42 protein-coding genes are annotated in these 48,758 nt (G+C 65.3%); 11 read left to right on the forward strand and 31 right to left on the reverse strand.

Annotation, left to right across the window (positions count from 1 at the left end; genetic code table 11):
• On the reverse strand, positions 1 to 1,091 hold a 1,091-nt coding region (locus ACIP1U_RS07525), incomplete at its 3' end, for a GTP-binding protein (RefSeq protein WP_400313389.1).
• Positions 1,092 to 1,302: 211 nt separating this feature from the next.
• Between ACIP1U_RS07525 and ACIP1U_RS07530 the strand changes: the two genes are divergently transcribed.
• The 9 genes from ACIP1U_RS07530 (at position 1,303) to ACIP1U_RS07570 (ending at position 10,847) form a co-directional block, all read left to right on the forward strand.
• Positions 1,303 to 1,788, forward strand: coding sequence for a MarR family winged helix-turn-helix transcriptional regulator (locus tag ACIP1U_RS07530; protein WP_400313832.1), 486 nt, complete (start codon positions 1,303 to 1,305; stop codon positions 1,786 to 1,788).
• A 98-nt stretch (positions 1,789 to 1,886) separates the two neighbouring features.
• A complete protein-coding gene (locus tag ACIP1U_RS07535) occupies positions 1,887 to 3,440 on the forward strand; it encodes an efflux transporter outer membrane subunit (protein ID WP_400313392.1) in 1,554 nt (517 codons plus the stop codon).
• Between the two features lie 44 nt (positions 3,441 to 3,484).
• Positions 3,485 to 4,798: an HlyD family efflux transporter periplasmic adaptor subunit gene (locus ACIP1U_RS07540; protein ID WP_400313395.1), complete on the forward strand. Its 1,314-nt coding sequence runs from the start codon at positions 3,485 to 3,487 to the stop codon at positions 4,796 to 4,798.
• A 2-nt stretch (positions 4,799 to 4,800) separates the two neighbouring features.
• On the forward strand, positions 4,801 to 6,408 hold the full coding sequence (locus ACIP1U_RS07545) for a DHA2 family efflux MFS transporter permease subunit (protein WP_400313397.1): 1,608 nt from the start codon (positions 4,801 to 4,803) through the stop codon (positions 6,406 to 6,408).
• Positions 6,409 to 6,578: 170 nt separating this feature from the next.
• Complete coding sequence (locus ACIP1U_RS07550) at positions 6,579 to 7,367, forward strand: IclR family transcriptional regulator (RefSeq protein WP_400313399.1); 789 nt, start codon at positions 6,579 to 6,581, stop codon at positions 7,365 to 7,367.
• Positions 7,368 to 7,389: 22 nt separating this feature from the next.
• Positions 7,390 to 8,106 (forward strand): dipeptidase PepE, encoded by a 717-nt coding sequence (gene pepE, locus ACIP1U_RS07555; protein WP_400313402.1) that lies wholly within the window; start codon positions 7,390 to 7,392, stop codon positions 8,104 to 8,106.
• Between the two features lie 41 nt (positions 8,107 to 8,147).
• Positions 8,148 to 9,071 carry a DUF1177 domain-containing protein gene (locus ACIP1U_RS07560; protein WP_400313404.1) on the forward strand — a complete coding sequence of 308 codons (924 nt, stop codon included), beginning with the start codon at positions 8,148 to 8,150 and terminating at the stop codon, positions 9,069 to 9,071.
• Positions 9,068 to 9,787 carry an AroM family protein gene (locus ACIP1U_RS07565; RefSeq protein ID WP_400313407.1) on the forward strand — a complete coding sequence of 240 codons (720 nt, stop codon included), beginning with the start codon at positions 9,068 to 9,070 and terminating at the stop codon, positions 9,785 to 9,787. The genes ACIP1U_RS07560 and ACIP1U_RS07565 overlap by 4 nt, the downstream gene beginning before the upstream one ends.
• 67 nt (positions 9,788 to 9,854) lie before the next feature.
• Entirely contained in the window at positions 9,855 to 10,847 is a 993-nt protein-coding gene (locus ACIP1U_RS07570; protein WP_400313409.1) for a Bug family tripartite tricarboxylate transporter substrate binding protein, read from the forward strand.
• Between the two features lie 24 nt (positions 10,848 to 10,871).
• Here the strand turns inward: ACIP1U_RS07570 and truB are convergent, their stop codons facing one another.
• The 8 genes from truB to ACIP1U_RS07610 form a co-directional block, all read right to left on the reverse strand.
• Entirely contained in the window at positions 10,872 to 11,837 is a 966-nt protein-coding gene (gene truB, locus ACIP1U_RS07575; protein WP_400313412.1) for a tRNA pseudouridine(55) synthase TruB, read from the reverse strand.
• Between the two features lie 83 nt (positions 11,838 to 11,920).
• Positions 11,921 to 12,289: a 30S ribosome-binding factor RbfA gene (gene rbfA / locus ACIP1U_RS07580; RefSeq protein WP_029046201.1), complete on the reverse strand. Its 369-nt coding sequence runs from the start codon at positions 12,287 to 12,289 to the stop codon at positions 11,921 to 11,923.
• Between the two features lie 60 nt (positions 12,290 to 12,349).
• Complete coding sequence (infB, locus tag ACIP1U_RS07585) at positions 12,350 to 15,241, reverse strand: translation initiation factor IF-2 (RefSeq protein ID WP_400313417.1); 2,892 nt, start codon at positions 15,239 to 15,241, stop codon at positions 12,350 to 12,352.
• Between the two features lie 92 nt (positions 15,242 to 15,333).
• The gene (nusA, locus tag ACIP1U_RS07590) at positions 15,334 to 16,809 is read right to left on the reverse strand and encodes a transcription termination factor NusA (protein ID WP_400313420.1); all 1,476 of its coding nucleotides are present in this window, start codon (positions 16,807 to 16,809) and stop codon (positions 15,334 to 15,336) included.
• A complete protein-coding gene (gene rimP / locus ACIP1U_RS07595; protein WP_400313422.1) occupies positions 16,806 to 17,294 on the reverse strand; it encodes a ribosome maturation factor RimP in 489 nt (162 codons plus the stop codon). Before rimP ends, nusA begins: the two co-directional genes overlap by 4 nt.
• Before the next feature lie 302 nt (positions 17,295 to 17,596).
• Complete coding sequence (gene rluB, locus ACIP1U_RS07600; protein ID WP_400313424.1) at positions 17,597 to 19,465, reverse strand: 23S rRNA pseudouridine(2605) synthase RluB; 1,869 nt, start codon at positions 19,463 to 19,465, stop codon at positions 17,597 to 17,599.
• Positions 19,466 to 19,470: 5 nt separating this feature from the next.
• A complete protein-coding gene (gene scpB / locus ACIP1U_RS07605; protein ID WP_400313427.1) occupies positions 19,471 to 20,340 on the reverse strand; it encodes an SMC-Scp complex subunit ScpB in 870 nt (289 codons plus the stop codon).
• Positions 20,341 to 20,897: 557 nt separating this feature from the next.
• Positions 20,898 to 21,656 carry a sulfite exporter TauE/SafE family protein gene (locus ACIP1U_RS07610; RefSeq protein WP_400313430.1) on the reverse strand — a complete coding sequence of 253 codons (759 nt, stop codon included), beginning with the start codon at positions 21,654 to 21,656 and terminating at the stop codon, positions 20,898 to 20,900.
• 77 nt (positions 21,657 to 21,733) lie between these two features.
• On the opposite strand from ACIP1U_RS07610, the gene fnr reads away from it, so the two are divergent.
• Positions 21,734 to 22,459: a fumarate/nitrate reduction transcriptional regulator Fnr gene (gene fnr / locus ACIP1U_RS07615; protein ID WP_342911982.1), complete on the forward strand. Its 726-nt coding sequence runs from the start codon at positions 21,734 to 21,736 to the stop codon at positions 22,457 to 22,459.
• A 61-nt stretch (positions 22,460 to 22,520) separates the two neighbouring features.
• Here fnr and ACIP1U_RS07620 read toward each other — a convergent pair whose 3' ends face one another.
• The 18 genes from ACIP1U_RS07620 to ugpB all read right to left on the reverse strand — a co-directional run bounded on the left by ACIP1U_RS07620 (position 22,521) and on the right by ugpB (position 43,098).
• Positions 22,521 to 22,766 (reverse strand): hypothetical protein, encoded by a 246-nt coding sequence (locus tag ACIP1U_RS07620; protein WP_029046193.1) that lies wholly within the window; start codon positions 22,764 to 22,766, stop codon positions 22,521 to 22,523.
• Positions 22,763 to 22,972, reverse strand: coding sequence for a hypothetical protein (locus tag ACIP1U_RS07625; RefSeq protein ID WP_400313835.1), 210 nt, complete (start codon positions 22,970 to 22,972; stop codon positions 22,763 to 22,765). Before ACIP1U_RS07625 ends, ACIP1U_RS07620 begins: the two co-directional genes overlap by 4 nt.
• Positions 22,973 to 23,007: 35 nt before the next feature.
• On the reverse strand, positions 23,008 to 24,480 hold the full coding sequence (gene ccoG, locus ACIP1U_RS07630; RefSeq protein WP_400313433.1) for a cytochrome c oxidase accessory protein CcoG: 1,473 nt from the start codon (positions 24,478 to 24,480) through the stop codon (positions 23,008 to 23,010).
• Between the two features lie 49 nt (positions 24,481 to 24,529).
• Positions 24,530 to 25,447, reverse strand: a complete 918-nt coding sequence (gene ccoP, locus ACIP1U_RS07635; RefSeq protein ID WP_400313435.1) for a cytochrome-c oxidase, cbb3-type subunit III — start codon at positions 25,445 to 25,447, stop codon at positions 24,530 to 24,532.
• A 2-nt stretch (positions 25,448 to 25,449) separates the two neighbouring features.
• Entirely contained in the window at positions 25,450 to 25,614 is a 165-nt protein-coding gene (locus ACIP1U_RS07640) for a cbb3-type cytochrome oxidase subunit 3 (protein WP_400313437.1), read from the reverse strand.
• 3 nt (positions 25,615 to 25,617) lie between these two features.
• Positions 25,618 to 26,313, reverse strand: coding sequence for a cytochrome-c oxidase, cbb3-type subunit II (ccoO, locus tag ACIP1U_RS07645; protein ID WP_400313440.1), 696 nt, complete (start codon positions 26,311 to 26,313; stop codon positions 25,618 to 25,620).
• An 18-nt stretch (positions 26,314 to 26,331) separates the two neighbouring features.
• Positions 26,332 to 27,780: a cytochrome-c oxidase, cbb3-type subunit I gene (ccoN, locus tag ACIP1U_RS07650; protein ID WP_342911987.1), complete on the reverse strand. Its 1,449-nt coding sequence runs from the start codon at positions 27,778 to 27,780 to the stop codon at positions 26,332 to 26,334.
• A gap of 165 nt (positions 27,781 to 27,945) precedes the next feature.
• Positions 27,946 to 28,092 (reverse strand): cbb3-type cytochrome oxidase assembly protein CcoS, encoded by a 147-nt coding sequence (gene ccoS / locus ACIP1U_RS07655; RefSeq protein WP_400313443.1) that lies wholly within the window; start codon positions 28,090 to 28,092, stop codon positions 27,946 to 27,948.
• 7 nt (positions 28,093 to 28,099) lie between these two features.
• Entirely contained in the window at positions 28,100 to 30,655 is a 2,556-nt protein-coding gene (locus ACIP1U_RS07660) for a heavy metal translocating P-type ATPase (protein ID WP_400313446.1), read from the reverse strand.
• A gap of 115 nt (positions 30,656 to 30,770) precedes the next feature.
• Complete coding sequence (gene zapE / locus ACIP1U_RS07665) at positions 30,771 to 31,868, reverse strand: cell division protein ZapE (protein ID WP_400313449.1); 1,098 nt, start codon at positions 31,866 to 31,868, stop codon at positions 30,771 to 30,773.
• Positions 31,869 to 31,957: 89 nt separating this feature from the next.
• Positions 31,958 to 33,382, reverse strand: a complete 1,425-nt coding sequence (gene lpdA, locus ACIP1U_RS07670; RefSeq protein WP_400313452.1) for a dihydrolipoyl dehydrogenase — start codon at positions 33,380 to 33,382, stop codon at positions 31,958 to 31,960.
• A gap of 105 nt (positions 33,383 to 33,487) precedes the next feature.
• Positions 33,488 to 34,735, reverse strand: coding sequence for a 2-oxoglutarate dehydrogenase complex dihydrolipoyllysine-residue succinyltransferase (gene odhB / locus ACIP1U_RS07675; RefSeq protein ID WP_209753832.1), 1,248 nt, complete (start codon positions 34,733 to 34,735; stop codon positions 33,488 to 33,490).
• A gap of 85 nt (positions 34,736 to 34,820) precedes the next feature.
• Positions 34,821 to 37,673: a 2-oxoglutarate dehydrogenase E1 component gene (locus tag ACIP1U_RS07680; RefSeq protein WP_400313456.1), complete on the reverse strand. Its 2,853-nt coding sequence runs from the start codon at positions 37,671 to 37,673 to the stop codon at positions 34,821 to 34,823.
• A gap of 322 nt (positions 37,674 to 37,995) precedes the next feature.
• Positions 37,996 to 38,751 (reverse strand): glycerophosphodiester phosphodiesterase, encoded by a 756-nt coding sequence (ugpQ, locus tag ACIP1U_RS07685; protein WP_400313458.1) that lies wholly within the window; start codon positions 38,749 to 38,751, stop codon positions 37,996 to 37,998.
• Between the two features lies 1 nt (position 38,752).
• Positions 38,753 to 39,856, reverse strand: coding sequence for a sn-glycerol-3-phosphate import ATP-binding protein UgpC (locus ACIP1U_RS07690; RefSeq protein WP_400313461.1), 1,104 nt, complete (start codon positions 39,854 to 39,856; stop codon positions 38,753 to 38,755).
• A gap of 39 nt (positions 39,857 to 39,895) precedes the next feature.
• Entirely contained in the window at positions 39,896 to 40,744 is an 849-nt protein-coding gene (gene ugpE / locus ACIP1U_RS07695; RefSeq protein ID WP_400313464.1) for a sn-glycerol-3-phosphate ABC transporter permease UgpE, read from the reverse strand.
• Positions 40,745 to 40,755: 11 nt separating this feature from the next.
• Positions 40,756 to 41,637: a sn-glycerol-3-phosphate ABC transporter permease UgpA gene (ugpA, locus tag ACIP1U_RS07700; protein ID WP_400313467.1), complete on the reverse strand. Its 882-nt coding sequence runs from the start codon at positions 41,635 to 41,637 to the stop codon at positions 40,756 to 40,758.
• Positions 41,638 to 41,781: 144 nt separating this feature from the next.
• Entirely contained in the window at positions 41,782 to 43,098 is a 1,317-nt protein-coding gene (gene ugpB / locus ACIP1U_RS07705; protein ID WP_400313469.1) for a sn-glycerol-3-phosphate ABC transporter substrate-binding protein UgpB, read from the reverse strand.
• A 185-nt stretch (positions 43,099 to 43,283) separates the two neighbouring features.
• Between ugpB and ACIP1U_RS07710 the strand changes: the two genes are divergently transcribed.
• On the forward strand, positions 43,284 to 44,075 hold the full coding sequence (locus tag ACIP1U_RS07710) for an HAD-IIB family hydrolase (protein ID WP_400313472.1): 792 nt from the start codon (positions 43,284 to 43,286) through the stop codon (positions 44,073 to 44,075).
• A gap of 197 nt (positions 44,076 to 44,272) precedes the next feature.
• Here ACIP1U_RS07710 and ntrC read toward each other — a convergent pair whose 3' ends face one another.
• The 4 genes from ntrC to ACIP1U_RS07730 form a co-directional block, all read right to left on the reverse strand.
• Entirely contained in the window at positions 44,273 to 45,820 is a 1,548-nt protein-coding gene (gene ntrC / locus ACIP1U_RS07715) for a nitrogen regulation protein NR(I) (RefSeq protein WP_400313838.1), read from the reverse strand.
• A gap of 74 nt (positions 45,821 to 45,894) precedes the next feature.
• Positions 45,895 to 47,073 carry a nitrogen regulation protein NR(II) gene (gene glnL, locus ACIP1U_RS07720; RefSeq protein WP_400313475.1) on the reverse strand — a complete coding sequence of 393 codons (1,179 nt, stop codon included), beginning with the start codon at positions 47,071 to 47,073 and terminating at the stop codon, positions 45,895 to 45,897.
• 5 nt (positions 47,074 to 47,078) lie between these two features.
• Positions 47,079 to 47,636, reverse strand: a complete 558-nt coding sequence (locus tag ACIP1U_RS07725; RefSeq protein ID WP_400313477.1) for a DUF4124 domain-containing protein — start codon at positions 47,634 to 47,636, stop codon at positions 47,079 to 47,081.
• Between the two features lie 151 nt (positions 47,637 to 47,787).
• Positions 47,788 to 48,758, reverse strand: a 971-nt coding sequence (locus ACIP1U_RS07730) for a 3-hydroxylaminophenol mutase (protein ID WP_400313479.1), incomplete at its 5' end; no start/stop codon positions are given.

Consider the following 48,758-nt stretch of genomic DNA (forward strand, 5'->3'; position numbering starts at 1 on the left):
TCGCCGCGGCGTGACTCTTCGAAGATGGTGTCGTCGCCGGTATCGGCCACGCGCTGCGCCACGTTCGACTTCAGTTCGCGGTCCAGGCGCTCGCGCAACTGGCGGCTGGTCACGAACTTGCCTTCACGGCCGGCCAGCGGCGAGGTGTTGACACAGAAGTTCATGGTCAGCGTCGGCTCGTCCACCTTCAGCATCGGCAGTGCGTCCTGGGCGTCCGGCGCGCACACGGTGCAGCCGATACCCAGTTCTTCGATGCCGTTGATCAGCACGATGTCGCCGGCTTCGGCCTCGGATACGATCTCGCGCTCCAGGCCCTGGAACTTCAGCACCTGGTTGATGCGGCCCTTGATCGGGTTGCCTTCCGGGCCGAACTTGACCACCACGTCCTGCAGCGGACGGGCGCGGCCACGCGAGATGCGGCCCACGCCGATCTTGCCGACGTAGCTGGAGTAGTCCAGCGAAATGATCTGCAGCTGCAGGGGACCGTCCCGATCGTCGTCACGCACCGGCACCTTGTCCAGCACCGTTTCGAACAGCGGCTTCATGTCGCCGTCGCGCACGTCTTCGGTCAGGCCGGCAAAGCCGTTCAGGCCCGAGGCGTAGATCACCGGGAAGTCCAGCTGCTCGTCGGTGGCGCCCAGCTTGTCGAACAGGTCGAAGGTCTGGTTGATCACCCAATCCGGGCGCGCGCCCGGGCGGTCGATCTTGTTGACCACCACGATCGGCTTCAGGCCCAGCGCCAGCGCCTTGCGCGTGACGAAGCGGGTCTGGGGCATCGGGCCTTCCACGGCGTCGACCAGCAGCAGCACGCCGTCGACCATCGACAGCACGCGCTCCACTTCACCGCCGAAGTCGGCGTGGCCCGGGGTGTCGACGATGTTGATATGGGTGCCGTTGTATTCGACGGCACAGTTCTTCGCGAGAATCGTGATCCCGCGTTCCTTTTCCAGGTCGTTCGAGTCCATCACCCGCTCGGCGACTTGCTGGTTGTCGCGGAAGGTGCCTGCCTGGCGCAGGAGCTGGTCGACCAGGGTGGTCTTGCCATGATCGACGTGGGCGATGATGGCGATGTTTCGGATGGCGCGGGTCATTGCTGCGTCTCGCTAAAAGCGACTCTCGCAAGGAGGGTCGGAGAATCTGAGGTAACCCAACATTCTAGCATGTTGCGGCGCAAGATGCGTTGACCTCAACCGTCACTCCGCTAGCAAATATTATTTCCAAAAACGAAATAACGAATTTCCGTTCTTGCGCATCCTTAAACACGAACATATATTTGCCTCAGCAAAGATTGCAAAGGCAAAGATGTCAAAGGACCTGATCCCCGGGCCGTCGGAAACAGATGCCGCGCTGTTCGATCCCGCCAAGTACCAGATGTGCGACAGCGTCGGCTACCTGCTGCAACGTGCGAAAAACACGCTGGCACATAGCGTCGAACAAGAGGTCAGCAGCCTGGACATCACACATGCGCAGGCCAGCTGCCTGATCATGATCGCCACCGGGCGTGCCGCCACCGTCACAGACTTGGGCCGTGAACTGAATACAGACATGGGTTCGGTCACGCGCCTGCTCAGCCGCATGGAAAAACGCGGCCTGATCGAACGCCAGCGCCGCGACGATGACCGCCGCGTGGTCAACCTGTTGCTCACCGAACAGGGCCAGGCCCTGGCAGATCGCCTGCCGACCATTTTCTGCAAAGTACTTTCGCAGCACTTCAGGGGATTTTCCGCGGACGAACTCCAGTTGCTGAAGAGCATGCTGCGCCGGGTCATCGATAACTACAGCGGGTAGCGGCGCGCCGGCCGGAATCCGGCAAGGCAGATCGTCCGGCACGCCGGACACACCGTACCACCCGTCACAAAGCATGGCTCCGGACACGTAGCAAGAACATGAAACAAGCCCTCTCTTCACAAGCCCCCCTGTCGCCGCGCCCGCGCGAGCTGGTACGCCGCGCGGGCACGCTGGCATTGACCGCCGTGGCCGCGGCAGTGCTGGCCGGCTGCGCTGCGCTCGGCAACTCGCACAGCACGCAGACCATGGCCGACCCGGCCGCGATGGCCACCTCGCAAACCCTGCCCGGCGAACACGGCCAGTGGCCCACGCAGGACTGGGTAGACCAGTTCAAGGACCCGCAGCTGAGCGCACTGGTCGACGAGGCCGTCAAGGACAATCCCAGCCTGCAGGCGGCCTTTGCCCGCGTGGAAGCGTCGCGCGCCATGGCTGAGGCGACGCGCAGCGCGCTCTACCCGCACCTGGAGTTCGAAGGCAGCCTGATCCGCCAGCGCTTCTCCGAGAAGGACCTGTTCGAAGGCACGCCGCTGGCCGGCTCGTGGCAGAACCAGTCGCGGCTGCAGGTTGGCCTGTCGTATGACTTCGACTTCTGGGGCAAGAACCGCGACGCGCTCGAAGCCGCGCTGTCGGACGACCGCGCCGCCGAGGCGGAAAGCCAGGCCTCGCGCCTGATCCTGGCGACCTCGATCGCGCGCAACTACGCCCGCCTGGCCGCACTGTATGCCCAGCGCGACGTCGCCGAGCGCGCCATCGCGCAGCGCCGCGACCTGACCGAACTGTCGCGCCAGCGGCTGGCCGCCGGCCTCGACACGCAGGTCGAGACCACGCAGGCGCGCGGCACCGTGGCCGCATCGCAGACCGACCTGCAGCGCGTCGACGAAGAGATCGCGCTGGCCCGCAACCAGCTCGCCGCGCTGCTGGGCAAGGGCCCGGACCGCGGCCTGCAGATCCAGCCCCCGGTGTTGCTGGCCCAGGCCACCCCCACCCTGCCAGACGACCTGACCATCGGCCTGCTTGGCCGCCGCCCCGACCTGGTGGCGGCGCGCTGGCGCGTCGAAGCGGCATCGAAGGATATCAGCGTCGCCAAGAAGGAATTCCTGCCCGACGTCAGCCTGACAGCATTTGCCGGCCTGGCAGCACTGGACCCATCCAACTTGCTGATGGGCATAAGCCGCACCTTCGGCATCGGCCCCACCGTCCGCCTGCCGATCTTTGAAGGCGGCAAGCTGCGCGCCAACCTGAAGGGCAAGTACGCCGGCTACGACATCGCCGTAGCCAACTACAACCAGGCGCTGGTCGATGCGTTGCGCGAAACCGCCGACACCATGACCAGCATCCGCAGCGTCGACAAGCAGATCCAGACCCAGCGCGAAGCACTGGACCTGGCCGAGCACGCCTATGCGCTGGCCACTACGCGCTACAAGGCGGGCCTGGGCACGCAGCTGACCGTGCTCAACGCGGAAAGCAACGTGCTGCAGCAGCGCCGGCTCGCGACCGACTTGCAGGCACGCCGGCTTGACTTGCAGATGGGCCTGATGAAGGCGCTCGGCGGCGGCTATCAGGAGCCTGCCGAAGAAGAGAGCCACGCAGGCCACAGCCAGGCCGGCACCGCGCAGCAACAGGACAAGACCCAGGCGGGCGCCCGCGGCTGATCCGCGCACCCCGTGATTGCAGACAAGAATCACCAGAGAACATCATGAGCAATAACCAGCAAGCGGCCGGCACCAGCAATCCCCAGCAAGCCCCGGCCCCCAACAGCAACGGCAAGCGCAAGCGCATGCTGGTGTCGCTGACCGCGGCGACCGTCGTCGCCGGCATCGGCTACGGCGTGTACTGGGGCATGTACGCCCGCCACTTCGAAACCACCGACGATGCCTACGTCGCCGGCAACGTGGTGCAGGTGACCCCACTGGTCGGCGGCACCGTGGTGTCGATCGCCGCCGACGACACCCAGCTCGTCACCGCCGGCCAGCCGCTGATCCAGCTGGACCGGGCCGATACCCAGGTGTCGCTGGAACAGGCCGAGGCGCAACTGGCGCAGGCCGTGCGCGAGGTGCGCACGCTGTACGTCAACAACGGCTCGCTCGCCGCCAACGTGGCGCTGCGCGAAGCCGATGTCGCGAAAGCCCGCGAAGACCTGCGCCGCCGCCAGGCCATCGCCGGCTCGGGCGCGGTCTCCAATGAAGAGATCGCGCACGCGCAGGCCGCGCTCAAGGCCGCGGAATCGGCGCTGCTGGCCGCGCGCGAGCAGCTCGCGTCGAACAAGGCGCTGACCGACCAGACCACAGTGGAGAAGCACCCCAACGTGCAGCGCGCCGCCGCCAACCTGCGATCGGCCTACCTGTCGTTCGCGCGCTCGACCATGCCGGCGCCGGTGACCGGCTACGTGGCCAAGCGCTCGGTGCAGGTGGGCCAGCGCGTGGCCGCGGGCGCGCCGCTGATGGCGGTGGTGCCGCTGGACCAGGTCTGGATCGACGCCAACTTCAAGGAAGTCCAGATCACCCATATGCGCATCGGCCAGCCGGTGACGCTGGAGGCTGACGTGTACGGCTCCAAGGTGGAGTACAAGGGCAAGGTCGCGGGCTTCTCGGCCGGTACCGGCTCGGCCTTCTCGCTGCTGCCGGCACAGAACGCCACCGGCAACTGGATCAAGGTGGTGCAGCGCCTGCCGGTGCGTATCGCGCTGGATCCGCAGCAGCTCAAGGACCACCCGCTGCGCGTGGGCCTGTCGATGACCGTGAAGGTCGACGTGCGCCGCGAGGAAGGCGCCGCCATGGCCAATGCCGCGCCGGCCAAGCCGATGCAAACCAATGTCTATGACAAGGTGGCACAGGACGCCGACCAGCTGATCGCGCAGATCATCACAGCCAACAACGGCGGCCGCGCCGCCGGCCTGCCTGCTGCCGCCGGGGCCGAAGGCGCCAAGGGAACCAACGGAGGCAATGGGGCCATCGGGCCCGACACCGCCAACGCGCCCGGCGGTGCCAACACCAAGCCTGCCCGCACCTGATCATGGCCAACTCCATCACCGCCGCACAGTCCGGCGGCGCAACGGCGCGGCCTGCCGCGCCGCTGGCGCCGCAGCAGCCGCAGCCGCTGACCGGCGGCAAGCTGGTGATCGGCACCATCGCGCTATCGCTGGCCACGTTCATGAACGTGCTCGACTCGTCGATCGCAAACGTGTCGATCCCGGCGATCTCGGGCGACCTCGGCGTGGCGCCGAACCAGGGCACCTGGGTCATTACCTCGTTCGCGGTGGCCAATGCGATCTCGGTGCCGCTGACCGGCTGGCTGACCACGCGCTTCGGCGCGGTGCGGCTGTTCATCACGTCGATCCTGCTGTTTGTGCTGGCGTCGTGGCTCTGCGGCGTCGCGCCCAACCTGGAAACGCTGCTGGCGGCCCGGGTGCTGCAAGGGGCCGTGGCGGGGCCGATGATCCCACTGTCGCAGTCGCTGCTGCTGTCGAGTTATCCGCCCGCGAAGAGCACCATGGCGCTGGCGCTGTGGGGCATGACCACGCTGGTCGCTCCCATCATGGGCCCGCTGCTGGGCGGCTGGATCTCCGACAACATGACGTGGCCGTGGATCTTCTACATCAACGTGCCGGTGGGGATCATCACCGCGTACGCCACCTGGGCCATCTACAAGGACCGCGAGACGCCGACCAAGATGCTGCCGATCGACCGCATCGGCCTGGCGCTGCTGGTGATCTGGGTGGGGTCGATGCAGCTGATGCTCGACAAGGGCAAAGAGCTGGACTGGTTCCACTCCACCGAGATTGTGGTGCTGACGCTGGTCGCCATTGTCGGGTTCCTGTTCTTCCTGGCGTGGGAGACCTATGAGAAGCATCCGATCGTCGACATCAGCCTGTTCAAGGGCCGCAATTTCAGCTCGGGCGTGGTGGCAATCTCAGTAGCGTACGGGCTGTTCTTCGGCAACCTGGTGATCTTGCCGCTGTGGCTGCAGACCATCGTCGGCTATACCGCGACGGATGCCGGCATCGTGATGGCGCCGGTGGGGATCTTCGCGATCCTGCTGTCGCCGGTAATTGGGCGCAACCTGCCGAAGATGGATGCGCGCTGGGTCGCAACGGCCGCGTTCATCACCTTCGGCATCGTCAGCCTGATGCGCTCGGGCTTCACCACGCAGGTCGATACCTGGACGCTGATGGTGCCGACGCTGATCCAGGGCGCGGCGATGGCGATGTTCTTCATCCCGCTGACTTCGATCATCCTGTCGGGACAGCCGGCGGAGAAGATCCCGGCGGCATCGGGCTTGTCGAACTTCGTGCGGATTACCTTCGGCGGCATCGGCGCCTCGATCTCGACCACGGTGTGGGAGAACCGCTCGGCCCTGCATCATGCGCAGCTGGTCGAGCAGGTGAACCCGTACAACCCGGCCTACCACGACCAGCTCAACCACCTGATGCAGATGGGCATGAGCCAGATGCAGGCGGTAGGCGTGATCGAGCGCAATATCAGCCAGCAGGCCGCCATGCTGGGCGCCAACGATATCTTCTGGATTTCGGGGATGCTGTTCTTCGTGCTGATCGCCTTTGTCTGGCTGACGCGGCCGGCCAAGGGCGGCGGCGGTTCGGCGGACGCCATGGCGGCGCACTGAGGCATACACCTGCTTATGGACAAAGGGACGCTTGCGAGCGTCCTTTTTTTGTTTCCTCGCCTGACCCCTTGCATTCCGGCCCCGGCCGCCCTATGATTTCTGAACCAATTTACGGAACCATAGTTCCGTAAACCGGAACCAAACAAAGTTCAGAAAGACGGAGCGACGGTTTGAGCATTCTTGAAGGCGTGGAAAGCGTGCTGGCCATGTTCGAACAAGGCCGGCACGAGATCACGTTCAACGACGTCATTGACGAACTCGGCCTGGCCAAGAGCTCGGCTTCGCGGCTGCTGGCCCAGATGGTGCGCTACCGGCTGCTGGAATTGCAGCCATCGACGCGGCGCTACCGCCCCGGGACGCTCTTGATCCGCGCCGCCCAGGCGGCGACGCAGGCGCATCCGTTAGACGAGCAATGCCGGGCCATCCTGGCCTCGCTGTCGGACTCCACCGGCTTTACCACCTACCTGTCGATGCTCGACGGCACCGACACCGTGGTCCTGCAGCGCCTGAACGGCAGCAATCCAGTGCAAGTGCTGTCGCCGCCGGGCGCGCGCCGGCCGGCATTCACCACCGCGATGGGCCGCGTCCTGCTCTCGCGCCTGCCGCAAGCCGAGTTCAGCGCACGCTATGGCACCGCCGGCGCGCGCAAATTGCCTGAGGCGCCGGCTGGCTGCCCCACTACCGTGGCCGAACTGGCCGAGCGCGTGGCAAGCGCCAGCCGCGAGCGCAGCGCGATCGCCGTGAATGAAGGCATGCCGGGGATCGGCGCGGTGGCCACCACGCTGGCCGATCCGCTTTCCGGCGATGTGCGCGGGCTGTGCCTGTCGTTCACCGCGATGCAGGTCAGCCAGGCCCAGGCCAATGCGCTGCGGGAAACGCTGGTGCAGGCAGTGGCACCGGTCGGGCAGCGCATCGGCGATCCGCTCTGGCTCCATCCCGGCGACACCGCCGGGCAATAGCAATCCCGGCTAGCTTAATCCCATGGAACTCCTGTTACTCAGCAACTCCACCAGCGACGCGGGCTACCTCGTCCATGCCCACGACGCGATCCGCAAATTGGCCAGCGGGCGCACCCGTGCCTGCTTCCTCCCGTTCGCCGGCGTCACGCGCGACTGGGACACCTACGAAGCGCTGGTTCGCGACGCACTGGCCCCGGCCGGCATCGAAGCGCACTCGCCGCACCGGCTGTCCGACGCTGACTGCGTGCGGGCGGTGGAAGCCGCCGAACTGATCGTCATCGGTGGCGGCAACACCTTCCGACTGCTGCAATGCCTGCGCGAGCGCGGCCTGCTGCCCGTCATCGCGCGCCAGGTACATGCAGGCGCCGCGCGCTATATCGGCTGGAGCGCCGGCACCAACGTGGCCTGCCCGACCATCCGCACCACCAACGACATGCCGGTCGCCGACCCCGGCGGCCTCGACGCGCTCGCGCTGGTGCCCTTCCAGATCAACCCGCACTACTTCAACGTGGTGCTGCCGGGCTTCCGCGGCGAAACGCGCGATCAGCGCCTGGCCGAATTCACGGTGCTGCAGCCGCGGATGCCGGTGCTGGGCTTGCCCGAAGGCAACTGGGTGCGCGTATCCGACGATCGCATGGAGATGGCCGGCGGGCATGCCGCACGCTGGTTCCTCGGCCCGGATATCGTCGACGTAACCCCCGGCGCATTGTCCGTGCCGGCCGGCGCCGCTGCCATCTGATCCATCGCAATACCGGAAAGCAAGCAAGGAACCCAAGCAAGATGTCCATCAAGCAGGTGATTGAATCGATCGAGCTGCTGTCCGCAGCCAACGTCGACGGCGCAGCCGTTGCCACTCTGCTGCGCGCACGCGGCATCAGCGATGTCACGGTGACGCGCGTGGAAGAGAACGGCCTCTACACCGACTTCCTCGCCTGCACCCTGCCCGGCCGCAACCCCGACGCGCCCGCGCTGGGCGTGGTCGGCCGCCTCGGCGGCGTGGGCGCGCGCCCTGCCGTCACCGGCCTGGTGTCCGATGCCGACGGCGCCATCGTCGCGGTCGCCACCGCGCTCAAGCTGGCCGACATGGCCGCCGGCGGCGACGTGCTGGCCGGCCCGGTCCGCATCCACACGCACATCTGCCCGCACGCGGCGACCCGGCCGCACCAGCCGGTGCCAATGATGAAGTCGCCCTTCGCCATGCGTACGATGATGTCGCACGAAGTCCATCCGCAAATGGCGGCCATCCTTTCGGTCGACACCACGCGAGGCAACCGCTTCGTCAACCGGCGCGGCGTCGCGCTGACGCCGGTCGCCAGGGAGGGCTGGCTGCTGCGCCTGCCCGAACGCATGCTGGACCTGATCGGCTGGGTCAGCGGCGAACTGCCGGTGGTGTTGCCGCTGACCACACAGGACATCACGCCATACGAGAACGGGCTGTGGCACGTCAATTCGATCATGCAGCCGGCCATCGTCACCGATGCGCCGGTGGTCGGCGTCGCACTGACCGCGCAGACCACGGTGCCGGGCTGCGCCACCGGCGTGACCAACGCCCATGACCTGGATGTGGCCACGCGCTTCTGCATTGAGGTGGCGAAGCTCTTCAGCCAGGGCCAGTGCCCCTTCTATGACGTGGACGAGTGGGCGGAACTGCAGCGGCGCTACGGCTCGCTGGCGCACTTGCAGACCGTCGGGATGGTGGCATGACTGCCCCGGCCGGACGCTTGCCGCGCGTGGCCTTCGTCACCATCGGCCAGGCGCCGCGGACCGACATCGTGCCCCAGATGCTGGCCGACCTGGGCCTGCCGGTGGCGGCGGAGGAATTCGGCATCCTCGACAATCTCGACGTGGACGCAATCGCCGCACTCGCCCCCGCCAACGGCGAATACCGCTTTGCCAGCCGTCTGCGCGACGGCTCGCAGGCAGTGATGGGCAAGCCGGTGGCGGAAGCCATGCTCGCGCGGCTGATGGCATCGCTGGACGATGGCCGCTTCGACGCACTGGTGCCGCTATGCACGGGCACCGCGCTGCCGCCGATGCGCACGCTGGTGATCGAGCCGCAGCAGGTGGTGGATCACCTGACCGTCGCGCTCGCCCAGGGATGCAAGCGGCTCGGCATCGTGCTGCCCCTCGAAGGGCAGGTCGGCAGCTTTCATCTGATCGAGCCGGTGTCCTGCGAACTACGCATTACGCATGCCTCGCCTTATACGGACACCGTCGCCGACAGCGGCACCGGCCGCTTCGCGCAGGCCGGTGAAACGCTGCGCGGCTGCGACCTGGTGGTGATGCACTGCATGGGCTACACCGAGGCGATGCGGGCCGAAGTCGCGCGCCATGCCGGCGCGCCGGTGCTGCTCTCGAACCGGATGGTGGCCAGGCTGCTCGGGCAGGTGCTGGAAGGCCGCAACGGGAACGGCCTGTGATGTGGCTTACGGGTAAGGGCAAGCCCGCTGACAGATTGCCTGTGACATTGCTGGAGTGGAAGTAACAATGGAAAAGGTATCGAAGTGGATGCGGCCGCTGCTGCGCGGCATGGTATGCATGAGCCTGGGCGCGGTAGCAGCCACGGGCGCGCATGCGCAGGAGTGGAAGCCGTCGAAGCCGGTGCGTTTGCTGGTCGGCTTCGCGCCGGGCGGTTCAGCCGACCTGCTGGCGCGGCTGGTGCAGGGACCGTTGTCCGAAAGCCTCGGCGTGCCGGTGGTGGTGGAAAACGTGCCCGGCGCGGGCGGCAATATCGGCGCCGACAAGCTGGCCAAGGCGGCGGCTGACGGCTACACGATCGGCATGGGCGCGGCCGGTGCGATGGCGGTGACGCATGTGCTCAACCCGAAGGGCACGCCGTACAAGGCGGATGACTTTACGCCGATTGCCATGCTGGCGACGCAGCCCAACGTGGTAATCATCACCCCGGCCCTGCCGGTCAAGTCGATGGCCGACTTCACGGCGTACGTGAAAAAGACGCCACAGGTCACCTATGGCACGGCCGGCGTCGGCACGTCCAACCACCTGATCGCCGAGACCATGTTGCATCGCCTCGGCGTCGACATGGTCCACGCGCCGTACAAGGGCGCCACGCCAGTGATCACCGACCTGATGGGCGGCCACATCGCCATGACCGTCGACAACATCACCACGGCTGCATCGCTGGCCAAGTCGGGCAAGGTCCGCGCCATCGCCGTCACCAGCAGCAAGCGCTCGCCGCTGTTGCCTGACGTGCCGACGCTGGCCGAAAGCGGGCTGAAGGACTTCAATATGCCGACCTGGCAAGGGATCTTCGGCCCGAAGGACCTGCCCAAGCCGATCGTGGCCCGCTACAACCAGGCACTGGTGAAGGCGCTGGCGAATCCGGAAGTGAAGAAGAAGATGGCGGAATTCGGCTCCGAGCCGGTCGGCGACACGCCGGAGCATTTCGCCGGGTTCCTGGCGCAGGACCGCAAGACGTGGGCCGAAGTGATCAAGACAGCGAAAATCACGCTCGACTGATCCGCGTCCAGCAAGGAGCGGCGCTTACAGCCTGACCAGCCGCTCCGGCCGCAATGCCCCCTCGCGCATGCGCGCGACGCCGAGCAGGCGCGCCGGCTCGCCGGCATAGACGCGCGCCAGCACACCTTCCGCGACATCGGTGCCCTCGGGCAGGTCCCGGCGCGCAATGCGCTGCCCCTGCAGGAAACGCGAAGCAGCGGCTTCGTCCAGCATCACGGGCGGGCTCTTCTGCAGCAAGGCGTCGACCGGGGCCAGCATCCCAGGCCGCGCGGCATCGTCCTGCTGCTCGATCTGTTCGAGCGTCACCGCTCCGTCCAGTGTCAGGTCGCCCACAGCAATGCGGCGCAGCCCGGTCAGGTGGGCGCCGCAGCCCAGCGCCTCGCCGATATCCTCGGCCAGCGTGCGGATGTAGGTGCCCTTGCTGCAGGTCACGCGCATGGTGAACGCGGCCGTGGTGAACGACGGGGGCAGCGCGCAATCCAGCAGTTCGATCGCATGAATGGTGACACGGCGCGCGGCGCGCTCGACCGTCTGCCCCGCGCGCGCGTATTCGTACAGCGGGCGGCCATCCTTCTTCAGCGCCGAATGCATCGGCGGCACCTGTTCGATCTCGCCGGTAAATCGCACCAGCGCCTGCTCCACCGCGGCGCGGTCGCAGGTCACCTCACGGATATCGAGCAACTCGCCCTCGGCGTCGCCGGTACTGGAGCGCGCACCCAGCCGCACCACTGCATCATAGGTCTTGTCGGCTTCCAGCAGATCCTGCGAGAACTTGGTGGCCTCGCCAAAGCACAGCGGCAGCAAGCCGGTGGCCAGCGGGTCGAGCGTACCGGTATGCCCGGCCTTGCTGGCGCGCAGCAGGCGCTTGGCGCGCACCAGCGCATCGTTGGACGACAGGCCAAGCGGCTTGTCGAGCAGCAGCACACCATGGACGTCGCGGCGCGGCAGGCGCGGCGAACGCTGCGGAGGGGCGGCGTTGGAATCGGTCATCGGAGAAAACAGGAGCGACGCTGATGCGGCGCGGTGTGCGGCCTGGCGGCGCGCTGCCCATGCCTGGCGGCACGGGCACCGGCTCAGTCGTCTTTCGAACGCGTGGCGTTCGCTTCGTTGATCAGCTTGGACATCTCGATCGCGTGTTCGACTGAGGTGTCGTGCAGGAAACGCAGCGTCGGCACGGTATGGATGTGCAGGCGCTTGTACAGCAGCGAGTGCAGGAAGCCAGCCTTCTCGTTCAGGATGGCTTCGGCCGTTGCCGGCTCGGCACCCAGCACGGTGAAGTGCACCTTGGCGTGGGCATAGTCCGGCGTCAGCGTGACCGACTGCAGCGTGACCAGGCCGAGGCGCGGGTCGCGCAGCTCGCGCTGGATCATCTCGGCCAGGTCCTTCTGGATCTGGTCTGAGATGCGGAGGTTGCGGGAGGAGATATTGCCTTTCTTGGCCATTCAATTGCGTCTAGTCGAGATGACAACGGCAGGCCGAAGCCTGCCGTTGCTTGCGACGCCTTACAGCGTACGCGCCACCTCTGTGATTTCGTACACCTCGAGCTGGTCGCCTTCCTGAACATCGTTGAAGTTCTTGATCGACAGACCGCACTCGAAGCCTTGCTTCACTTCCTTGACATCGTCCTTGAAGCGCTTGAGCGAATCCAGCTCGCCGTCGTGGATGACCAGGTTGTTGCGCAGCACGCGCACCAGCGAGTTGCGCTTGACCAGGCCGTCCGTAACCATACAGCCGGCCACCGCACCGATCTTCGGCACGCGGAACACCTGGCGCACCTCGACCTGGCCGATGGTGGTTTCGCGCTTCTCCGGCGCCAGCATGCCCGACATCGCCGCCTTGATCTCGTCTACCGCATCATAAATGATGCTGTAGTAGCGGATATCGATGCCGTTGTGCTCGGCCAGCTTGCGCGCACCAGCATCGGCACGCACGTTGAAGCCGATGATGACTGCCTTCGAAGCCGTCGCCAGGTTGACGTCGGACTCCGAGATGCCACCCACGCCGCCGTGCACGATCTGCACGCGCACTTCGGCGGTCGACAGCTTCTGCAGCGACTGCACCAGCGCTTCCTGCGAACCCTGCACGTCGGCCTTGACGATCAACGGCAGCGTCTGCACTTCACCTTCGGCCATCTGCTCGAGCATGTTCTCCAGCTTAGCGGCCTGTTGCTTGGCCAGCTTCACGTCGCGGAACTTGCCCTGGCGGAACAGCGCGATTTCACGTGCCTTGCGCTCGTCCGGCAGCACCAGCACTTCTTCACCGGCGGCAGGGACTTCCGACAGACCCTGGATTTCCACCGGGATCGACGGACCGGCTTCCTTGGTCGTCTTGCCGTTCTCGTCCAGCATGGCACGCACGCGGCCGTAGGCGCTGCCAGCCAGGACCACATCGCCACGCTTGAGCGTGCCGCTGCTGACCAGGATGGTTGCGATCGGGCCCTTACCCTTGTCCAGCTGGGCTTCCACCACCAGGCCCTTGGCCGGGGCATCTACCGGTGCCTTCAGTTCCAGCACTTCGGCTTGCAGGAGCACTTGCTCGAGCAGGTCTTCCACACCGGTACCCATCTTGGCGGAAACCGGCACGAACGGCGAATCGCCGCCGTACTCTTCCGGCACCACCTGCTCCGCCACCAGTTCCTGCTTCACGCGGTCCGGGTTGGCATCGGGCTTGTCGATCTTGTTGATCGCCACGACGATCGGCACACCGGCAGCCTTGGCATGCGCAATGGCTTCCTTGGTCTGCGGCATGACGCCGTCGTCGGCCGCGACCACCAGGATCACGATGTCGGTTGCCTTGGCACCGCGGGCACGCATGGCCGTGAAGGCCTCGTGACCCGGAGTGTCCAGGAAGGTGATCACCCCGCGATCGGTTTCCACATGGTAGGCACCGATATGCTGCGTAATGCCGCCGGCTTCGCCCGCGGCAACCTTGGTGCGGCGGATGTAGTCCAGCAGCGAGGTCTTGCCGTGGTCGACGTGACCCATCACGGTCACTACCGGCGGACGCGGCAGCAGCTCGGCGTCGGTGTGGTCTTCGCCATCCACCACCAGCAGCGCTTCCGGATCGTCCAGCTTGGCGGCGAACGCCTTGTGGCCCATTTCTTCCACCACGATCATGGCGGTTTCCTGGTCCAGCACCTGGTTGATGGTCACCATCTGGCCGAGCTTCATCATCTGCTTGATGACCTCGGACGCCTTCACCGCCATCTTGTGCGCGAGATCGGCCACGGAGACGGTTTCAGGCACATGCACTTCACGCACCACCGGCTCGGTCGGCGCCTGGAAGCTGCTGCGGCTGTCGTCGTGCTGCTGCTGCCTGCCGCCACGGCCACGCGGGCCACCGCGCCAGCCGCCCACGCCGCCCGACGAATCGCCGCGCGTCTTCAGGCCGCTGCCCTTCTTGCGGCTGCTGTCGTCCTGCCAGCCTGCCTTCACGACCTTGCCCTTCTTGTCGGCGGTTGCCGTGGTCGTGGTCGTGGTGGCCGGCTTCTTGTCGTCCTTCTTCGCTTCCGTGGTCGCACCGGCCGGCTTCACCGGTTTGTGCAGCGTACCGGTCTGCTCGGCCTTCTTTTCTTCAGCCTTGCGCTCGGACGGCGCCTTCAGCACGCGCGGAGGTGCGTTCAGCATCTGCTGGATCGCACGAGCCTCGGCTTCGGCAGCCTCGCGGCGCTTGCGCGCAGCGACTTCCTGCTCGGCGCGGGCCTTGTCGGCAGCGGCCTTGGCCTCGTCCGCAGCCTTCTGCGCCTCGGCGCGTTCAGCGGCGACGCGAGCCTTCTCGTCCTCAGCCTTCTTGCGCGAGGAGTCTTCGTTGGCCTCGGTCACGGCGCGCGACGCGGCAGCCTCTTCCTCCACCTTCTTGGCGGCGAGTTCGGCCTGACGGCGCTGCTCCGCTTCCAGGGCTTCCTGCTGGGCGCGGCGCTCGGCTTCCTCGCGCTCGGCTGCCTCGCGGGCGGCCTTGGCTTCGGCTTCCCGGCGCGCCAGCAGTTCGGCCTGATGGCGTTCTTCCTCGTCGCGGCGTGCCTGTTCGGCAGCCTCGGCCGCGGCCGCTGCATGCCCTTCGGCGGCGTCCGCGTGGACTCCAGGCTGGGCCTCGTCGCGCTTGATCAGCACGCGCTTTTTGCGCACTTCAACCTGGACGGTGCGAGTCTTGCCGGTGCCATCCGACTGGCGGATCTCCGAGGTCTCGCGCTTGGTCAGCGTAATCTTCTTGCGGGCGCTGTCGTCGGCCTGGCCGTGCGAGCGCTTCAGATAGTCCAGCAGACTGGTCTTATCCGATTCCGTGATGATGTCTTCTGGCGTCGCTTTGCCCACCCCAGCCGCCTGCAATTGTTCCAGCAGGGCAGCTGCGCTGCGACTCAGTTCTGCGGCCAGTTGGGCAACTGTTGTGCTTGCCATTCAAACCCTTTCAATGCTTGGTGTCTTCGTCGGGACAAATCGTTTGTGGAAAGCGCGCCCGGGCCAGTTGTAGGCCAGCCCGGCCGTGTCCCTCAGTTGAACCAATGTTCCCGTGCTTTCATGATCAGCGACTTGGCTTCTTCCTCGCTGACACCGGTCATCTCGACCAGCTCGTCCACGGCCAATTCGGCCAGGTCGTCACGCGTATGGATATCGCCTTCGGCCAGCTTGCCGATCAGTTCCGGGTTGAGGCCGTCGAGCGAGCGCAGATCCTGCGACACCTCTTCCACCTTTTCTTCCCGGGCCAGTTCCATCGTCAGGAGCGCATCACGCGCGCGATTGCGCAGCTCGTTGACGGTGTCTTCGTCAAAGGCCTCGATCTCCATCATTTCACTGATGGGGACATAAGCCACTTCTTCCAGCGTGGAGAAGCCTTCCTCGATCAGGATGTCGGCAACTTCCTCATCCACGTCCAGCTTGGACATGAACAACTTGCGCACGACATCGCTCTCTTCGGCCTGCTTCTGCGCCGATTCCTCTTGCGTCATGATGTTGATCTGCCAGCCGGTCAGTTCGGACGCCAGGCGTACGTTCTGGCCACTGCGGCCGATGGCGACGGCGAGGTTTTCCTCGTCGACCACCACGTCCATGCTGTGCTTCTCTTCATCGACCACGATCGACTGCACTTGCGCAGGTGCCAGCGCGCCGATCACAAACTGCGCCGGGTCTTCCGACCACAGCACGATATCCACGGCCTCGCCGCCGATCTCGTTGCGCACTGCGGTCACGCGCGTACCACGCACGCCCACGCAGGTGCCGATCGGGTCGATGCGCTTGTCATGCGCCACCACCGCGATCTTGGCACGCACGCCCGGATCACGCGCGGCGGCCTTGATTTCCAGCAGACCCTGTTCCATTTCAGGCACTTCGTTTTCGAAGAGCTTGATCAGGAAGTCAGGGGCGGTGCGCGACAACTCGATCTGCGGGCCGCGCGCGGCGCGGTCCACGTTCAGGATATAGGCGCGCACACGGTCGCCGGTGCGCAGGTTTTCCTTCGGGATGATCTGGTCGCGGGCCAGCAGCGCTTCCACGCGGCCGGATTCCACGATCAGGCCCTTCTTGTCGGCGCGCTTGACCGTGCCGGTCATGATCTTCTCGCCGCGATCGAGGTAGTCGTTCAGGATCTGCTCGCGCTCGGCATCGCGGATGCGCTGCAGGATCACCTGCTTGGCCGCCTGCGCGCCGATACGGCCGAACTCGACCGACTCGATTTGCTGCTCGATGTAGTCGCCAAGCTCAAGGCTGGGGTTCTCATCGCGGGCTTCGAACAGCAGGATCTGCTTGTCCGGCTCCTGCAGGCCCTGTTCGTCGGGAACGACCAGCCAGCGGCGGAAGGTTTCATGCTCGCCCGACTCGCGATCGATCGCGACCCGGATATCCACGTCTTCTTCGAAACGCTTCTTGGTGGCCGAGGCGAGCGCCGCCTCCAGGGCACCGAATACCACATCCTTGTCGACGTTCTTCTCACGCGCAAGCGCATCGACGAGCAACAGAACTTCGCGGCTCATTGCTTGTTCCCTTTTCTTTGATTTCCTTTGAAGTCGAATACCGGCACCAGGCGCGCCTTGTCGACATCGGATACGGCAAATTCCAGCAGTGCCGGGCCATCCTTGCCCTCGAACTCCAGGCCAACCTTCTCCGCGCCCGCCTCGCCGGTCGGTTCGCGCAGGATGCCCGTGAAGTTCTTCTGCCCGTTGACCGGCAGGCGCAGCGTCACGCGCGCCTCGGCGCCGGCAAAGCGGACATAGTCGGCCAGCTTCTTCAGCGGCCGGTCCAGTCCGGGCGACGAGACCTCGAGGCGTTCGTAGTCGACATTCTCGACCGTGAACACGTGGGTGAGCTGGCGGCTCACCTTTTCACAATCCTCGATGGCAATGCCGGTTTCAGGCTGATCGATATAGACACGCAACAATCCGGCCGGGGCACGCTCGAGCTCAACCAGCTCATACCCCATGCCGTTAAGGGTGGTTTCGATCAAATCTGCCAGATGCACTGTTATCCCGAGTAATGGCCATCAACACCGTGGCAGGCAAACCCGCCGCTGCCGTCCGGGACGACCTTGCTGCAGTGCTGCCTGTCCGCCATCCCGCCCGCGCCGGGGCGCGGGACCGAATTCGGGCGAACCAAAAAAAAATGGGCGCAATGCCCATCATTCGCCCACCCTCGGCGAGGATGGCTTTTTGAATAGACTTGAATTATACGCGGATTATGTCGAAAAGGCAAAAGCCAGACATTCTCGCAGATGACGCGCCGCGCATGGCGGGTCTTCACCCCGCCATGCGCGGCATCAGGCACTCAGCGATTCCCGCCGCGACTGCCCCCGCGACCACCTCCGCGATTGCCGCCACCGCCACCGCCACCGCCACCGCCGCGCGGGGTGCGGTTTCCGCCTGGCTTCGCCGCCTTCGGCATGACATTGCCATTCGGCTCACCGCCGCCACGACGCTGCGGCTTGCCTTGCCCGCCCAGTCCGCCGCCGCCGCCGCCACCACGCGCCTGGCGCGCGCCGGTGCCGCGACCACCGCCAAGGTTGGCGGCGTGCGAGGTCAGCAGCGTGGGGCCGTGGCTGATGTAGCCCATCGACGTCTTCATCGGATCCGGCTGGCCACCGCGGCTGCCACCCCGTGCTCCGCCCTGTTCATAGCGCGGCAGACCATCCATGCCCGTGTGCATCGGCATGCCCGCAATCGCCGCTTCGGTGCGCTGCTTGCGCCCGCCGACCTTGGTCGCGCCCTTGCCAGATTGCTCGCCCTTTCCCGGCACCTTCAGGCCGACCGCGGTCATCAGCGCCTTGACGTCATTGGGCTCGACCTCCTGCCAGCGGCCTCGCTTGAGGCCGCGGGGCAGCAGGAACTGGCCATAGCGCGTGCGGATCAGCCTCGACACGGTCAGGCCGACCGCCTCGAACATGCGCCGCACTTCGCGGTTGCGGCCTTCGGTCAGCGCCACGTGGTACCACTGGTTGACGCCCTCGCCGCCGCCATCCGCGATGCGCAGGAAGTTGGCCTCGCCGTCGTCCAGCTTGATGCCGTGCAGCAGGCGCTGGCGGTCGGCTTCGGCCAGTTCGCCCAGCGTGCGCACCGCGTATTCGCGCTCGACGCCGTAGCGCGGATGCATGAAGCGGTTGGCGATATCGCCCGAGGTGGTGAAGATCAGCAGGCCTTCAGTGTTGAAGTCCAGCCGGCCAACGGCGACCCACTTGCCGGTCTTGATGCGCGGCAGGCTGTCGAACACGGTCGGACGGCCTTCGGGGTCCGACTGGCTGACGATTTCGCCGGCCGGCTTGTGGTACAGCAGCACGCGCGGCGGCTTGGTCGACACCTTGCGGTGGATCAGCTTGCCGTTGACGCGCACCTGGTCGGTCGGCAGGATGCGCTGGCCGATATGCGCCGGCAGGCCGTTGACCGAGACCCGGCCCTGCAGGATCAGCTCTTCCATTTCGCGACGCGAGCCCAGGCCGCCCTCAGCCAGCACCTTGTGCAGCTTCGGGGCGTCGTCCTCGGCCGACAGCTCACGCACCGGCTTGGCCTTGGTGCGCGGAATCACCGTGTCTTCCTTGTCGTACTGCTCGGAAATCACGAAGCGGAACAGGTCCTCGCTGCCGGACGTGGCCTTGTCGACACCGCCCTGGCCCTTGCGCTGACCCTGCGGCTTGGCTCCCTCCTTGCGGCGGCCCTGCGGCTGCCGGCCGGCAGCGCCCAGCCCCTCGGCCGGCGTGGCGGGCTTGCCGCCGCGCGGGTTCGGCTTGCGCTTGCGGCCCGCCTGCTCACCCTTGTCCGCCTTCTCGGCTTTTTCGGTTTTCTCGACCCTTTCAGCCTTGTGCGCCTTGTCGACCGGAGCCTGCGTCGCCTGGCCGCCCTCGCCCTGAGCGGGCTTGCGCTTGCCGCGGCCACGCTGGGCACCGCGCCCGCCGACCGCCGCCGCTTCCGCGGCGTCGCCAGGCGTACCGGCCTCGGCGCCTTCGGCACGGTCGGTATCGCGATCCTGCGCGGCCTGGCGGCGCGACGCCACCAGGTTCCTCAGCCCGCGGCGCAGCCCCTTGCGGCGGGGCGCGGCTTCGCTGCCCGATCCGGGTTCTGCGGCGCCGGAGTCGGCGGGTGCGCCCGCGTGGCGGGCGTCTTGCTCAACGGAATCAGACAAGGTATTCACTATCGGATGTTGCATGTTGTTCAGTTCGGCACGCGCTCGTCGTGCTCGCTCGGGTGCGGCAAGGCGCCGTCTTCCGGCAGGTCACCCCGCGCCCCGTCCGGATCGGAATCGGCAGGATTGGCAGGTTCGGTTGGTTCGACTTTTCCGCCCAGTGCCTCCGCCCCATGCTGGCGCGGCTGCAGGTCGAATCCGTTGGCAATTTCGCCGTCTGTGGACGCCTGGCCAGCGTCCGTGGCTGCGACGGCCTCGCCGGGGTCGGATGCCTCGGCTTGTGCAGGCTCGGCAAACGCCTCCTCATCGGCACTACCGGGCTTGCTTGCCGCCAGCGCCTCGAAATCGATGGCCTGCTGGTCCAGCAGCGTTGCCTGCGCTTGCGCCTGGGCATCCTCGAGCGGCGGCAACTCGTCCAGCGTGCGCAGCCCGAGATCGTCCAGGAAGGCCTTGGTGGTGGCATACAGGGCTGGCCGGCCCGGCACGTCGCGGTGGCCGATCACCTCGATCCAGCTGCGGTCTTCCAGCTTCTTGATGACTTCCGTGCTGACCGTTACGCCGCGGATTTCCTCGATATCGCCGCGCGTCACCGGCTGGCGATAAGCGATGATCGCCAGCGTCTCCATCACGGCGCGCGAGTATTTCGGCGGCTTTTCCGGATTCAGGCGATCGAGGTATTCGCGCATCTCGGGGCGGCTCTGGAAGCGCCAGCCGCTTGCCAGCGACACCAGCTCCACGCCGCGCGGGCGCCAGTCCTGGCGCAATTCCTCCAGCAGCACGCGGACGGTATCCGCGCCGACGTCGTCGGCGAACAACCGTCGCAGATCATTGACGCGCAAAGGCTCCTGCGCGCAGATCAGCGCCGTCTCGAGGACGATCTTCGCCTCTTGGGTATTCATGTTGATGGTGTGCAGCCTGTCTTTGCACCTGCTCCCGGACGGATCCGGGGCACCGGAGATTTTGGATACAGCGACGCCAATGCCATCGCCATCTCATTGCGCAGCTCACCCGAATGCCTGCTGCATCCAAGCCGTGCACTTCCCTTTCTTTGCATCGAGTTGCCGGGTCACTCCGGCAGGAGATCGTTCGCATGCCGCCATGGGTCGGTCAGCGAACCTCTTGCGTGGCGCGTCCGCACAACGGACGCCACTGTTGGCGAACTGAACGCCTCGGACGCAAGAAAAACGGGTATCGGGAGCAAGGCCGGCATCTCCAACACCGCAGTGCCAGCCGGGCTTTTGAACCAGATCTTTTGAACCGGATGGACCGCAGGGACGGGCGGGCATCGAACTACCAACACTTCCCGCCGCCGTGGGCGCACCTTCTGGTAGGAAGGTCGCTGGCACGGCTCGCCGCTGCTTACAAAACACCGCGCGATACCGCAATGCTGGCGATTGTATGGCATTCCCGCCCTCGCCCGCAACCATCATCGGTCGCGCCGCGCGACCCATGCGCCTCAAAAGACCAGACAGAAACCCTGCTCGGCCAGCGAATGTGGCAGCAACGCCGCGCGCGCCAGGCCGAGAGCCCCGAACGCCATGACCGCCACGCCCGCGCCAACGCGAACCGCGCGCCGCCGCGACAGGTTGCGCAGGTAACCGGACAGCCCTGACAGCACCAGCAGGTTGGGCAGCGTGCCGACCCCGAACACGCCCATCACCAGCGCACCGGAACCGGCATTGCCGGCGAGCAGCGCCAGCGTCAGCGCCCCGTAGACCATGCCACATGGCACCAGCCCCCAGGCCAGGCCAACGCCGTAGCGCCTGGCAAGCCCTCCATGCGCACGCACGAACGTGGGCATGCCGCCGCCCAGCCGCCCAAGCTGCCGCGCCACGCCGCTGCCCACCCGCACCGCCAGCCGCTCCAGCCACGCCACGGTGAAGGCATTGCCGCGCAGCAGGCGCCAGCCCGACCACAGCAGCATGGCACTGCCGGCGCTGAACAGCCAGCGCTGCACCGGCAGGTAATCCTGCTTCCATGCGCCGGCGCCGATCGCGCCAAGCAGCGCGCCAAGCAGCATATAAGTCGAAATCCTGCCCAGGTGCATTGCCAGCAACTCGCCGGCCCAGGCGGCACGGCTGCGCACGAAAGTCATGGCCACGATGCCGCCACGTGGCTGTTCGACTGCCAGCGCAATGCCGCCACACATTGCTGCGCAGTGCACGCCGCCAAGCAATGCCAGCATAAAGACGCTAATTAGCACACCAAATGGCAAATCTGACTCCCTGCCTCATCACATCGCACGGTAAAATGTCGTGGTCGCGCCCTCGCATCCACTCTTGCAGGTTCCAATTGCTCACCTCCATTCCAATCACCGAAATGTCGCCCCGTTGCTCCACATGCGCGATGGGGCAACTGTGCCTTCCGGTTGGCATGTCCCAGCAGGACCTCACCAAGATGGACACGCTGGTGCAGGAACGCATCCGGGTCCATAAGGGTGAGACCTTGTATCGCATGGGCGACCCCCTCACCGCGGTTTATGCCATTCGCTTCGGCACACTGAAGACGCATGTCACGACCGAAGACGGCCGTTCACAGATTACCGGTTTCCACCTGCCTGGCGAAATCGTCGGCCTCGACGGCCTCGGTGAGATGCAGCATGCCTCGGATGCGACCGCGCTGGAAGATACCGAAGTCTGCGTAGTCCGCCTTGGCGACCTGCAGACGCTGTCTGCAGACCTGCCTTCGCTGCAGCATCAGTTCCTGCGGCTGATGGGCAAGGAAATCACGCACGACCAGCTCATGCTGGTGACACTCGGCTCGATGCGCGCCGAAGAACGTTTGGCCGCGTTCCTGATCAACCTGTCTGAACGCCTGTCGGCGCGCGGCTACTCGTCGACCGAATTCGTGATGCGCATGAGCCGCGAGGAAATCGGCAGCTACCTTGGCCTGAAACTGGAAACCGTCAGTCGCCTGTTCTCGCGTTTCGCTGAAGCCGGCCTGATCCAGATTCGCCAGCGCCACGTCAAGCTGGTGGATCTCGCCGGCATCAAGCAACTCTACAGCCGTAGCTGCTGAACCTTCCCCCCGCCCCGCCGCGTTGCGCCTGCGCCGCGCGGGGCGGCGCAGGCATCGCAATTCACTCCAACTCGTCGGTATCACTGAGCCGCGTCGGCATCGTGTACAGCGTCAACCCGCTGGACAGTGCGCAGAAGATCCACGCCAGCAGGAAGCTCATCGTATAGATCGATTCGCGCGACGCCTCGATCGGATGCCCAAAGAACTTCAGGTCACCGGGATCCACGACCGAGAACACTGTCGCGGTGGCAAAGCCCGCCATCAGGAACCCCGGCCACAAGACCCACATCAGCCAGCGCAACCTCATGGCTGCCTCGCTGCACTGGGCTGAGGCTGCGCTACCCCGGCCTTCTCGACCACCAGTCCATGGCGCGTTGCACCCTGCACCGGCAAGTCAGGGTGCGACGACGCAAGCCAGATAGTGACACCGCACGCCACCATCGCGACCAGCGGGCCGCTCATCAACAGCCACGGCCACGGCTCTTTCCACCACGGATTGCCTTGCTGATTCATCATGCCCCCTTGAGTTCTGCACCGAGCGCCTGGCGTCACAGGTCGCGCGGCACGATAAAACTGGTGCTTTGCCGGATCTCGGCGCTGCCCCGCTCCGTTGCCTCGCTGGTCACCGTCACGCTGATCTTGTGCGTGCCCTGCGCCGCGTCCTCGATCGGCAAGCGTATGCGGATCGGCAACAGCCGGTTCGACGTTGGTGCCAGCGACTCGGCTTGCTTGTCGTACTCGACCGTCAGGTTCTTCAGTTCGTCGCTGTCGGCTCGCACGCTGATGTGCATCGGCCCTTCTGTCGTGTTGATCAACTGCAGGCGATAGACGTTCTCGATCCAGCGGCCTTCGACCTCTCGACCCAGCGCGCCACGGTCGCGGATGATGTCCACCTTCAGCGGAGTGCGCAGCGCGATTGAAGCCACGAAGCCAGCAAGCAGCGCGACCCAGATCACGGAATAGATGATGACACGCGGGCGCAGCAAGCGCTTGCGCGACGCCGTCGCCGACAGCGCCTTGCGCATTGCATTTTCCGAGGTGTACCGGATCAGGCCGCGCGGATAGGACATCTTGTCCATGACCTGGTTGCAAGCGTCGATGCACGCGCCGCAGCCGATGCATTCATACTGCAGGCCATCGCGGATATCGATGCCGGTTGGGCACACCTGCACGCAGATGCTGCAGTTGACGCAGTCGCCCAGGCCCGCCTGGTGATGGTCGGTCTTGCGCGAACGGCTGCCGCGCGGCTCGCCCCGGCCGATGTCGTAGGTCACGACGTAGGTGTCGCGGTCGACCATCACGCTCTGGAAACGCGCATACGGGCACATGTATTTGCACACCTGCTCGCGCATGAAGCCCGCGTTGCCCCAGGTGGCAAATGCATAGAACAGCATCCAGAACGTCTGCCACGGGCCCAGCGACAGGCTCGCCAGCTCGCCGCCCAGTTCACGGATCGGCGCGAAGTAGCCGATAAAGGTGAAGCCTGTCCACAGCGCGATCAGCACCCACAGGAAATGCTTCGTGGCCTTGATGCGCAGCTTGCGCAGGCTCCAGGGATCGCCGTCCAGGCGGATGCGCGCGATCCGGTCGCCTTCGATCCGCCGCTCGATCCACATGAAGATTTCGGTGTAGACCGTTTGCGGGCAGGCATAACCGCAGAACAGCCGTCCGGCAATCGCAGTAAACAGGAACAGCGCCAGCGCCGAGATGACCAGCAGCACGGCGAGGTAGATGACATCCTGCGGCCACAGTACCAGCCCGAAGATGTAGAACTTGCGCTCGCCAAGGTCAAACAGCACGGCCTGGCGTCCGTTCCACTGGAGCCAGGGCGTGCCGTAGTAGATCAGCTGGGTGAAGAGAACCAGCCAGACGCGCCAGCTGGAGAAAGCGCCCGTGACCGAACGCGGATAGATCTTGCGGCGGACCTCATACAGTGTTTCATCCGAGGTCTCTGCAGGCGCAGCGGCCGACCGCTGACGGTCGGCCGCCCGGGCCACTTCTTCGGTCCCGGGTGCGTTCATGGATGGTTTCTCCTGCGGGCGGCCCGCGCCCGCTCAGATGAGTCGCCTGTCATTGGCCGGCGCCCCCGCCGGTATTGGACAGACCCCAGACATAGGCCGTCAGCATACGGATCCGCTCTGGCGTCAGGATCTCTTCATGTGCCGGCATATGGTTGTTATGCCCCTTCAGAATGGCGTCGACGATGCTGCCTTCCGAACTGCCGTACAGCCACACGTTGTCGGAGAGGTTCGGCGCGCCCAATGCCTGGTTGCCCTTGCCGCCGGCGCCGTGGCAAGCCGCGCAGGTCGACTTGAAGGTGCTCTCGCCACGTGAGGCGCGGATAGGGTCCGAAGACAGCCCCGACAGCGAGCGGACATACTGCGCCACGTCGCCAGCCAGCTTGCCGTCGATGGTGGATGCGAACGGCGGCATCACGCCATTGCGGCCCTTGGCGATGGTCTGCTGGATGGTTTCGGGTTCGCCGCCATACAGCCAGTCGCCGTCGGTCAGGTTGGGGAAGCCGCGGCTGCCGCGCGCGTCCGAACCATGGCATTGCGCGCAGTAGTTCAGGAACAGCCGCTGGCCAATTTCGCGCGCCTGCGGATCCCCCGCCACCTGCTTGACATCCATCTTCAGGTACTTGGCATAGATCTCGTTCTGCATCTGCTCCTGCGCGGCACGATGCGCCGCCAGTTCACCCTGCGTCGAGAACTTCAGCACGCCTTCGTACTTGCCCAGGCCCGGATACAACACCAGGTAGACCAGGCCGAAGATGCAGGCCAGCAGGAACATCCACATCCACCAGCGCGGCAGCGGATTGTTCAGTTCGCGCAGGTCGCCGTCCCAGACGTGGCCGGTGTCGTCGCTCGCGCTGGCGGTCTTGGTAATCTTGCGTTGCGAGAACAGCAGCCATACGCACCAGACGATGCCGACGAGCGCGATCGCGGCAATGTAGTAACTCCAGAAATCGGAAAAGAAATCGCTCATGGCTAGGTGTTCCGGCTCGATGTTGTCGTGGTTTCGTCAGGCAGCGCGAACGGCAGCATGGCGGATTCCCGGTTGGCGGCCTTCCTGCCGGCGGACCAGGCCCACCAGCAGATGCCAAGGAAGACGACCATCGACACGACGGTCGCAATGGCGGTGATCATGGCCATGGCCTACTCCTTCGCCGGTGCAGCCGCTTCCGCCGCGGGCGCGGCCGGCATAGTCGCTGCAGCGGTATCCACGCGGACATTGCGGCGGTTGGTGCCCAGTCCCTGCAGGTAAGCCACAAGCGCGTCTTCCTCAGTCTTGCCCTTGAGCTCGTCCGGCGCCTTGGCGATGTCGGCCTCGGTGTACGGCACGCCCAGCTTCACCAGCGCCCGCATGCGGGCCTGGATTTCGTTGGTCGGCAGCGCAGCTTTCTCCAACCACGGATAGGAAGGCATCACCGACTCGGGCACCACGTCGCGCGGATTACGCAGGTGGATGCGCTGCCAGTCATCCGAGTAGCGGCCGCCGACGCGTGCCAGGTCAGGACCGGTACGCTTCGAGCCCCACAGGAACGGGTGGTCGTAGACTGACTCGCCCGCGGTCGAGAAGTGGCCGTAACGCTCGGTCTCGGCCTGCAGCGTACGCACCTGCTGCGAGTGGCAACCGACGCAGCCCTCGCGGATATAGACATCCCGGCCCATCAGCCGCAGCGGCGAATACGGCGTGATACCCGGATCCGGCTTGGTCGTGGAGTGCTGGAAGAACAGCGGCACAATCTGCACCAGACCCGCGATGCTGACCACGAGGATCGTGCAGATGATCAGCCAGCCGATGTTCTTCTCCAGCGTTTCGTGGGAAAAGAATCTTTGTTTTTCCGACATCTTTCTATCCTGGAATGATCAGTGTGCGGAGGCGGGGATGCTGGCCGGGATCGGTGCATCCACGGCACGCTTGCCGACGATGGTCTTGGCAATGTTGTAGGCCATCAGCAGCATGCCGGACAGGAAGCAGATGCCACCCAGCAAACGGATCAGGTAGAACGGGTACTTGGCCTTGACCGCTTCGACGAAGGCATAGGTCAGCGTGCCATCAGGTTGCGTGGCGCGCCACATCAGGCCTTCCATCACGCCGGCGATCCACATCGAGGCGATATACAGCACCACGCCGATGGTTGCGATCCAGAAATGCCATTCGATCAGGCGCACGCTGTACATCTGTTTCTCGCCGAACAGCCGCGGGATCAGGTAGTACAGCGAACCGATCGAGATCATTGCGACCCAGCCCAGCGCGCCGGAATGTACGTGGCCGATGGTCCAGTCCGTGTAGTGCGACAGCGCGTTGACGGTCTTGATCGACATCATCGAGCCTTCGAACGTGGACATGCCGTAGAACGACAGCGCCACCACCAGGAACTTCAGGATCGGGTCGGTGCGCAGCTTGTGCCATGCCCCCGACAGCGTCATGACGCCGTTGATCATGCCGCCCCACGAAGGCGCGAGCAGGATCAGCGAGAACACCATGCCCAGCGACTGCGCCCAGTCCGGCAGCGCCGTGTACTGCAGGTGATGCGGGCCGGCCCACATGTAAGTGAAGTTCAACGCCCAGAAGTGGACGATGGACAGGCGGTAGGAAAAGATCGGGCGCTCAGCCTGCTTGGGTATGAAGTAGTACATCATCCCCAGGAAGCTGGTGGTCAGGAAGAAGCCCACCGCGTTATGGCCATACCACCACTGGATCATCGCGTCCTGCACGCCGGCATAGGCCGAGTAGGACTTCCACAGCGACACCGGCATCTCGATGTTGTTGACGATGTGCAGCAACGCGATGGTCAGGATGTAGGCGCCGAAGAACCAGTTGGCGACGTAGATATGCCGCGTCTTGCGCTTGACGATGGTGCCGAAGAACACGATCGCGTAGGCCACCCAGACCGCGGTGATCAGCAAGTCGATCGGCCATTCCAGCTCGGCGTATTCCTTCGAGGAGGTGATGCCCAGCGGTAGCGTGATGGCGGCGGCAACGATGACCAGTTGCCAGCCCCAGAACGTGAACGCCGCGAGCGGGCCGCAGAAAAGGCGGGCCTGGCAGGTGCGCTGGACCACGTAGTACGAAGTCGCGAAAAGCGCGCTGCCACCGAAGGCAAAGATCACCGCATTGGTATGCAGCGGCCGCAGGCGGCCGAACGACAGCCAGGGCGTGTTGAAGTTGAGTTCCGGCCAGATCAGCTGTGCTGCCAGCAGCACGCCGACGGCCATGCCGACGATCCCCCAGACTACCGTCATGACAGCGAACTGTCTTACGACGCCGTAATTGAAGGTGTCGACGCGTGAAGACGCGGCAGTGACATCCATTCAGACCCCCAAAAGCTTAGAGAAGAGAAAAAACCTACTGACGTTGTGACTTTAGAAAAACCCCGCCATCGGTGCGTTGATCTTTATCAAGTCGCTCAGGACCGGCAATGAACCTCGCGGCGCGGCCCCGGTCCGAGGCCGATGGCATGCCAAGACATGCGCGCATCACGGCTTGTCGTTGTCCAGCAGGATCGACTCCGCGGGCCGGTCGAGGTCGTCGTACTGGCCCGCATGCAATGCCCACCACAATGCGGCGGCGATCACGACGACCAGCACCAGGCTCATCGGCACGAGCAAGAAAAGCGTTTCCATGCGGCTCCTAGACTGCCTTGCGGCCGGCGCGCAGCAGACGCCAGGCGTTGGCCACAACCAGCAGCGACGACAGCGACATGCCGATACCGGCCATCCATGCCGTCACCAGCCCGGTCGCCGCCAGCGGGATCGCCACCACGTTGTAGAGGAAAGACCAGCCCAGGTTCTGCCGCACCACGCGCCGCGTCTTGCGCGACACCGCCAGTGCGGTTGCGATCTCGTCGATGCCGCCGTGCGTGAGCACGGCGTCGGCGCCGGCTTGCGCCAGCGGCGCGCCGCTGCCGATCGCGATCGATACCTGCGCCTGCGCCAGCACCGGGGCGTCGTTGATGCCGTCGCCCACGGCCAGCACCACCGCCCCGCCCTGCTGCAGCCGCGCGACGTAATCGCGCTTGCCCTCGGGCGTCACTTCACCGGCGAAATGGCCAATCCCGAAGCGCTTTGCCCACCAGTGCACGGCCGCGGCGTTGTCGCCGGAGACGAGGTGGCAGCTCACGCCCAGCGCATCGAGCCGCGCCAGCAGCGCGGACGTCTGCGCGCGCTCGACATCGGCCAGCACGAAGCTAGCGAGCATGCCGCCCTGTGCAGCCAGCCACACGACCGTGGCACCCGGATGGGTCGGGTCAGCAGCCGCCGGCACTTGCACGGAAGAGCCGCCGGTAACGAGGCCACGCGCGAAATCCAGCCGGCCGAGCCGCAGGCGCCGCCCGTCGACCGTGGCTTCAAGGCCCTGTCCGGGCACGTTGCGGATGCCGGTGACCGCCCCGGCATGGCCGCCTCCATCAGGCGATGCCGCGAGCAGTGCGCGTGCGATGGGGTGCTCGCCGCCGCGTTCCATCGCCGCGGCCAGTGCAAGGCATTGCGCCTCGCCAAGATCGGCCAGCGGCTGCACTGCGGCCACGGCAAAGCGTCCTTCGGTCAGCGTGCCGGTCTTGTCCAGCACCACGTCGGTCACGCGCGCCAGCGTCTCCAGCGCATGGCCGCGCGTCAGCAGCACGCCGCGCCGCGACAACGCGGCGCCCGCGGCTGCCAGCGCGGCCGGCGTGGCCAGCGACAGCGCGCACGGGCAGCTGACCACCAGCACCGCGATCGTCACGAGCAGCGCGCGAGATGGATCGATCCACAGCCCCCAAACCAGCCCGGTCAGCGCCGCAAGCACCAGCAGCGTCGCCACGAACCAGCCCGCGACACGGTCGGCCAGCGTGGCCAGGCGGGGCTTTTCCGCCAGCGCGCGGTCGAGCACCGCCACGATCTCGGCCAGCCGTGTGCCGGCGCCCACGCGCGACACACGCAGCTCCAGCGGGCTGGCGGTGTTGAAGCAGCCCGCCAGCACGGTGTCACCGGCACTGCGGCGCACCGGCCGGCTTTCGCCGGTCAGCATGGACTCGTCCAGTTCGCTGGCGCCGGCGACGACGGTGCCGTCGGCGGGTACGATCTCGCCCGCCTTCACGCGGATCAGGTCGCCCTGGCGCAAACGTGCCACCGGGATGCGTTCGCCTGTGGCCCCTATTCCGGCAAGCTGCTCGCAGGTGGCGGGCAGCTGGCGCGCAAGCATCTCGGCGCCGCTTCGCGATGCCTGGCGCACGCGCAGCTCGAGGTAGCGGGCCAGCAGCAGGAAGGCGACGAACATCGTCACCGAATCGAAATAGACCTCGCCGATGCCGCGCACGGTGGCCAGCGCGCTGGCGATAAATCCCGCGCCGACGCCGATGGCAACCGGCACGTCCATGCCCATATGCCGCTGACGCATGCTGCGCCAGGCGCCAGCAAAGATCGGCGATGCGGAATAGAAGACCACCGGCAACGTCAGCGCAAAGCTGGCCCAGCGCATCAGCTGCAGCTGGCCGGGGTCGATGGTGGCCTCGTGGGTGTAGATCGGCCATGCGTACATCATCACCTGCATCATGCCGAGCATGGCCACAGCCATGCGCATCAGCAGGCTGCGGCGCGCGCGGCGGTCCTGCTGGTCGGTGCGCGATAGCTCGAACGGCCACGCCATGTAGCCGATGCCGGCGAGCGCGGCCAGCAATCCGGCCACGGACTGCGTGCCTTCGCGCCAGCGCACCACCACGCGGCGGGTGGCGACATTGGCCACTGCGGACTCCACGCCGGGCTGGCGCGTCAGGTGCTGCTCGATCAGCCAGGCGCAGGCGGCGCAGCGGATGTTCTCCGGCGCCAGCGTGATCTCGGCCCGGCCGTTGTCGAGCGGACGCACGAACTGGGTGCGCAATTCGGGAGTGTCGTAGGCGGCCCAGATCGGTTCGGCTTCGCGCCGCGCCGCGTCGTCGATCGGGCGGGCAAAGCGGGCCTCGTCACCATAAAGATGGGCAAATCCGGCCGCGTGGAGGGTCTGCGCCAGTGCCTGGCAGCCGCCGCAGCAGAAGACCCGGCGTGCGCCGTCCAGTTCGGCTGCCAGTGGCTCGGCCTGCGTGACCGGCAGGCCGCAATGGAAGCATGCGAGTTGCGCCCCCGCAGTGGCCGCGCCGGCGTTGGCGGCAGGCGCCGCGGACGCTGCATGCAAGGCCAGCACGCTGGCGGAAGGGATGGTGGCTGGGGACGACATGGGGACCTTTTTCTACCCCCTGCAGGGTATAGGGCGGTCCCGGCATCGACCTTGATATAAGTCAATGCGGCCCGGCTATCGTCGCGCCGGGCCAAAATACAACACTCGCCAACCCTCAGGTGAGCGACGTGTCCATGGTGCGGCGCTCGGATTCCAGGTACTCGCGCGACTGCATCTCGATGATGCGCGACACGGTCCGGTGGAACTCGTTGGCCATCTGTCCCTCTGTGTAGAGTTCGTCCGCCGGCACTTCTGCCGACATCAGCAGCTTGACCTTGTGGTCGTAAAAGACGTCGATCAGCCAGGTAAAGCGCCGTGCTTCCGACGACATGCGCGGCGTCATGCGCGGTACGTCGGACAGGATCACGGTATGGAACTGCGAAGCCAGCTCCAGGTAATCGTTCTGCGAGCGCGGCCCGCCGCACAGGGTGGCGAAGTCGAACCACACCACGCCATTGGCCTTGCGCAGCGAGCGCAGTTCGCGGTGCTCGATATGCAGCAGCGGCGACTCGTCAGCCACGCCGGCAATTGACGTGAAGGCATCGCGCAGCGCAGAGTTCGCCTTGGCGTCGAGCGGCGTGTGGTAAGCCTGCACCTGTTCCAGCGCGCGCTTGCGGTAGTCGATGCCAGCATCGACGTTGAGTACGTCCATCTTCTGCTGGATCAGCGCGATGGCGGGCAGCACACGGTCGCGGTGCAGGCCGTCCGTGTAAAGCAGGTCGGGCCGGTAATTCGAAGTCATCACGAACTGCACACCATTGTCGAATAACTGCTGCAGCAGGCGATGCAGGATCATCGCGTCGGCGACGTCGCTGACATGGAACTCGTCGAAGCAGATTAGGCGGAAACGACGCGCAATGCGCCTGGCGAGCTCGTCCAGCGGATCGGGGCGGCCGCGCAGCTCTTCCAGCTGGCGATGGACCTCGCGCATGAATTCATGGAAGTGCAGCCGCGTCTTGCGCACCACCGGCACGCAGGTATAGAAGCTGTCCATCAGGAAGGACTTGCCGCGCCCCACCCCACCCCACATGTAGACGCCCTTGGGCACATCGGGACGGACCAGCAGCTTCTTCAGCGCGTTGTTGCGGCGGCCCTTGTAGGCCACCCATTCGTCGTAGCACTGCTGCAGCCGCGCCACAGCACGCAATTGCGCCTCGTCGGACGTGTAACCGCGCTCCTTCAGTTCCTTTTCGTAGTACTCAGTGACGTTCATGCTGGGGGCTCACGCGGCACACGCCGCAAGTGAAAACGGCGCGCCGCTGATGCGGCGCGCCGGTACTCAGGCTATGCGAAGCATGCGCCTTACATATTGAGCTGACGCTTGTCGACAGCCAGCGCGGCTTCGCGCATGACTTCCGACATCGACGGGTGCGGGTGGCAGACGCGGCCGATATCTTCGCTGGCGGCCTTGAACTCCATCGCCACCACGGCTTCGGCGATCAGGTCCGACGCGTTGGCGGCAACGATATGCACGCCCAGGATTTCGTCGGTCTTGGCATCGGCCAGCATCTTGACGAAGCCGTCCGGATGGCCCATGCCCAGCGCACGGCCGTTGGCCATGAACGGGAACTGGCCAGCCTTGAACTCGCGGCCTTCGGCCTTGAGCTGGGCTTCGGTCTTGCCGACCCATGCGATTTCCGGGAAGGTGTAGATCACCCACGGAACGCAGTTGTAGTCGATATGCGGCTTCTGGCCGGCGATGCGCTCGGCCACGGCCACGCCTTCGTCCTCGGCCTTGTGCGCCAGCATCGGGCCGCGCACCACGTCGCCGATGGCCCACAGGCCCGGCACCTTGGTGGCGCAGTGGTCGTCCACCTCGATGAAGCCGCGCTGGTCGGCGGCCAGGCCGACAGCATCCAGGCCCAGGTTGTCGGTGTTGGGCACGCGGCCGACTGACACGATCAGGCGATCGACTTCCAGGGTCTGGGCAGCGCCGTCCTTGTCGGTGTACTTGACGGTGACGCCGTTCTTGCCGGTCGTCACTTCGTTCACGTTCACGCCGAGGCTGAACTTCAGGCCCTGTTTGGTCAGCTGCTTCTGGGCTTCTTTGGCCACGCCTTCGTCGGCGGCGCCAAGGAACGCGGGCAGCGCTTCCAGCACGGTCACGTCGGCACCCAGGCGGCGCCACACCGAGCCCAACTCCAGGCCGATCACGCCGGCGCCGATCACGCCCAGCGTCTTCGGCACGGCGGGGAACTTGAGCGCGCCTTCGTTATCGCTGACCAGGTCGTTGTCGACGGCGACGCCCGGCAGGTGGCGAGCCTTCGAACCGGTGGCGATGATGACCTGCTTGGCGGTCACGACCTCACCGGCAATCTCGACCTGGAAGCCTTCGGCGGTCTTGCCGACGAACTTGCCGTAGCCCTTGAGCAGCGTCACCTTGTTCTTGCGGAACAGGAACTCGATGCCCTTGGTCATCTTGCCGACGATATCGTCCTTGCGCTTGAGCATCTTGGACACGTCGACCTTGACGTCGCCCACGGTGATGCCGTGGTCGGCCAGGTGGTGCTGGGCGTTCTCGAACTCTTCCGAGGAAGCCAGCAGTGCCTTGGACGGGATGCAACCCACGTTCAGGCAGGTGCCGCCCAGGCGCGGTTCGTTCTTGGGATCGTCGTAGGCATTGCCTTCGCAGCAGGCCACGTTCAGGCCGAGCTGGCCGGCGCGGATCGCGGCGATATAGCCGCCGGGGCCGGCGCCGATCACCAGCACGTCGAATTGTTTGCTCATGGGAATTCCTTTGTGGCACCGGCAGCGTGTGCCGGTGCGCGATCAACACTGGAGATGCGCACCGCGCGCGTCGGCATGAACCAACGCGCGCGCAGGGACCGTCGATTACAGGTCCAGCAGCAGGCGGGCCGGATCTTCCAGCGCGTCCTTCATGGCGACCAGGCCCAGCACGGCTTCGCGGCCGTCGATGATGCGGTGGTCGTAGGACATCGCCAGGTAGTTCATCGGGCGGATCACGATCTGGCCGTCTTCAACCACCGGGCGATCCTTGGTGGCATGCACGCCCAGGATGGCCGATTGCGGCGGGTTGATGATGGGGGTCGACAGCATCGAACCGAACACGCCACCGTTGGAGATCGAGAAGGTACCGCCGCTCAGCTCTTCCAGCGACAGCTTGCCGTCACGGGCCTTCACGCCGAATTCAGCGATCTTCTTCTCGATGTCGGCCAGGCTCATCTGGTCGGCGTTGCGCAGGATCGGCACCACCAGGCCACGCGGCGAGCCCACGGCGATACCGATGTCGAAGTAACCGTGGTAGACGATGTCGTTGCCGTCGATCGAGGCGTTGATCAGCGGGAACTTCTTCAGCGCGTGCACCGCGGCCTTGACGAAGAACGACATGAAGCCCAGCTTCACGCCGTGTTCCTTCTCGAAGCGGTCCTTGTACTTGTTGCGCAGATCCATCACCGGCTTCATGTTGACTTCATTGAAGGTGGTGAGGATGGCGTTGGTGGCTTGCGACTGCAGCAGGCGCTCGGCGATACGGGCACGCAGGCGGCTCATCGGCACGCGCTCTTCCGGACGGTCGCCCAGCGCGGCGAAGTCGACCGGAGTGGAAACCTGCTGCAGCGCCGGCTTGGCCGCGGCCGGAGCCGGGGCGGCCTTGGCGGCCGGAGCGGCGGCCGCGGCAATCGCGTCGCCCTTGGTGATGCGGCCGTCCTTGCCGGTGCCGGCAACCTGGCCAGCCGACAGGCCGGCTTCAGCCATCAGCTTGGCAGCCGACGGCATCGCCACGGCGCCGGCGGCGGCCGGAGCGGCGGCAGCGGCCGGTGCCGGAGCGGCAGCAGCCGGAGCCGGGGCAGCTGCTGCGGGGGCAGCGGCGCCAGCGGTGGCTTCGGTGTCGATCTTGGCGATGATCTCATCGGCCACGACGGTATCGCCGTCGTTCTTGACGATAATCGACAGGACGCCTGCCGACGGGGCCGGCACTTCCAGCACGACCTTGTCGGTTTCGATCTCGATCAGGATTTCGTCCTGGGCAACGGCTTCGCCGGGCTTCTTCTTCCAGTTGAGCATGGTCGCTTCGGCGACCGATTCGGACAGCTGCGGAACCTTGACGTCAACAATAGCCATGGTTGTGAATTCCTCGTGTTATGCGTGTTGTCTTTATATTGGCAAGCCACGGCGCACCTGCGCGCGTCGCCGTGGCTGCCACTGATTACTTGGTCAGAACAAAGCCCTTGAGCTTGGCGAAGGCAGCCTCCAGCAGCGCCTTCTGTTGCTCGTTGTGCTTTGCGTAGTAGCCCACCGCCGGCGAAGCCGAGGCGGGACGACCGGCATAACCGAGCTTCTGGCCATCCGTCATGTTTTCCATGATGTAGTGCTGCACGAAGAACCAGGCGCCCTGGTTCTGCGGCTCGTCCTGGCACCACACGATCTCGGTGGCGTTCGGATACTTCTTCAGCTCCGCTGCGATGGCCTTGTGCGGGAACGGGTAGAGCTGTTCCAGGCGGATGATCGCGGTGTCGTTGGCCTCGCGTTCCTTGCGCGTGTTGACCAGGTCGTAGTAGACCTTGCCCGAGCACATGATGACGCGCTTGACCTTGCTGGCGTTCAGTTCTTCCTGGTCGGCGATGACCGTCTCGAAGTGGCCCTTGGCCAGATCCGACAGCGGCGACACGGCGTCCTTGTTACGCAGCAGCGATTTCGGCGTCATGATCACCAGCGGCTTGCGGAACAGGCGGATCATCTGGCGGCGCAGCAGGTGGAAGATCTGGGCCGGCGTGGTCGGCTGGCAGACCTGCATGTTGTGGTCCGCGCAGAGCTGCAGGAAACGCTCGATACGCGCCGAGCTGTGTTCCGGACCCTGGCCTTCGTAGCCGTGCGGCAGCATCAGGGTCAGGCCCGAGGCGCGGCCCCACTTCACTTCACCCGACGAGATGAACTGGTCGATCACCACCTGGGCACCGTTGACGAAGTCGCCGAACTGGGCTTCCCAGATCACCAGCGCGTTCGGCTCGGCTGCGGAGTAGCCGTATTCGAAACCGAGCACGGCTTCTTCGGACAGCACCGAGTCGATCACGGTGAACGGCGCCTGGTTTTCCGACACGTTCTGCAGCGGCACATACGAGCCGGCATCCCAGCGCTCGCGCGCCTGGTCGTGCAGCACGGAATGGCGGTGGGTGAAGGTGCCGCGGCCGGCGTCCTGGCCGGTAATGCGCACCGGGTAGCCCGAGGACACCAGCGAGGCGAAGGCCAGGTGCTCACCCATGCCCCAGTCCAGCGGCTGGTCGCCACGGCCCATGTTGGCGCGGTCCTTGACGACCTTCTCCACCAGCGGGTGCAGCTTCAGTGTCTCAGGCGTGGTAGTGATGCGTTCGGCCAGGCGCTTCAGTTCGGTCACCGGCACGGCGGTGTCGGCGGCGTCGGTCCACTTGCGGTTCAGGAACGGCATCCAGTCCACGGCGAACTTGTTCTTGAAGTTCGACAGGACAGGGTCGGCGGTGTGCTTGCCGGCGTCCATCGCGGCGCGGTATTCCTTGACCTTCTCGTCGCCGAAGCTGGCAGCAACCAGGTTCTGCGCAGCCAGCTTGTCGGCGTACAGCTTGCGCGTGCCGGCATGCTGGCTGATCTTCTTGTACATCAGCGGCTGCGTGACCGCGGGGGTGTCCTGCTCGTTGTGGCCCAGCTTGCGGAAGCAGATGATGTCGACCACGACGTCCTTGTTGAATTCCATGCGGAAGTCAACGGCCAGCTGCATGGCGTACACCACGGCTTCGGGATCGTCGCCGTTCACGTGCAGCACCGGGGCCTCGATCATCTTGACCACGTCCGTGCAGTACAGCGTCGAGCGGGCGTCGCGCGGGTCGGAGGTGGTGAAGCCGATCTGGTTGTTGATGACGATGTGCATCGTGCCACCCGTGCCGTAGCCGCGGGTCTGCGCGAGGTTCAGCGTCTCCATGACCACGCCCTGGCCGGCAAAGGCGGCGTCACCGTGCACCTGCACCGGCAGCACTTCCTTATGGCCGACTTCGCCGCGGCGTTCCTGGCGGGCCTTGGCCGAGCCTTCGACCACCGGGTTGACGATTTCCAGGTGCGACGGGTTGAACGCCAACGACAGGTGCACCGGGCCGCCGTCGGTCGAGACGTCGCTCGAGAAGCCCTTGTGGTACTTGACGTCACCGGCCGGCAGGTCGTCGACGTGCTTGCCTTCGAATTCGGCGAACAGGTCGGCGGGCATCTTGCCCAGGGTATTGACCAGCACGTTCAGGCGGCCGCGGTGGGCCATGCCGATCACGATTTCCTGCACACCCTTGGAGCCGGCGTGCTGGATCAGTTCGTCCATCGCGGCGATGAAGCTTTCGCCGCCTTCCAGCGAGAAACGCTTCTGGCCGACGTATTTGGTGTGGAGGAAGCGCTCCAGGCCTTCGGCCGCGGTCAGGCGATCGAGGATGTGCTTCTTCTTCTCCAGCGTGAAGACCGGCTTGGAACGCGTGGTTTCCAGGCGTTCCTGCCACCAGCGCTTTTGCGCCTGGTCGCTCACGTACATGAATTCGGCGCCGATGGTGCCGCAGTAGGTTTCGCGCAGGTTGTTCAGCAGCTCGCGCAGGCTCATCGACTCCTTGCCAAAGTACGTATTGCTGGCATTGAAGACGATGTCGAGGTCAGCTTCGGAAAAACCATAGAACGCGGGATCCAGATCCGGCAGGGGCGGACGCTCCTGGCGCTTGAGCGGGTCCAGGTCGGCCCAGTGCGAACCGATGTTGCGGTAGGCGGCGATCAGCTGGGTGGCAGCGACGCGCTTGCGGCCCATGTCGGAATCGGCCGAGGCAACGATGGTCTTGATGGGGCCTTGCTTGGCGCGCTCGGCGAACGAGGCAACGATGGGAGCGTGGGCGACATCCCGGCCGTTCGAGCCGTCGACGGCGGGAACGTTCTGCATGGCGTCGAAATACGAACGCCAGTTGTCGGGAACCGAGGCGGGATTCTGGAGGTAGGCTTCGTACAGTTCTTCGACATACGGGGCGTTACCGCCGAAGAGGTACGAATTGCTCTGGTACTGCTGCATCATGGGACGCTCACTATTCTCCGGGTATGCCGGAGTTCAGCGGGTTATTCAACCTTCCGCGACACGGCTTGACCGGTTAGCGGATTGCAAACAACTCTTGGGAGCCCAACTGAGGAGCTTACGCAAACGGCACCACTGGGGTGCCGGATGTGCTGGCTTCCTCACAAGGCCCGAAAGGGCAAGTTGTGCGGGGAAGGACCTTAAGTCTTCACGGCGGTAAGCATAGCACGTTTGCTTTTAAGCAATGTGGACTTTTCGCGATGCGAAACTCTTTCGCACGACAATTCGCATCGTGATCGGCGTTTTAGCAACAGCGACACAACAATCAGAAGCGCGGCTCTATCTTGTCGACGGCATCGGTAATCAGCCCGTCCAGCCCCCAACCCAGCAGTTGCGCCGCCTTTGCCGGGTCGTTCACGGTATAGCTGAGGACGCGGTAGCCGGCCGCGTGCGCGGCCGCAATGATGCCCTCGTCCAGCTCGCGGTAGTTCGTATCGAGTGCCACGCAGCCGAGCCGGCGCAACCGCTCAAGCCAGTCGCCCGGCAACTTGTCGAGCAGCAGCGCACGCGGCAGGTCCGGCGCCACGCTCGCGGCCGCGGCCAGCGCCTCCTCCGAAAATGAAGACAGCAGCGGCGGCACCGCGGCACCGGCCCACAGCGCCGTGGCGTCGAGCGCCACCGCGGCGCCGGTACGGCCTTCGGTGCCGGGCACTGGCTTGATCTCGATATTGACCAGGAAGTCGTTGGCCCGCGTATAGCGGGCGATGGCGGCCAGCGTCGGCAGCGGCTCGCCGGCCCAGGCCGGGCTGTGCCAGCTGCCGGCATCGAGCAGCGCCAGCTCGCCCAGCGTCATTGCATCGACCCTGCCCTTGCCGCTGGTGGTGCGGTCTAGCGTCGCGTCGTGCATCAGCACCGGCTTGCCGTCGGCAGACAACTTGACGTCGAATTCGAACATCCTGTACCCGAAACCGGCGCCGTGCCGGAATGCGGCCAGCGTGTTCTCGGGTGCCAGCTTGCCCGCGCCACGGTGCGCAATATGGTGCGGGTACGGCCAGGCCTGGGCGTCTGCGATGGTTGCCATGTCAGGCCTCGATGCGCTTGCCGGTATCCGGCGCGAAGAAATGCAGGTGGTCGGGCGACGAAGTCACAGGCAGGCGGTCGCCTGCGCGCACCCGGGCATGGCTCTCCAGCCGCACCACCACCGGCTGGCCGCCGAGCGAGCCGTACGCGAACGAGTCGGCGCCAAGCGCCTCCACCACGCGCACATCGACTTCGGCGATGGCCTCGTGCGCGGCGCACGGCTCGATATGTTCCGGCCGCAGCCCAAGCAAAGCCTGTTCAGGCAGGTGCAGCCCCATCGGCAGGTGGCCGAGCGTAGCGGTGGCGCTCTCGGCGCCCTCCTTCGCCACCACCCGCATCTGCGCGTCACCATTGCCTGCGCCGTTGCGAACCACAGGGATCAGGTTCATCGGCGGCGAACCGATAAAGCCTGCCACGAAGGTGCTGGCCGGTTTTGAATAAACTTCCAGCGGTGTGCCGATCTGCTCCACGCGGCCCGCGTTGAGCACCATCATGCGATCGGCCAGCGTCATCGCCTCGACCTGGTCGTGGGTCACGTACAGGCTGGTGGTCCCGAGGCGGCGATGCAACTCCTTCAGTTCCAGCCGCATCTGTACGCGCAGCTTGGCGTCGAGGTTGGACAGCGGCTCGTCGAACAGGAACACCGCCGGCTCGCGCACGATCGCACGGCCCATGGCCACGCGCTGGCGCTGCCCGCCCGACAGCTGGCGCGGCTTGCGTTCCAGCAGCGGCGACAGCTCCAGGATGCCGGCGGCATGCTCCACGCGCTGCTGGATCTCGGCCTTGGCCATGCCGCGGATCTTCAGGCCGTAGGCCATGTTGTCGTACACGCTCATGTGCGGGTAGAGCGCGTAGTTCTGGAACACCATGGCGATGTCCCGCTCGGCCGGCTCCAGGTTGTTGACGACCTTGTCGCCGATATGGATCTCGCCGCCGGTGATGGTTTCCAGCCCCGCCACCATGCGCAGCAGCGTTGACTTGCCGCAGCCCGAAGGGCCGACGATGACGATGAATTCGCCGTCGGCGATTCCCATGTCGATACCGTGCACCACCTGGGTACCGCCGGCGTAGGTTTTCTGAACGTTGCGAAGCGACAGTTTTGCCATTGCTGTTGTCCTGCTGTGCGCGCGGGTCGCGTGCACGCGTTATTTTTCGGTTTCGACCAGGCCCTTGACGAACCACTTCTGCATCAGCACCACCACCACCGCCGGCGGGATCATCGCCAGCATCACCGTGGCCATCACCAGGTTCCAGTCGGTGGCGGCATCGCCCGAGCGCGAGATCATCTGCGTCACGCCCACCACCACCGGCGTCATCGACTTCTGCGTGGTGATCAGCAGCGGCCACAGGTACTGGTTCCAGCCATAGATAAACTGGATCACAAACAGCGCGGCGATGCTGGTGCGCGACAGCGGCAGCACCACGTCCCAGAAAAAGCGCAGTGGCCCGGCGCCGTCGATGCGCGCGGCTTCTGCCAGTTCATCGGGAATGGTCAGGAAGAACTGGCGGAACAGGAAGGTCGCGGTCGCCGACGCAATGATCGGAATGGTCAGCCCGAAATAGCTGTCGAGCAGCCCAAGATCCGACACGACCTTGTAGGTCGGCAGGATCCGCACCTCAACCGGAAGCATCAGCGTGATGAAGATCAGCCAGAAGAAGGTCTTGCGCAGCGGGAACTTGAAATAGACGATGGCAAAGGCCGAGATAATCGAGATCGCGATCTTGCCCAGCGCGATGCCCAGCGCCATGATCAGGCTGTTCTTCATCATGGTCGAGACCGGCGACGCGGCCTCGCCCACGCCCTGGAACAGCACGGTGCGATAGTTCTCGATCAGGTGGCTGCCGGGGATCAGCGTCATCGGCGCGTCCAGCACTTCTTCGGCGGTCAGTGTGGACGCCACGAAGGTCAGATACACCGGGAACACCACCACCACCATGCCGAGGATCAGCACAGCGTGGGTCAGAAAGTCCAGGAAAGGACGACGTTCTACCATGATTGCCTCCTTCAGTACTGGACCTTGCGCTCGACGTAGCGGAACTGCACCACGGTCAGCGCGATCACGATCACCATCAGCACCACCGACTGCGCGGCCGAGCCACCGATATCCATGCCGCGGAAGCCGTCATGGAAGACCTTGTACACCAGCGTATTGGTCGAGTTGAACGGGCCGCCGTGGGTGACCGCATCGATGATCGCGAAGGTGTCGAAGAACGCGTAGACCACGTTGATCACCATCAGGAAGAAGGTGGTCGGCGACAGCAGCGGGAAGATGATCGACCAGAAGCGACGCCAAGGTCCGGCACCGTCGATGGCCGCGGCTTCGATCAGCGAGCGCGGGATGCTCTGCAGCCCGGCCAGGAAGAACAGGAAGTTGTAGCTGATCTGCTTCCATGCCGCGGCCAGCACCACCAGCAGCAGGGCCTGGTTGCCGTTGAGGAGGAAGTTCCATTCCACGCCCATCTTGCGCAACGCGTACGAAACCACGCCCAGGGTCGGGTTGAACATGAACATCCACAGTACGCCCGCCACCGCCGGCGCGACCGCGTACGGCCAGATCAGCAAGGTCTTGTAGCCGACTGCGGCGCGGATCACACGGTCGGCAAAATAGGCCAGCGCCAGCGCAGTGGTCAGACCCACCACGGTGACGCCAATGGCGAAGATCGCGGTGGTCTGGAACGACTCCACATACAGCGGGTCGTTCCACAGCATGCGGAAGTTGTCGAGGCCGACGAACTCCAGATGGATGCCGAAGGCATCCTGCTGCAGCATCGACTGGTACAGCGCCTGCCCGGCGGGCAGGAAGAAAAAGATCAGCGTGATCGCGATCTGCGGCAATACCAGCAGATATGGCAGCCACGGAGAGCGGAAAACGACGCGTTTTTCCATAAACGGATTCCGGCGAGTGCCGCGGGTCGCGGCATCGTTCAAGGTACGGCGTTACGGCTGACCCGATGTGGCCAGCCACAATGCAAGCGGGCGGAGGTTTCGCCGCCGCCCGCCCTTTTCCATCAGCTTGCTATCGGGGCGCGCTTATTCGCGCGCGGTCTTCTGGAAGCGCTCCAGCAGATCGTTGCCACGGGCCACGGCCGAGTCCAGCGCTGCCTTGGGCTCCTTCTTGCCAGCCCAGACGGCTTCCAGCTCCTCGTCAACCACGGTACGGATCTGCACCATGTTGCCCAGGCGCACGCCGCGCGACTTGTCGGTGGTCTTGACCACCATCTGCTGCACCGACACATCGGCACCCGGGTTCTTGTCGTAGTAGCCAGACTTCCTGGTCATCTCGTAGGCTGCCATCGTCACAGGCAGGTAGCCGGTGGCCTGGTGCCAGTCGGACTGGATCTCCGGACGCGACAGGAAGTTGAAGAACTTGGCCACGCCCTTGTACTCGTCCGGCTTCTTGCCGCCCATCACCCACAGCGAGGCGCCGCCGATGATGGTGTTCTGCGGCGCGCCCTGTACTTCCGGGTAGTACGGCAACTGGGCCACCGCGAACGCGAATTTGGCGTTCTTGCGGATATTGGCCAGCGAGGCCGACGAGCCGGTGAACATCGCGCACTCGCCGTTGTAGAACTTGGCCTGCGATTCTGCCTTGCGGCCGCCATAGCTGAAGTAGCCCTTCTTCACCATGTCCTGCAGGTTGGTGATGTGCTTGACGTGCAGCGGGCTGTTGAAGACCAGGCGCGTGTCGGTGCCGCCAAAGCCGTTGTTCTTGGTGGCGTACAGCGTGTTATGCCAGGCCGAGAAGCTTTCCAGATGAACCCAGCCCTGCCAGTCGGTGGTGTACGCGCAGTTGGTGCCCGATGCCTTCAGCTTGGCCGAGTACTGCATCACCTCCGGCCAGGTCTTGGGCGCCTTCTCCGGGTCCAGGCCAGCCTTCTTGAAGGCATCCTTGTTGTAATAGAAGACCGTGGTCGAGCTGTTGAATGGGAATGACAGCATCTCGCCCTTGGACGACGTGTAGTAGCCTGCCACGGCCGGGATGTAGGCCTTCTGGTCGAATTTCTCGCCGGCGTCCTTCATCACCGTCGACACTGGCTTGATCGCGCCTTTGGCGCTCATCATGGTGGCGGTGCCGACTTCGAATACCTGCAGGATGGCCGGCGCGCCGCCGGCACGGAAGGCGGCGATGCCGGCCGCCATGGTTTCGTCGTAGTTGCCCTTGTTGACCGGCACGATCTTGTATTCGGCCTGGCTCGCGTTGAACTTGTTGGCGATCTCGTTCACCTTGTCGTTCAGCGCGCCCTGCATGGCGTGCCACCACTGGATCTCAACGGCGGCATGCGCGCTGCCGGCCCCGGTCAGGGCGGCCAGCGCGACGAGTTTGAGCGCGGTACGGGATACGGACATGGGTGGCTCTCCTTGGTCTCACTTGTTTTGGGCGGTCGGAAACCCGACAGCATGTGATTCTTTTGTGACAGCGGCATGTTACGCCGGTCGCACCCGGGCAAGCAAATCAGCAACTTCACGGATCCTGCCGTTTTGCAGTGCAATAACGGACGAAGACAGCAGGACGACGGTTACAATGGCCCGCCATGCAATCCCTGAACAAGCTCTCTAATTCCGTGCTGCAGCGCGTGCGCGGCGTGCTGACCGATATCGACGGCACGCTGACCACCGACGGTCGGCTGCCCGCCTCCACTTATCTGGCGCTCGACGGACTGCGCCAGGCCGGCCTGCACGTCATCCCGGTGACGGGCCGATGCATTGCGTGGGCCGAGATCCTGACCCGCCTGTGGCCGGTGGACGCGATCATCGGCGAGAACGGTGCCTTCTATTCGCACCTGCGCGATGGCCGGCTGCATACCCGCTTCCTGGACGATGCGTCCACCCGGGCGCGCAACCTCGAGCGCATCCATGCGCTTGGCCAGCGCATCCTGCTTGAGGTGCCGGGCTGCGCGCTGGCGTCAGACCAGGCTTGGCACGCCGCCGACCTGGCGATTGACCATGCCGAAGACGTGCCGCCCCTGCCGCAGGAAGCGGTGGACCGCATTGCCACGTTGATGCGCGGGGCCGGCATGACCGCCACCGTCAGTTCCATCCATGTCAACGGCTGGTTCGGACAGCATGACAAGCTGTCGATGAGCAAGCTGTGCGTGGCAGAGCTGCTGGGGGAAGACCTGGATGCGTGCCGGGACGAATGGCTGTTTATCGGCGATTCGGCCAACGATGCCAGCATGTTCGCGCATTTTCCACTCTCGGTGGGGGTGGCCAATGTACGGGATATCCTGCCGCAGCTGCCGGTGCCACCGGCTTATATTACGGCTGCGGCGGGAGGTGAGGGATTTGCGGAGATGGCACGGCGGGCGGTGGAAGCGCGGGGGTGAGGCCGGCTCAGCACTGCGAAGAATGCTTGTTTGCTCCCCTCTCCCGCTTGCGGAAGAGGGGCCGGCGGTGAGGGTCGGCGGCGGCATGCTACCGCGCCGCGACTTCGTTGATGCACTGGCCCTCTCCCCAACCCTCTCCCGCAAGCGGGAGAGAGAGCACACAAGCAGGAAAATGAAACGTCCGGGAGTTATCGCGCTCAGTCGAATCCCAATTCCTGCAGCTTGCGCGTAATGGTGTTTCGCCCGATACCCAGCCGGGTCGCAGCCTCGACCCGGCGCCCGCGCGTGACACCGAGCGCGGCTTCCAGCACCGCCTTCTCGAACCGGCGTGTCAGCACATCCATGACCTCCGGCTGCCCGGCCTCGAGCATGGCGCGCGCTTCGCCGGCCAGCAGGTGTTCCCAGCCGGCGGCGGTGCCGGCCGGCGCGGCGCTGACAGCCGGCGCCGGCCGCACCACGGTAGCGGTGTCCGCCTCCGCCACCGGCATGGCAAAGCCGCCGTAGTCGGCCAGTTCATGACCGGTTTCGTACTCAGTGGCACGCGCCTCGGCCATGCGCTCGGGCCGCGGCGCATTGATTGGCTCGCTGGTGCCAGCCTCCAGCATCTCGCGCGGCAGGTCCTTGACCTCGATGGTCTGGGCCGGTGCCATCACCGTCAGCCAGTTGCACAGGTTCTCGAGCTGGCGCACATTGCCGGGGAACGGCAGCGTGCTGACATAAGACAGCGCCTCGTCCGACATGCGTTTGGGCTCGACGCCCAGTTCCTTGGCGCTCTTCTGCAGGAAATGGCGGGCCAGCAGCGTGATGTCCTCGGGCCGCTCGCGCAGCGGGGGCAAGCGCAGCCGGATCACGTTCAGGCGGTGGAACAAGTCCTCGCGGAACAGGCCCTCCTTGACGCGCAGCTCCAGGTTCTGGTGCGTGGCGGCGATGACTCGCACATTGGCGCGCAATGGGTTGTGGCCGCCGACGCGATAGAAGTTGCCGTCGGACAGCACGCGCAGCAGGCGGGTCTGCAGGTCGAACGGCATGTCCCCGATTTCATCGAGGAACAACGTGCCGCCCTCGGCCTGCTCGAAGCGGCCGCGCCGCATGGTCTGCGCGCCGGTGAAGGCCCCGCGCTCGTGGCCGAACAGTTCGGATTCGAGCAGGTCCTTGGGAATGGCTGCGGTATTGAGCGCGATGAACGGGCCATTGGCACGTGGGCTGTGCTTGTGCAGCGCGCGCGCAACCAGTTCCTTGCCGGTGCCCGACTCGCCGGTGATCATCACCGTGACGTTCGATTGCGACAGCCGGCCGATGGCGCGGAACACGTCCTGCATCGCCGGCGCCTGGCCGAGAATCTCGGGTGCGTCGACCAGCCGGTCGTCCATCTCCTCTTCGCGCAGGCTTTCTTCCAGCGCACGGCGGATCAGCTCGACCGCCTTGTCGACATCGAACGGCTTGGCCAGGTACTCGAAGGCGCCGCCCTGGAACGCCGCCACGGCGCTGTCCAGGTCAGAGTACGCGGTCATCACAATGACCGGCAAACCCGGATGCCGTGCCTTGATGGCCTGCAGCAGGTCCAGCCCGGAACCGCCGGGCATGCGGATATCGGAAATCAGCACCTGCGGCTGGTCTTCTTCCAGCGCGGCCAGCACGTCCCGCACATTGGTGAAGCTGCGCGAGAGCAGGCTTTCACGGGCAAGGGCCTTTTCCAGGACCCAGCGGATTGATTGATCGTCGTCGACTATCCAGATCGGCTTCATGTGCGTCGCTTGTCTGCTCGGTGTCATTTGGTCTTCCACATGCCCGGCACTGCGGCGCGATCGCTCGCGGACAGCTAGTGCAACGGCAGCAGGATGCGGAAGTCGGTACAGCCCGGCCGGCTCTCGCATTCGATCAAGCCCTCGTGCTGCTGCACGAAGGTTTGAGCGAGTGTGAGACCGAGACCGCTGCCGCCATCCCTACCCGATACCAGCGGATAGAAGATGCGCTCGCGAATGTCTTCGGGGATTCCCGGGCCGTTGTCGATCACATGCAAGTCCAATGCCAGCTTGAACAACCGCTTGGCGATGGTGACCTGGCGCGCCACGCGCGTGCGCAGCACGATCTGCGCATCGCCGCGCGCAATGTGACCGGCCAGCGCCTGCGCGGCGTTGTGCACGATGTTGAGCATCGCCTGAATCAGCTGCTCCATGTCGCCCTGCAACTCGGGCAGGCTGGCGTCATAGTCGCGCACGATTTCCAGCCCGTTGGGAAACTCGGCCAGCACCACCGAGCGCACCCGCTCCAGCACCTCGTGGATATTCAAGCTCGACACGATATGCGGATGGCGGTGCGGCTCCAGCAGCCGGTCCACCAGCGTCTGCAGACGGTCCGACTCCTTGATGATGACCTGAGTGTATTCGCGCAGCGAGCGCTCCGGCAGTTCGAACTCCAGCAGTTGCGCGGCGCCGCGGATGCCGCCGAGCGGATTCTTGATCTCATGCGCCAGGTTGCGGATCAGTTCCTTGTTCGCCGAGGTCAGATCGAGGATGCGCTCCTCGCGATCGCTGCGCACCTTCTGTTCGTTGGGCAGAATCTCCACCACCACAGTGTCGCCGGCCGCTTCCAGCGCGGCGATCACTACGTGGGCATGGATGGGTTCCTGTAGCGGCGGGTGCAGCACCAGGTCCTGGCGGCGCACGTCGAACTGGCGCGCGACCACGGTGTCGAGCATGTTGTGCAGTTCGTCCGAGCGCCCGAACAGGTCCGGCAGCGAGAGCTCGACCATGCCCCGGCGCGACACACCGAAGGTTGCCTCGGCGGCAGGATTGGCGTAAACCACGCGCAGGCCGGGCTGCCGCACCAGCAGCACCGGATTGGCGACCACGTCCAGACCAGCATGGAAGGCCACCACGCCCATGGACAACACCTGGGCGCTGGCGCCCGATTGCGCGAGGTCCGGTGCGGGAGACTCGCCACGGGCACTGTCGGCACCTCCGACCTTGCGTGACACACCGCGAATCAGGCGACGCATAAGACTTAGTCCTTCAGGTTGCCAAGCTCGCGCCGCAGCGATGCCGCGTTGGCTTCGCTGCGCGCAATGTCGTCGCGCAGTGCCGCGGTGCGATCCAGGTATTTCTGATAATTGCGCTCGTTGCCCTGGCGCTCGGGCTGGCCGTTGTTGTATTCGGCGCGCAGCGCCTGCAGCTTGACTTCTTCGGCCTGCAGCTCCTGCGTGAGCACGGTCCGGCGCTCGCCGTCGCGGCTGCGCTGCGTGGCACTGTCCACGCGCGGGAAGCTGGCGTTGCTGGCCGCTGCCGCACCGCCCTTGGCCGGCGCCGGTGCGATGCGCCCGCCAGGCACGGTCACCACATCGGGCAGGTTCAGCTTCTTGCACCCCTTGCCGGCGTTGCCGTTGCGATATTCGGGTACGCCGTTGGGGCCGGTGCAAACGTAGACGTCGGAAGACGACTGCGCCTGCGACAGCCCGGCCCAGCTACCCAGCGTCAATGCCACGGCACCCACCAGAACAGGGAATCGAACACGAAATTGGTGCAGCGACGCGGCCCGGCTGGCCTTGCGCGAAGAAGCGTCCATGGACATGGCGTTAGGTGTGAACAGGGATGGATCGGGATGGGATCGGATTCCCCATTCTAGCGAGCAAAGCAAAAAGGGACAGCCTAAGCCGCCCCTTTCTGGTGCAACTGTTGCCCGGTCACAACCTGCGTCATTCCCGGGCAAGGGCCGCTTACAGCGAGTAGTACATTTCGAACTCGACCGGGTGGGTGGTCATGCGGAAACGCGTGACTTCTTCCATCTTCAGCTCGATGTACGCATCGATCATCGAGTTCGAGAACACGCCGCCGCGGGTCAGGAACTCGCGGTCGTTGTCCAGGTACTCCAGCGACTGGTCGAGGCTCGAGCAGACGGTCGGGATCTTTGCATCCTCTTCCGGCGGCAGGTCGTACAGGTTCTTGTCGGCGGCTTCGCCCGGGTGGATCTTGTTCATCACGCCGTCCAGGCCGGCCATCAGCAGCGCCGAGAAGCCCAGGTACGGGTTCATCAGCGGATCCGGGAAGCGGGTCTCGATGCGGCGGCCCTTCGGGTTGGCCACATACGGGATACGGATCGAAGCCGAACGGTTGCGGGCCGAGTAGGCCAGCTTGACCGGCGCTTCGAAGCCCGGCACCAGGCGCTTGTACGAGTTCGTGCCCGGATTGGTGATGGCGTTCAGCGCGCGGGCGTGCTTGATAATGCCGCCGATGTAGTACAGCGCGAATTCCGACAGGCCGGCGTAGCCGTTGCCAGCGAACAGGTTCTGGCCGTCCTTCCAGACCGACTGGTGCACGTGCATGCCCGAGCCGTTGTCGCCAACGACCGGCTTCGGCATGAAGGTGGCGGTCTTGCCGTAGGTGTGCGCGACGTTCTGGATCACGTACTTCTGCAGCTGGGTCCAGTCGGCGCGCTGCACCAGCGTGCTGAAGCGGGTGCCGATTTCGTTCTGGCCCTGGCCAGCCACTTCGTGGTGGTGGACTTCAACGGGAATGCCCAGCGATTCCAGGATCAGGCACATTTCCGAACGCATGTCCTGGAAGGTGTCGATCGGGGCGACCGGGAAGTAGCCGCCCTTCTTGCCCGGACGGTGGCCGGCGTTGCCGTGCTCGAATTCCTTGCCCGACGACAACGGGGATAATACGGATTGTATGTAAACAAACAACC

This window comes from Cupriavidus sp. NPDC089707 (assembly GCF_044748965.1).
Classification (GTDB): Bacteria; Pseudomonadota; Gammaproteobacteria; order Burkholderiales; family Burkholderiaceae; genus Cupriavidus.

Excerpts from the sequence above, each read along its gene's own strand:
- ACIP1U_RS07530 (WP_400313832.1), top strand. The coding sequence starts at position 1,303 with ATGTCAAAGGACCTGATCCCCGGGCCGTCGGAAACAGATGCCGCGCTG.
- ACIP1U_RS07535 (WP_400313392.1), top strand. The coding sequence starts at position 1,887 with ATGAAACAAGCCCTCTCTTCACAAGCCCCCCTGTCGCCGCGCCCGCGC.
- ACIP1U_RS07540 (WP_400313395.1), top strand. The coding sequence starts at position 3,485 with ATGAGCAATAACCAGCAAGCGGCCGGCACCAGCAATCCCCAGCAAGCC.
- ACIP1U_RS07545 (WP_400313397.1), top strand. The coding sequence starts at position 4,801 with ATGGCCAACTCCATCACCGCCGCACAGTCCGGCGGCGCAACGGCGCGG.
- pepE (WP_400313402.1), top strand. The coding sequence starts at position 7,390 with ATGGAACTCCTGTTACTCAGCAACTCCACCAGCGACGCGGGCTACCTC.
- ACIP1U_RS07560 (WP_400313404.1), top strand. The coding sequence starts at position 8,148 with ATGTCCATCAAGCAGGTGATTGAATCGATCGAGCTGCTGTCCGCAGCC.
- ACIP1U_RS07565 (WP_400313407.1), top strand. The coding sequence starts at position 9,068 with ATGACTGCCCCGGCCGGACGCTTGCCGCGCGTGGCCTTCGTCACCATC.
- ACIP1U_RS07570 (WP_400313409.1), top strand. The coding sequence starts at position 9,855 with ATGGAAAAGGTATCGAAGTGGATGCGGCCGCTGCTGCGCGGCATGGTA.
- truB (WP_400313412.1), bottom strand. The coding sequence starts at position 11,837 with ATGACCGATTCCAACGCCGCCCCTCCGCAGCGTTCGCCGCGCCTGCCG.
- rbfA (WP_029046201.1), bottom strand. The coding sequence starts at position 12,289 with ATGGCCAAGAAAGGCAATATCTCCTCCCGCAACCTCCGCATCTCAGAC.
- infB (WP_400313417.1), bottom strand. The coding sequence starts at position 15,241 with ATGGCAAGCACAACAGTTGCCCAACTGGCCGCAGAACTGAGTCGCAGC.
- nusA (WP_400313420.1), bottom strand. The coding sequence starts at position 16,809 with ATGAGCCGCGAAGTTCTGTTGCTCGTCGATGCGCTTGCGCGTGAGAAG.
- rluB (WP_400313424.1), bottom strand. The coding sequence starts at position 19,465 with ATGCAACATCCGATAGTGAATACCTTGTCTGATTCCGTTGAGCAAGAC.
- scpB (WP_400313427.1), bottom strand. The coding sequence starts at position 20,340 with ATGAATACCCAAGAGGCGAAGATCGTCCTCGAGACGGCGCTGATCTGC.
- ACIP1U_RS07620 (WP_029046193.1), bottom strand. The coding sequence starts at position 22,766 with ATGAGGTTGCGCTGGCTGATGTGGGTCTTGTGGCCGGGGTTCCTGATG.
- ACIP1U_RS07625 (WP_400313835.1), bottom strand. The coding sequence starts at position 22,972 with ATGAATCAGCAAGGCAATCCGTGGTGGAAAGAGCCGTGGCCGTGGCTG.
- ccoG (WP_400313433.1), bottom strand. The coding sequence starts at position 24,480 with ATGAACGCACCCGGGACCGAAGAAGTGGCCCGGGCGGCCGACCGTCAG.
- ccoP (WP_400313435.1), bottom strand. The coding sequence starts at position 25,447 with ATGAGCGATTTCTTTTCCGATTTCTGGAGTTACTACATTGCCGCGATC.
- ACIP1U_RS07640 (WP_400313437.1), bottom strand. The coding sequence starts at position 25,614 with ATGGCCATGATCACCGCCATTGCGACCGTCGTGTCGATGGTCGTCTTC.
- ccoO (WP_400313440.1), bottom strand. The coding sequence starts at position 26,313 with ATGTCGGAAAAACAAAGATTCTTTTCCCACGAAACGCTGGAGAAGAAC.
- ccoN (WP_342911987.1), bottom strand. The coding sequence starts at position 27,780 with ATGGATGTCACTGCCGCGTCTTCACGCGTCGACACCTTCAATTACGGC.
- ccoS (WP_400313443.1), bottom strand. The coding sequence starts at position 28,092 with ATGGAAACGCTTTTCTTGCTCGTGCCGATGAGCCTGGTGCTGGTCGTC.
- ACIP1U_RS07660 (WP_400313446.1), bottom strand. The coding sequence starts at position 30,655 with ATGTCGTCCCCAGCCACCATCCCTTCCGCCAGCGTGCTGGCCTTGCAT.
- zapE (WP_400313449.1), bottom strand. The coding sequence starts at position 31,868 with ATGAACGTCACTGAGTACTACGAAAAGGAACTGAAGGAGCGCGGTTAC.
- lpdA (WP_400313452.1), bottom strand. The coding sequence starts at position 33,382 with ATGAGCAAACAATTCGACGTGCTGGTGATCGGCGCCGGCCCCGGCGGC.
- odhB (WP_209753832.1), bottom strand. The coding sequence starts at position 34,735 with ATGGCTATTGTTGACGTCAAGGTTCCGCAGCTGTCCGAATCGGTCGCC.
- ACIP1U_RS07680 (WP_400313456.1), bottom strand. The coding sequence starts at position 37,673 with ATGATGCAGCAGTACCAGAGCAATTCGTACCTCTTCGGCGGTAACGCC.
- ugpQ (WP_400313458.1), bottom strand. The coding sequence starts at position 38,751 with ATGGCAACCATCGCAGACGCCCAGGCCTGGCCGTACCCGCACCATATT.
- ACIP1U_RS07690 (WP_400313461.1), bottom strand. The coding sequence starts at position 39,856 with ATGGCAAAACTGTCGCTTCGCAACGTTCAGAAAACCTACGCCGGCGGT.
- ugpE (WP_400313464.1), bottom strand. The coding sequence starts at position 40,744 with ATGGTAGAACGTCGTCCTTTCCTGGACTTTCTGACCCACGCTGTGCTG.
- ugpA (WP_400313467.1), bottom strand. The coding sequence starts at position 41,637 with ATGGAAAAACGCGTCGTTTTCCGCTCTCCGTGGCTGCCATATCTGCTG.
- ugpB (WP_400313469.1), bottom strand. The coding sequence starts at position 43,098 with ATGTCCGTATCCCGTACCGCGCTCAAACTCGTCGCGCTGGCCGCCCTG.
- ACIP1U_RS07710 (WP_400313472.1), top strand. The coding sequence starts at position 43,284 with ATGCAATCCCTGAACAAGCTCTCTAATTCCGTGCTGCAGCGCGTGCGC.
- ntrC (WP_400313838.1), bottom strand. The coding sequence starts at position 45,820 with ATGAAGCCGATCTGGATAGTCGACGACGATCAATCAATCCGCTGGGTC.
- glnL (WP_400313475.1), bottom strand. The coding sequence starts at position 47,073 with ATGCGTCGCCTGATTCGCGGTGTGTCACGCAAGGTCGGAGGTGCCGAC.
- ACIP1U_RS07725 (WP_400313477.1), bottom strand. The coding sequence starts at position 47,636 with ATGGACGCTTCTTCGCGCAAGGCCAGCCGGGCCGCGTCGCTGCACCAA.